The organism is Allopusillimonas soli (assembly GCF_004153445.1).
Classification (GTDB): Bacteria; Pseudomonadota; Gammaproteobacteria; order Burkholderiales; family Burkholderiaceae_B; genus Allopusillimonas; species Allopusillimonas soli.
The window spans coordinates 1,077,852-1,135,522 of record NZ_SDQC01000001.1 but is presented as its reverse complement, the minus strand read 5'-3'; the positions used below and the strand labels follow the sequence as shown (position 1 = coordinate 1,135,522).

General features: G+C 55.5%; 47 protein-coding genes (2 of these 47 cut by a window edge). 25 read left to right on the top strand and 22 right to left on the bottom strand.

Going from position 1 to position 57,671, the window contains the following annotated elements; all coding sequences use genetic code 11:
* On the bottom strand, positions 1–1,785 hold the 5' end (the start) of the coding sequence (locus ERD78_RS05310; protein WP_167668850.1) for an autotransporter domain-containing protein. The gene continues 2,034 nt to the left of window position 1, outside the view; only the first 1,785 of its 3,819 coding nucleotides appear in the window; its start codon is at positions 1,783–1,785; the stop codon falls past the left edge of the window.
* 270 nt (positions 1,786–2,055) lie between these two features.
* Between ERD78_RS05310 and ERD78_RS05305 the strand changes: the two genes are divergently transcribed.
* A complete protein-coding gene (locus tag ERD78_RS05305) occupies positions 2,056–3,045 on the top strand; it encodes an AraC family transcriptional regulator (protein ID WP_129968179.1) in 990 nt (329 codons plus the stop codon).
* Positions 3,046–3,251: 206 nt separating this feature from the next.
* Here ERD78_RS05305 and ERD78_RS05300 read toward each other — a convergent pair whose 3' ends face one another.
* Together ERD78_RS05300 and ERD78_RS05295 are read right to left on the bottom strand one after the other, a co-directional pair.
* The gene (locus tag ERD78_RS05300; RefSeq protein ID WP_129968178.1) at positions 3,252–4,229 is read right to left on the bottom strand and encodes a Bug family tripartite tricarboxylate transporter substrate binding protein; all 978 of its coding nucleotides are present in this window, start codon (positions 4,227–4,229) and stop codon (positions 3,252–3,254) included.
* Positions 4,230–4,278: 49 nt separating this feature from the next.
* Complete coding sequence (locus ERD78_RS05295) at positions 4,279–5,319, bottom strand: TauD/TfdA family dioxygenase (RefSeq protein ID WP_129968177.1); 1,041 nt, start codon at positions 5,317–5,319, stop codon at positions 4,279–4,281.
* Between the two features lie 104 nt (positions 5,320–5,423).
* Here ERD78_RS05295 and ERD78_RS05290 point away from each other — a divergent pair, with 104 nt between their 5' ends.
* Positions 5,424–6,395, top strand: coding sequence for a LysR family transcriptional regulator (locus tag ERD78_RS05290; RefSeq protein WP_129968176.1), 972 nt, complete (start codon positions 5,424–5,426; stop codon positions 6,393–6,395).
* A gap of 327 nt (positions 6,396–6,722) precedes the next feature.
* Here ERD78_RS05290 and ERD78_RS05285 read toward each other — a convergent pair whose 3' ends face one another.
* Positions 6,723–7,613, bottom strand: coding sequence for a LysR substrate-binding domain-containing protein (locus ERD78_RS05285; protein WP_129968175.1), 891 nt, complete (start codon positions 7,611–7,613; stop codon positions 6,723–6,725).
* A gap of 131 nt (positions 7,614–7,744) precedes the next feature.
* Between ERD78_RS05285 and ERD78_RS05280 the strand changes: the two genes are divergently transcribed.
* The 3 genes from ERD78_RS05280 to ERD78_RS05270 are packed head-to-tail and all read left to right on the top strand — an operon-like array spanning position 7,745 to position 11,214.
* Positions 7,745–8,752 carry a tripartite tricarboxylate transporter substrate binding protein gene (locus tag ERD78_RS05280; RefSeq protein WP_129968174.1) on the top strand — a complete coding sequence of 336 codons (1,008 nt, stop codon included), beginning with the start codon at positions 7,745–7,747 and terminating at the stop codon, positions 8,750–8,752.
* 45 nt (positions 8,753–8,797) lie between these two features.
* On the top strand, positions 8,798–10,015 hold the full coding sequence (locus tag ERD78_RS05275; protein ID WP_167668847.1) for a dipeptidase: 1,218 nt from the start codon (positions 8,798–8,800) through the stop codon (positions 10,013–10,015).
* Positions 10,015–11,214 carry an NAD(P)/FAD-dependent oxidoreductase gene (locus tag ERD78_RS05270; RefSeq protein WP_129968172.1) on the top strand — a complete coding sequence of 400 codons (1,200 nt, stop codon included), beginning with the start codon at positions 10,015–10,017 and terminating at the stop codon, positions 11,212–11,214. Before ERD78_RS05275 ends, ERD78_RS05270 begins: the two co-directional genes overlap by 1 nt.
* Positions 11,215–11,268: 54 nt before the next feature.
* On the opposite strand, the gene ERD78_RS05265 is transcribed toward ERD78_RS05270, so the two are convergent.
* Positions 11,269–12,105: a GntR family transcriptional regulator gene (locus ERD78_RS05265; RefSeq protein ID WP_129968171.1), complete on the bottom strand. Its 837-nt coding sequence runs from the start codon at positions 12,103–12,105 to the stop codon at positions 11,269–11,271.
* Between the two features lie 65 nt (positions 12,106–12,170).
* Between ERD78_RS05265 and ERD78_RS05260 the strand changes: the two genes are divergently transcribed.
* Positions 12,171–13,166, top strand: coding sequence for a Bug family tripartite tricarboxylate transporter substrate binding protein (locus ERD78_RS05260; RefSeq protein ID WP_129968170.1), 996 nt, complete (start codon positions 12,171–12,173; stop codon positions 13,164–13,166).
* Positions 13,167–13,186: 20 nt separating this feature from the next.
* The gene (locus tag ERD78_RS05255; protein ID WP_129968169.1) at positions 13,187–14,179 is read left to right on the top strand and encodes a polysaccharide deacetylase family protein; all 993 of its coding nucleotides are present in this window, start codon (positions 13,187–13,189) and stop codon (positions 14,177–14,179) included.
* Positions 14,180–14,896: 717 nt separating this feature from the next.
* On the opposite strand, the gene ERD78_RS05250 is transcribed toward ERD78_RS05255, so the two are convergent.
* A complete protein-coding gene (locus tag ERD78_RS05250) occupies positions 14,897–15,781 on the bottom strand; it encodes a LysR family transcriptional regulator (RefSeq protein ID WP_129968168.1) in 885 nt (294 codons plus the stop codon).
* 286 nt (positions 15,782–16,067) lie between these two features.
* On the opposite strand from ERD78_RS05250, the gene ERD78_RS05245 reads away from it, so the two are divergent.
* The 8 genes from ERD78_RS05245 to ERD78_RS05210 all read left to right on the top strand — a co-directional run bounded on the left by ERD78_RS05245 (position 16,068) and on the right by ERD78_RS05210 (position 24,042).
* On the top strand, positions 16,068–16,439 hold the full coding sequence (locus ERD78_RS05245) for a Rieske (2Fe-2S) protein (protein WP_129968167.1): 372 nt from the start codon (positions 16,068–16,070) through the stop codon (positions 16,437–16,439).
* Positions 16,420–16,770: a hypothetical protein gene (locus ERD78_RS05240; RefSeq protein ID WP_129968166.1), complete on the top strand. Its 351-nt coding sequence runs from the start codon at positions 16,420–16,422 to the stop codon at positions 16,768–16,770. The genes ERD78_RS05245 and ERD78_RS05240 overlap by 20 nt, the downstream gene beginning before the upstream one ends.
* A complete protein-coding gene (locus tag ERD78_RS05235; RefSeq protein WP_129968165.1) occupies positions 16,767–17,990 on the top strand; it encodes an amidohydrolase family protein in 1,224 nt (407 codons plus the stop codon). The genes ERD78_RS05240 and ERD78_RS05235 overlap by 4 nt, the downstream gene beginning before the upstream one ends.
* A gap of 108 nt (positions 17,991–18,098) precedes the next feature.
* On the top strand, positions 18,099–19,247 hold the full coding sequence (locus ERD78_RS05230) for an ABC transporter substrate-binding protein (protein ID WP_129968164.1): 1,149 nt from the start codon (positions 18,099–18,101) through the stop codon (positions 19,245–19,247).
* An 83-nt stretch (positions 19,248–19,330) separates the two neighbouring features.
* On the top strand, positions 19,331–21,037 hold the full coding sequence (locus ERD78_RS05225) for an ABC transporter permease (RefSeq protein WP_129968163.1): 1,707 nt from the start codon (positions 19,331–19,333) through the stop codon (positions 21,035–21,037).
* A gap of 34 nt (positions 21,038–21,071) precedes the next feature.
* On the top strand, positions 21,072–22,268 hold the full coding sequence (locus ERD78_RS05220) for an ABC transporter ATP-binding protein (RefSeq protein WP_129968162.1): 1,197 nt from the start codon (positions 21,072–21,074) through the stop codon (positions 22,266–22,268).
* A 93-nt stretch (positions 22,269–22,361) separates the two neighbouring features.
* Positions 22,362–23,480 carry a mandelate racemase/muconate lactonizing enzyme family protein gene (locus tag ERD78_RS05215; protein WP_167668846.1) on the top strand — a complete coding sequence of 373 codons (1,119 nt, stop codon included), beginning with the start codon at positions 22,362–22,364 and terminating at the stop codon, positions 23,478–23,480.
* A gap of 127 nt (positions 23,481–23,607) precedes the next feature.
* Positions 23,608–24,042, top strand: coding sequence for a GlcG/HbpS family heme-binding protein (locus ERD78_RS05210; RefSeq protein WP_129968160.1), 435 nt, complete (start codon positions 23,608–23,610; stop codon positions 24,040–24,042).
* 466 nt (positions 24,043–24,508) lie between these two features.
* Here ERD78_RS05210 and ERD78_RS20155 read toward each other — a convergent pair whose 3' ends face one another.
* Positions 24,509–25,414 (bottom strand): AraC-like ligand-binding domain-containing protein, encoded by a 906-nt coding sequence (locus tag ERD78_RS20155; protein WP_129968159.1) that lies wholly within the window; start codon positions 25,412–25,414, stop codon positions 24,509–24,511.
* A gap of 379 nt (positions 25,415–25,793) precedes the next feature.
* Here ERD78_RS20155 and ERD78_RS05200 point away from each other — a divergent pair, with 379 nt between their 5' ends.
* The gene (locus tag ERD78_RS05200) at positions 25,794–28,688 is read left to right on the top strand and encodes an autotransporter outer membrane beta-barrel domain-containing protein (protein ID WP_129968158.1); all 2,895 of its coding nucleotides are present in this window, start codon (positions 25,794–25,796) and stop codon (positions 28,686–28,688) included.
* Between the two features lie 415 nt (positions 28,689–29,103).
* Positions 29,104–30,087, top strand: coding sequence for an OmpA family protein (locus tag ERD78_RS05195; protein ID WP_209019941.1), 984 nt, complete (start codon positions 29,104–29,106; stop codon positions 30,085–30,087).
* Between the two features lie 41 nt (positions 30,088–30,128).
* On the opposite strand, the gene ERD78_RS05190 is transcribed toward ERD78_RS05195, so the two are convergent.
* The 6 genes from ERD78_RS05190 to ERD78_RS05165 all read right to left on the bottom strand — a co-directional run bounded on the left by ERD78_RS05190 (position 30,129) and on the right by ERD78_RS05165 (position 36,231).
* Entirely contained in the window at positions 30,129–30,815 is a 687-nt protein-coding gene (locus ERD78_RS05190; protein WP_129968157.1) for a hypothetical protein, read from the bottom strand.
* A 218-nt stretch (positions 30,816–31,033) separates the two neighbouring features.
* A complete protein-coding gene (locus ERD78_RS05185) occupies positions 31,034–32,254 on the bottom strand; it encodes an alpha-hydroxy acid oxidase (protein ID WP_129968156.1) in 1,221 nt (406 codons plus the stop codon).
* Positions 32,255–32,299: 45 nt separating this feature from the next.
* Positions 32,300–33,460 (bottom strand): lactonase family protein, encoded by a 1,161-nt coding sequence (locus ERD78_RS05180; protein ID WP_245152352.1) that lies wholly within the window; start codon positions 33,458–33,460, stop codon positions 32,300–32,302.
* Positions 33,461–33,498: 38 nt separating this feature from the next.
* A complete protein-coding gene (locus ERD78_RS05175; RefSeq protein WP_129968154.1) occupies positions 33,499–34,470 on the bottom strand; it encodes a Bug family tripartite tricarboxylate transporter substrate binding protein in 972 nt (323 codons plus the stop codon).
* 43 nt (positions 34,471–34,513) lie between these two features.
* A complete protein-coding gene (locus tag ERD78_RS05170) occupies positions 34,514–35,209 on the bottom strand; it encodes an RraA family protein (protein ID WP_129968153.1) in 696 nt (231 codons plus the stop codon).
* Positions 35,206–36,231, bottom strand: a complete 1,026-nt coding sequence (locus ERD78_RS05165; RefSeq protein ID WP_129968152.1) for a TauD/TfdA family dioxygenase — start codon at positions 36,229–36,231, stop codon at positions 35,206–35,208. The genes ERD78_RS05170 and ERD78_RS05165 overlap by 4 nt, the downstream gene beginning before the upstream one ends.
* Positions 36,232–36,455: 224 nt before the next feature.
* Here ERD78_RS05165 and ERD78_RS05160 point away from each other — a divergent pair, with 224 nt between their 5' ends.
* Both ERD78_RS05160 and ERD78_RS20195 read left to right on the top strand, forming a co-directional pair.
* Entirely contained in the window at positions 36,456–37,145 is a 690-nt protein-coding gene (locus tag ERD78_RS05160) for an IclR family transcriptional regulator (protein WP_167668845.1), read from the top strand.
* A 294-nt stretch (positions 37,146–37,439) separates the two neighbouring features.
* Entirely contained in the window at positions 37,440–37,580 is a 141-nt protein-coding gene (locus ERD78_RS20195; RefSeq protein WP_129968150.1) for a tripartite tricarboxylate transporter substrate-binding protein, read from the top strand.
* 64 nt (positions 37,581–37,644) lie between these two features.
* On the opposite strand, the gene ligD is transcribed toward ERD78_RS20195, so the two are convergent.
* The 3 genes from ligD to ERD78_RS05140 form a co-directional block, all read right to left on the bottom strand.
* On the bottom strand, positions 37,645–40,137 hold the full coding sequence (gene ligD, locus ERD78_RS05150) for a DNA ligase D (protein ID WP_129968149.1): 2,493 nt from the start codon (positions 40,135–40,137) through the stop codon (positions 37,645–37,647).
* A gap of 9 nt (positions 40,138–40,146) precedes the next feature.
* Positions 40,147–41,160, bottom strand: coding sequence for a non-homologous end joining protein Ku (ku, locus tag ERD78_RS05145; protein ID WP_129968148.1), 1,014 nt, complete (start codon positions 41,158–41,160; stop codon positions 40,147–40,149).
* A 120-nt stretch (positions 41,161–41,280) separates the two neighbouring features.
* A complete protein-coding gene (locus tag ERD78_RS05140) occupies positions 41,281–42,270 on the bottom strand; it encodes a GlxA family transcriptional regulator (protein ID WP_129968147.1) in 990 nt (329 codons plus the stop codon).
* Positions 42,271–42,356: 86 nt separating this feature from the next.
* Here ERD78_RS05140 and ERD78_RS05135 point away from each other — a divergent pair, with 86 nt between their 5' ends.
* A complete protein-coding gene (locus ERD78_RS05135; protein ID WP_129968146.1) occupies positions 42,357–43,517 on the top strand; it encodes a DJ-1/PfpI family protein in 1,161 nt (386 codons plus the stop codon).
* A 159-nt stretch (positions 43,518–43,676) separates the two neighbouring features.
* Positions 43,677–44,390 (top strand): haloacid dehalogenase type II, encoded by a 714-nt coding sequence (locus ERD78_RS05130; RefSeq protein ID WP_129968145.1) that lies wholly within the window; start codon positions 43,677–43,679, stop codon positions 44,388–44,390.
* A gap of 18 nt (positions 44,391–44,408) precedes the next feature.
* Here ERD78_RS05130 and gor read toward each other — a convergent pair whose 3' ends face one another.
* Both gor and ERD78_RS05120 read right to left on the bottom strand, forming a co-directional pair.
* The gene (gene gor, locus ERD78_RS05125; RefSeq protein WP_129968144.1) at positions 44,409–45,803 is read right to left on the bottom strand and encodes a glutathione-disulfide reductase; all 1,395 of its coding nucleotides are present in this window, start codon (positions 45,801–45,803) and stop codon (positions 44,409–44,411) included.
* Between the two features lie 142 nt (positions 45,804–45,945).
* On the bottom strand, positions 45,946–46,773 hold the full coding sequence (locus ERD78_RS05120; RefSeq protein ID WP_129968143.1) for an META and DUF4377 domain-containing protein: 828 nt from the start codon (positions 46,771–46,773) through the stop codon (positions 45,946–45,948).
* Between the two features lie 227 nt (positions 46,774–47,000).
* Between ERD78_RS05120 and ERD78_RS05115 the strand changes: the two genes are divergently transcribed.
* Both ERD78_RS05115 and ERD78_RS05110 read left to right on the top strand, forming a co-directional pair.
* Complete coding sequence (locus tag ERD78_RS05115) at positions 47,001–49,124, top strand: TonB-dependent receptor (RefSeq protein ID WP_129968142.1); 2,124 nt, start codon at positions 47,001–47,003, stop codon at positions 49,122–49,124.
* Between the two features lie 38 nt (positions 49,125–49,162).
* A complete protein-coding gene (locus tag ERD78_RS05110) occupies positions 49,163–50,860 on the top strand; it encodes an enterochelin esterase domain-containing protein (protein ID WP_371734561.1) in 1,698 nt (565 codons plus the stop codon).
* 68 nt (positions 50,861–50,928) lie between these two features.
* On the opposite strand, the gene ERD78_RS05105 is transcribed toward ERD78_RS05110, so the two are convergent.
* From ERD78_RS05105 to ERD78_RS05095, 3 genes are read right to left on the bottom strand one after another with little or no spacing between them, the layout of a single operon-like run.
* Entirely contained in the window at positions 50,929–52,029 is a 1,101-nt protein-coding gene (locus ERD78_RS05105; RefSeq protein WP_129968141.1) for an ABC transporter ATP-binding protein, read from the bottom strand.
* On the bottom strand, positions 52,026–53,582 hold the full coding sequence (locus ERD78_RS05100; RefSeq protein WP_209019940.1) for an ABC transporter permease: 1,557 nt from the start codon (positions 53,580–53,582) through the stop codon (positions 52,026–52,028). The genes ERD78_RS05105 and ERD78_RS05100 overlap by 4 nt, the downstream gene beginning before the upstream one ends.
* A complete protein-coding gene (locus tag ERD78_RS05095) occupies positions 53,579–54,610 on the bottom strand; it encodes an extracellular solute-binding protein (protein ID WP_129968140.1) in 1,032 nt (343 codons plus the stop codon). The genes ERD78_RS05100 and ERD78_RS05095 overlap by 4 nt, the downstream gene beginning before the upstream one ends.
* Positions 54,611–54,820: 210 nt before the next feature.
* Between ERD78_RS05095 and ERD78_RS05090 the strand changes: the two genes are divergently transcribed.
* Positions 54,821–55,726, top strand: coding sequence for a Rossmann-like and DUF2520 domain-containing protein (locus ERD78_RS05090; protein ID WP_167668844.1), 906 nt, complete (start codon positions 54,821–54,823; stop codon positions 55,724–55,726).
* A 4-nt stretch (positions 55,727–55,730) separates the two neighbouring features.
* Here the strand turns inward: ERD78_RS05090 and ERD78_RS05085 are convergent, their stop codons facing one another.
* Positions 55,731–56,645 carry a LysR substrate-binding domain-containing protein gene (locus ERD78_RS05085; protein ID WP_129968138.1) on the bottom strand — a complete coding sequence of 305 codons (915 nt, stop codon included), beginning with the start codon at positions 56,643–56,645 and terminating at the stop codon, positions 55,731–55,733.
* A gap of 156 nt (positions 56,646–56,801) precedes the next feature.
* Between ERD78_RS05085 and ERD78_RS05080 the strand changes: the two genes are divergently transcribed.
* A protein-coding gene (locus ERD78_RS05080) for a trans-sulfuration enzyme family protein (RefSeq protein WP_129968137.1) crosses the window boundary here: on the top strand, positions 56,802–57,671 show its 5' portion. 288 nt of this gene lie beyond the right edge of the window; only the first 870 of its 1,158 coding nucleotides appear in the window; the start codon lies at positions 56,802–56,804; its stop codon lies off the right edge, out of view.

The window sequence follows — 57,671 nt, the reverse complement described above, 5'->3', positions numbered from 1 at the left end:
GACGCCGACCTCAAAGTCATCATGGATATTCCAGACCGAGCCGCCGCCGGTCACTGTCGCGGTTCCGGAGGAACCGCCCCAGGTGCCCAGCGTCGTAAAGTCGCTTTGGACTTCGCCGCCGTCGGCGATGGTAAGCACACCTTTGTCCCAGAAGCCGACATGGAATTGCGTTGCGGGGCCGATCCACTTTGAACCGGTGCCGGTGACGAGTGCGGTGCCTTGCGTGCCCGGAGCATCGGCAAGGCGCACCTGGCTGTTGCTGATCACCGTGCCTTGATTGGCGATGGTGAGCGTGCCCTGACCGCCCGTCAAGTCGCCGAGCTTGAGAAAACTGTTGGTGGTCCAGGTCGAGCCGCTGCCCGTCACAGTGGCTGTACCGACGCCACCGGAAACGCGACCGATGGAGGCATTGCCATTTGTGATGACGGCGCCGCCATCTTCGATGCGCATCGTGCCGATGCCTTGCTCGCCTATATAGAGCCAGCCGTTGTTCGTCCAGGAGGAGCCGCTGCCTGTTACGGTCACCGTTCCCTCGGATCCACTCGTCTGGCCGACATAGCCGTTGCCGTTTTCGACCGTGCTGGCGTCGGTAATCAGAAGCCCGGCAGGAGGTCCGGCCTGATCGCCGACGATCATATCTCCTGCGGCATGCATAATGGAGGCGGCCGTGCCATAAACGACCAGCCTGCCTTCGCTCACTCGCGTGCTGCCATGTGTATTGGGCGTAAAGAGCACGAGCGCGCCTTCGCCCAGCTTGACCAGCGTTCCCGGACCGCTGAGCGGCGATTGGAAGCCGACGTCCCGGCCATTTGTGTCGATATAGGCTCCGCCGGCGGCGACGGTGATATCGCCTAAAGCGAAGCCGGCGCCGATCGCCCCTGGCTGGCTGCTCAGCGTGCGCAATGTGCCGCCGTCGAAAACGATGTGGGCTGCACCATCGCCGGCGCTGATGGTATGGGTTGCCAGAACGCCGCGCGCTCCTCCCACGCCGTTCAGATTCATTGTGCCGGTGCTGCCTGTCTGCTCTGCGATGAGGGTGGCGGAATTCTTGACCACGGCACCCTGATCGACAGTCAGCATGCCCTTGCCTTCACTGCCGATGACTAGGTCGTCGGCTATGGTCCAACGGGCGTTGTGACCGGTGACGTTGGCCGTGCCGTCACCGTTGGCGAAATATCCGATAGTGGCGTTCCTGCCGGTCGTGACTACACCACCATTTTCGATGTTGAGCATCCCGGCCCCAGAGACGGCAACACTGGTGCCTCCCCAACCATTGTTCAACCGGGCGCCGCTGCCGGAAACCGTTATCGTTCCACTGGATCCAAGCGCGAGTCCAATGTAGCCCGTGTTGTAGTCCACCCTGCCGCCATGCTCGATGGTCACCGTGCCGATGCCAGCCTGGCCAACGCTGAGTGTGTTGCCAGACCATGCCGAGCCTATACCGGTAACGAGTGCCGTGCCCTGGGCGGTCGAGTTGTGGCCGAGGGTAGCATTGACGTTGGTGAGTGTTCCTCCGTCTTCGATAGTCAGCGCGCCCGTACCGAGAACGACGCCGATATCGATGTAATTGGCTTGTGCGCCCGGCGCGTTCACCACCGTCGGATTCGGCGTGGCAGTGTCGAGTTGGACTTCGTCGGTTGCCGTCGGCACGGAGCCGTCTGTCCAGTTGCCGGCCTCGAACCAGTCATCAGATGCAGCACCAGTCCATTCATCGGCCCGTGCTGTACCGCCCGCCAGGGCGAACGCCAGGGCGACCCCGGCAAGTGCCGTTGTCGAGCGAAGCACCGCGCCTGAATCAAGAGGACTGCACCTGTGTCCGACTCCGCTGTTGTTATTGTCTTGCATACTTTCCCCGCCACACAATGAATCGCGGCACATCAGGGCTCGGCGGCCGTTATGCGCAGCATAAAAAGATAAACCTGCTTCTGGTCGCAAAATATCCCGCCGACAGGCAAGATGTCTTGGTTCAGGAGGAACAGTTTGCGGACTGAGCGGCACTGATTGACGCAATCGCCTTCGCGGTGTATGTTTTTGTAACGACAACGGGGGTGGCGCTTGAATAGACTGACATCACAACCGTCTCAATATTTTTCCACCGCATCATTGCCTGTCGCGGACAGGCTTCCAGTATGGCGGGAAGTATTTGGGCAAAAGGTGGTCTATCTCGACATCGAACCCGCGAAAAGCGTTCCTTTTCATGCCGATGGAACACTGTGCGCACTCCCTGGGGCTGCCTTCTCGTCGGTGTCGGCAACACCTATTCGCGTGTCGCGGACGCAAAACCTCATCGCCAAGGATAAGGCCGATACGCTTATCGTCGTGATCGCCGACACACCGCTTAAGGCCATTCAGGGAGGCAAGGAGAAAGTGGTGGACGCCGGTGACGCGATCTTCGTGCGGGGCGGCGAATGCAGCACGCTTGCCACGGAACGGGAAACGCGCGTTACCAGCATCGCCGTTCCGATCGATAGCCTCGTGCCCTTGATGCCTCGTGTCGAAGACTTGTCCATGACGGTCATATCCAGGCAATGCGATGCGCTTGGCCTGTTCCTTGGCTATGTTGATCTGCTGCGTGACTGGCGGGAAACTGTTTCGACCGAATTCGGCCACATGGCGGCAAACCACCTGCAAGACCTCGTCGCAGCGCTTGGCAGGGCCGGCGAGCCCCGCATCGCACCGCTCGAAGACCGTCCAGGCGTTCGTGCCGCCCGGCTGCGCGGACTCAAGGCAGCCATCGAAAAAGCGCTTTGCGAGCCGAATCTCTCGCTCCACGATATTGCGGCCGGCAGCGGAATATCGCCACGCTATGTCCGCAAGCTTTTCCAGGATGAACAGACCACTTTTTCAGGCTTCGTGCTGGGCCGCCGGCTGGATCGTGCCCGCCGGTTGCTGGGCCAGCCCGAGCACGCCGCCTCGACGATCGCCGCTATCGCATATGCCTGTGGCTTTGGCGATCTTTCATATTTCAACCGTGCCTTCCGCCGCTGCTACGGCATGACACCGTCCGAGCATCGGGAGGACGCGTGGCGAAACCGATGGCGGTGATCGGGATTGCATCATACCGATACCGATGCGTTGAACTAGGTGCCGGCCGCTAGCCGACCGGTAATCCCCCCGCAAAAGGAACGTGACGGATTCAACCGGTCAGTGCAACACCTTAGTTTTGATCGAATAAGATCAGGGGGTGTGTAATGGTCAGTGTCTACGGAGCCATGACTGATGAGCGTAAAGCACGAATCTGTCGGAAGCGGTTAATCAATTTGAATTTGGAGCTTCTTAATAATAGGCCCGTATCTGTTTCTTTCTTGGTCTATCTGAGCCGATAAAGCGGCGGGGCCGTCAGCAACGATTTCCCAACCCTGCGACGATAACGTTGTTTTTACTTTAGGATCTTGCAAGGCCTTGGAGAATTCCTTATTGAGCCGATCGACTATCCCAGGCGGGGTTCCTGCAGTGGTGAAAACGCCCAGCCATGTATAGTTCGTATATCCCGGCAAACCCGATTCGGATACCGTAGGCACGTCCGGCATAATTGAAGAACGATGTTTCCCAGTGGTCGCAATCGCTCGCACCTTACCGTCTTTCGTGTAACGGCTTGCAGTTGCTGCACTAATCAAAAATAAATCAACGTCTTTGGCTACCACCGCAGAGATGATTTGCGCAGTTCCCTTAAACGGTACATGAAGCAGCTTTATTCCTGCTGCGTCGCTTAGAGCCTCCATAGCCAGATGCTGTGATGAGCCATGCCCTGGACTGCCGAATGTAATGCCTTCGGGATTTGCTTTAGCTTTGGCTATTAAGTCACTTAGTGAGTGTATGGGGGAATCGGAGGCTACGAGCAAAGCATTGTCCAGGCTGGCCCCCCATATTACGGGCGTTAAATCGGTTTTTACATCGAACAAGGGTTGCTTATAGAGAAGTGGATTAGTGGCAATTGAAGACTGATCCACCATAATGGTATATCCGTCAGGATCGGCTTTTGCAACCGCAGCCCCTGCAATTTGTCCTGCCGCGCCGGGGCGATTTTCTACGATTACAGGCTGATGGACATTTTGACTAATTGCATCTGCAGTGAGACGGGCAAATAGATCATTGCCTCCTCCTGGTGGATACGGAACTACAAACTTGATTGGTTTTGACGGAAATTCCGAAGCTAGTGTTGGCGTAGTAGCAGCCATAGCTCCTATAAATGTACAGGCGCACAGCAAGGGAATTCGAATATTGATCATTCTATTTACTCCTCCTTATATGAATACAGTGTGCAGAACAGCTAGAGCCTCAAACATTGCCTAGTGCCTGTACAGGCTTATTTTTGCTCCAAGCACGCTGGGGGATGCCTTGCCGAACCCAGCGTTCCATAACGGGATCAAAATCACCCATATCCGCCATTTCAATCCATAGCCTTAGCATCAGTCGCTTATGGCCTTGACCATCGACAAACGCGTGGCGGTAGTGCAATGCAGAGTAGTTATTGAGAAGCTGGATATCGCCGGGCTCTAGCTGCATATCGAGTCGCAGTTCAGGATCTTGGCCTAGCGTTTCGATGTACTTCATAGCCTCAATCTGGAGCGGCGACAGCGCTACATTCTTCTTCCTCGATCCATTACGCATTTTTTTGCTGTGAAACCATGCCCTAAATTGATCGTTGTAGTTACTGAAAACAGGAACTGGAACATCACTGGTTTCATTTATATCGCCGGATTCACCTTCGCCGCGTAGATCGTGGTAATAGCCCTCGTACAACGGAAGAAGGTACTCGGGATGCTCAGCGAGAATACGGTTGTATATTGCGAGCGAACTGACTACGACACTTTCCCCCCCTTTTAGGGCGCGATCCACGCACAATAGGGACACAATGTCCGATTGATCCGAGTGGGGTGGCTGGCCTTCATTGGTAACATAGCTTCGCAAATTCGGGTCGCCGAGGTTGGCGGGTTTTTTGTCTGTAATGTGTTCTATTAGCGTACCCTTGGCATTCTGCGAAACGATAGTGCCTAGATGCGAGCCCAGCCCCCAGTAAATAATTTGGATCTCTTCGAGGGTGTATTTTTCAACCGGCACTCCTCGCAACAGGACAAATCCTCGTCCGTGCCTTAAATCGTGGCTTATCTTGGATAGTTTGTCAGCCAGCGAACCTATCGGAAAGGAGGCCGCGTCAAATTCCCCCCATTTGAGCCCTCGCGTAGAAACGGCATGTAAAGCGCTCTCAATGCCGGCGAGGTCTGCATTCGTTAGCGGGGTGATCCACTCATCTGTTTTTCTGAGTCGAGATCCTACCCATGCTCGTTCCATCGGAATGGGCTCTTGCAAAATTGTCATTGGGTACTCCAAGCCAAGTTCAACTGGAAATACTTTAGGAGACCTAATCTATAAGCACAATGTCTATATAATTATGGATTATTATATTTTTTCCTATATATATAATGGATGCCGAAAGCCCGCGCTTACCCAGAGACGCCATTAGTATCCTTAGGCAGATGACTTCTAGGCAGATCGAGGGATTTGTTGTGGCTGCTGAACTGCTGTCCTTCACTCGTGCTGCACAACGCTTACATATGACGCAGCCAGCATTCTCTCAATTGATACGTGAGCTTGAGGCTGGATTGGATGTGAAGCTCTTTGAGCGCACGACGAGACGCGTTGGCTTGACGCCTGCAGGTGAGGCATTCTACGAAAAAGCGCAACGCGGGGTACAAAGCCTATTCGAGGGGTATGAGAATGCTCGGGCAGTTGCGCGCGCTGAAGGCGGGCATCTTGCGGTGGGGTCGCTGCAATCGCTCGCAATGGGGCTTGTCATTCAAGCGTTAGCGAATTTCCGCAGATGCTGCCCAGGAGTTACTGTCAGTTTGCGTGAGGACTATAACGGCGCGCTATACGGTCATGTGCTGCGTGGTGAACTGGATTTTGCATTATGCGCACAATCCGAAAAAAACAGCGAGATCGTGTTCGACAAGTTGTTCGAGGAAGAGCTTGTGGCTGTGATGCCTCATGGGCATCCGTTGTCACTTAACGATATATGCAAATGGCAAGAGCTTCAGCACGAGCAGTTGATATTAATGTCCAACCAGTCCAGCACAAGGGAGCAGATCACAGAGGCCTTTGCGGCCAACGGCCTGATGGAAAAGAGCGCTTACGACGTAGCCAGTATGTTCACCGCCTTGCGGATGGTAGGGCAAGGTTTCGGCGTAACGCTGCTTCCCGTTACGGTATTGCCTCAAGTAAACATGCAAGGCTTGGCAACGTGCAGACTGGAGGATCCGACACCAATTCGACAGATTGGTATCTGCTGTCGAGTCGACCGAATACTATCGCCGGCAGCGGTCCACTTCAAAGCGTTGTTGCAGAGCCTAGCGACAGAAGTAAAACGGTCGACGATTCTTGATAAGCCCTTTTGAGTACTAAAAATGAAACTCTTATGGCACGAATCCGGGACGTTCTCTTCACAGTCATGAACAAATGCGTACTTGCCATCAAGCACCACCATCAACCGAGAAACAAACAGGGAGTTGCAGTACCCGGTAGAATCGACAGTTTTTCTTTCCTGGAGGGATGTTCTCTGAGTTGTTTTGTCTCGGATCCAGCAATTAGCTTCTGCATTACCCATGCAGCGACATACTGCACGCTCGTTGTCATGAGGTGAATCTGACTTCCCCCTGCGCTCTTCACAGCGGAGTAGCACGATAGAGTGCATTATCAGAACATTTAAATAATGATCTCTGCAGTCAGGAGGTGTATTGAAGTATGGTTTCACGAGCCAGTGCTGCAAACTTCTGGGCGATCAAAGTACGCGGCTTACTGGAAGGAAATAATATTCCAAATTCGGAGAAGAGAGCGGGTTCGAAGGGCAGCACAATTAGCCCATGCTCGGAGAAGTTCTGGGCCGTGATTGGATCTACGATGCCTATTCCTCCTCCCGCAATTACAAACGCACACATTGACGCAAATAGCGGTGTCTCGACGCGTATTGTGGGTGTGATTCCATAATTGGAGAATACTTCCATCAAACGCTGCGTTCGAACATGCTCTCGGGGAGCTGTGATCAGTGGCTGATCTTTTAAATCAACAGGGCTGATCACTTTTTTGTTGGAAAGAGGATGTCCTATTGGCAAAACGCAAACACAACGTACTGCAAGTATTTCTGCATCGACCCAATTTGACTCAAACGGCAGCTCCGAAAAACCGAGGTCGAATTGCTGCGTGGCGATCAGTTTGGCCACAGTAGGAGAACTACGCGCCTGCAAAACTACGCTGACCTGAGGATGGTTATTTAGAAATTGAGCCAGTACGCGCGGCAAAAAATCTAACGCCAGCATAGGCAGCGCGGCAATGCGCAAGGATCCAGCATGAGACTCTCGAATATCGACCGCTAAGCGCTCGACACTATCGAGCCGGTCTATGGCTGCGATCACTGCTTCGTGGAAGTATCGAGCTTCATCGGTAGGTCGCAGCCGGTTCTTTTCACGCATAAACAGATTGAAGCCTATATCCCGCTCCAGACTGGCAATGAGTGTGCTAATAGCCGGTTGCGAAATCCGCATCCGTGCAGCGGCATCTGTCACCGTACCCGTAATCATCAATGCATGGAATGCCTTGAGTTGGCGAACTTTAAGCATATACAAGAATGTGAGGCGTATATCTTTATTTTATGGAATCAAAAAAAAATAGGATTAGATTATAGAGATCAGTCGGTCTAGACTTCATCGTACGACTCAAACAACAATTCGATTCGGATGGAGGAAAAATCATGCTTACTGTTGGCCGACTGTCCAGCTCGAAGGCAAGTGCCCTCGTTATCGCTGTTCTGCTTGCTGGAATAGGAATGGGTTGTTTCGGGGCTTACGTCCAGGCCGCTCCTCTTTATCCTGATCGTCCTATTCGGCTGATTGTAGGCTTTTCAGCAGGAGGAGCTACCGACACGATCGCTCGCATGGTTGGACACCAACTCAGTGAGCGGCTAGGCCAAAGCGTGGTTGTCGAAAACAAGCCAGGTGCTGGCGGTACGATCGCGACTGGGTATGTTGCAAGTTCGCCTGCCGATGGGTATACCCTTCTATTTACTTCGGCATCACATGCTATCAACGCCACACTCTACAAATCGCTGCCATACGATCCAGTCAAAGACTTCGAGCCGGTTGTGCCAGTAGCGTCGACGCTTAATGTGCTCGTCATTCACCCGTCGATGCAAGCATCAACCGTCAAGGAATTCATTGATTATGTCAAAGCACATCCTGGAGAGCTGACTATGGCGTCGGGTGGAATAGGCTCTTCCAGCCATCTGGCGGGTGTGCTATTTAATACCATGGCTGGCATAAAAGTCACTCATATTCCTTATAAAGGAACTGCTGACTCAATGAGGGATCTAGCGGCAGGTGAAGTTGACTTTACTGTTGACTCGGTCTCGGCATATCTGCCCTATTTTGAGAATGGTTCGTTACGCCCTTTGGGCGTAGGAGATCTAAAACGAAGTAGCTTGCTGCCTAAGGTGCCCACCATTGATGAATCGGGTTTGAGCGGCTATGAGGTCAATGCGTGGGTAGGAATTTTGGCACCTGCACACGTGCCTCGGTCAGTTGTCGAGCTGCTAAACCGCCAAGTCAATGACATCCTTGCTTTGCCGAAAATGCAGGCGCAGCTTCAAAAGCAAGGCTCTCGCCCGTTAGGCGGAACGCCTGAAAACTATGCCGAGCTCATCCAGAGCGATATTAAAAAATTTTCCAAGCTCATCGAGCTTGCCGAAATTCCGCGCCAATAAATACGGCCGTGGATGCGCAGATAGTAAATGAGGGATAGATACCATATGAATAAAGAAAATCGTCTGATGGAAGAAGCTATTGAAGTAGCTAAGCAGTTGCATAACGAGCATATCGTTATCGACTCCTTATCACCTAGCATTATTGATGAGTGGGTGCTTACCCCTGCCATGGTAGAGATTGCCAAATCCATACAGGCTGACGGGGGCACTCGCCCGATGATCAAAGCTGCGATGGCCGAATATTTACTCACGCACTGTTGTACGGATGCTGAGCTACGCGCTGCCTATATTGCATTCTGGCAGCGCTCAGGAGTGACTGGATGCAACCACACGCTATACGCGTCAGGGCCGCCCGATGCTGCTTGGGAGTCCACAATGACAGAAATTGGACGTCTCAGTCAGCTATTGGGCGCGTTGCAGGGCGAAGTATCACTGGCTACTACTGCTGAGCAGGTTCAGGCTGCACATGCTGCAAAGCAGCGCGTGGTGTTCTATAACCTTCAGAACGCTGAGCCGGTAGGTGACAATTTTGGTCGAGTAAATACGCTGTACGGTATGGGAGTGCGTAGCATGCAGTTGACATACAACTTGCGCACTCGCTTCGGTGAAGGCTGCCTAGAGACCAATGACGGAGGCATTAGTCGGTTGGGTCAAGCATTAGTTCAAAAGATGAATGAAGTCGGCATGTTGGTAGACCTTTCTCACGGTAGCACGCAGACTGCGAGGGACATTTTGTCCTGCTCGAGCCAACCTGTTATTGCAAGCCATATTCCCGCGCGGGCGATCAGCGGCCATGCCCGAGGATTGCCAGACGACGTCTTGAGAGCGATTGCTGACGGAGGAGGGTATGCGGGTGTGTTGACTGTGCCGGCATTTGTATTACCGCCTGAAGGGGATCCTCGTGCCCAAGCGTTAGGCAGACCCGCTGGCTGGGCAACGTTAGATACGTTTGTAGATCATATTCAGCACTTTGTGAATGTCATGGGCGCTGACCACGTGGGCATCGGCACAGATTGGGGGAAGCCGTATTATTCGGCACTAACTTGGGACAGCACCATGGTAGGAGGCAGAAAAGGGTTTGATTGGGTAGGCTGGCGCGAACAAGATCACTTTGATCCCAATGGCCAGACTGAAGGTTTTGTGACTTGGGATCAGTGGATTAATCTTACTGCAGCTATGCTACGGCGCGGCATCTCTAAAGAAACAGTGATTAAGCTGATTGGCGGAAATTTTTTGCGTGTGTTTCGCCAGGTGTGTGGGTAATGGACGATGTGGCTGTTATCGGAGCAGGGATAATCGGCACCTGCATTGCTTATACTTTGCGCAAGCGCGGCGCACGGGTTGTTCTAATCGACGATGGATTACCAGGAAGTGGATGCAGTTATGGCAACCTTGGGGCGATCAGTATGAGTTCAGTCGTTCCATTAGCCACCGCTGGTACTTTGCGCAAGCTTCCAACGATATTATGGAATTCAGAAAGTCCGCTATTTTTACCTTGGCACTATCTGCCGCGCGCCATGCCATGGCTGCTGCGTTTTGCTTCTTCAGCGCGTAGCGATAGAGTAGAGGCGTCTGCTCGCCAGCTTGCAAGCTTGCATCGCGGAGCGGTAGAGGCACATGAGGCGCTTGCACGCGAAGTCGGTGTGCCCGAATTGATCTTGCGCAAAGGGCAATTACATTTATATGTTAATCATCAAGCTTATGCTAAGGATGCTGCTGCATGGAAGCTTCGCGAGCAGTTCGGCGTAATATTTGAACAGTTGAGTCGTAGCGACATCTTGGCCCTGGAGCCGAATATCAACTCGAGGTACCAGCACGGCGTATTGCTGCCTGACGATGCTACCATTTTAAATCCATCGCGTTATGTGCAAGCAATCTGCAACGCTTTTTGTATGCGCGGAGGCGTGCTGTGCCGCCAGCGCGTTCATGCGATTTGGCCGTTACCGCAAGGAGGATGGCGTGTCAACACTGGCGCGTCTGATGCGCGATACTCCCATGTAATTGTGGCGGCTGGTGCGTGGTCTGATAGACTCTTGGCCTCAGCAGGGATACGCGCATCACTGCAATCTCAAAGAGGCTATCATGCGCAATTCGATGGTAAAGCTGAGTTGTTATCCCGGTCGGTTGTGTTGACGGACAAAAAGATATTTCTTTCTCCTATGGAGCAGGGCCTCCGCGCGGGAGGAACTGTAGAAATCGCCAGCTTGGACGATGCACCAAATAGTCGACGTGCCCTTGCAATAGAGCGGGCCGTGCGACAGAACGTGTCTGGCCTAGAAGGTTGCGCTGCTACTCATTGGATGGGTCATCGGCCTTGTATGCCGAACTCTGTCCCTAAGATTGGACGTGTTTCGGGGAGGCCAGGATTGTGGCAGGCGATCGGCCATGGACATTTAGGCATGACCGATTCCGTTAATACCGCAGGGCGGATTGCCGACGAGCTGATGGCAGAACTGGCGTAAATGCCACTGACAAAAGCCCGCATTCTTTCATGCTTCAGGTGATTTCACGAGTTATTAAGTTCGGTAATCTAGCTTATCTCTGGAGACGCCATGATCCCTTTTGTATTGTTGGAGAACAAATTGGCAAGACGCGTGAATTAATGCTCGTGCAGCATTCTCGCTGGCAGTAGAGTCTCGACGAACAAGCGCATTAGCCAGGGTTCGCCAGTCGCGGGCAGACGCGAGACGGCGATCAACCGAAGAGAACGCTGATCCTTTGTTTCGCACCAACGCATGCCAGAGCGCTTGATTAGAGATGGATTCGTACATTAGATTTATCCACTTGCCCTGGGCCATTAAAATTAAGGCTTCTTGAACCTTCAAAACATGCTCGGTATAGCACTCGGCGTCTACGCCGGCCGCAGCTTCTTGTTCCAATGCTTTTACCGCGGCATCGAATTGCTGCAATTCATTATCATTAGCCAAACGGGCTGCTCGCTCGGACGCCAAGCCCAGCAAAACAGCACGTAAAGCATATAACTCGTGGATATCGTCGGTGTCAACCTCTGCTACACGGGCACCATAACGAGGCAGGCGTTCAACAAAGTGGCCACGTTCTAATTGCGCTAAGGCTTCTCTTATCGTAGCGCGGCTGACGGCGTGTTCGTCTGCTAAGAAGATTTCCTGCAGACGCTCTCCGGGCTTTAGTCGTCCTTCCAAGATTGCCTGCAGCAGCCTTTCTGCCACCAGCGTGGGCAAAGATCGCGCGCTGCGCCCTACCGCATGAGGGTTTTGCAGTGCGCTAGTTGCGGAAGTGCGCGTTCTTAAATTATTCATGCTTTTCAATATCTGATCAATGAATCGACAAAATACTATTAATTTGGTATTCTGACTATTGTCGACAATCGACATAATATAAAGCCATCATGTGTCAGTAGTGAGGCGCTGTTTATGACACAAAGTGGAAGGAGATCCAGATGAATCAAGTCAAGCTCGGTTTGTGGCCGACAAGCATAAGTCTCTTCTTTTCAACGATTCTGTCGCCCATACCTGCATTGGCCCAGACAGACCTATGTGCAAAACCGGCAATCGAATTGGTCGTACCGTGGGCAGCTGGGGGAGGAACTGATACGCAGGCACGCATGATCGCGCAGCCACTTGGAGAGCGGCTAGGAAAACAAATCGTTGTTATAAATAAGGCGGGCGCGGGAGGCGTTGTTGGCACCAGCAGTTTCGTGAATGCGGCAAAACCGGACGGATGTACGCTGATCATGGCGACAGGTGCAACCAACGCCACGGCGCCATTCCTATTCAAGGAGCTTCAGTTCAAGCCGCTGGATGATTTCACACCCATAGCTTTCGTGGCGCAAGCACCCAATATTCTATTTGTGCGCAGCGACTCGCCTTACCACAGCGTGCAAGACGTCATTGATGCAGCCAAAGCGAAGCCTGGTGCCCTCTCTTATGCTAGTGGTGGTGTGGGCGCGTCGAGCCATTTGGCCGCAGCTCTATTTGCCGAGAGTGCTGGCTTAGATATGGTACATGTGCCATACCAGGGCGCGGCTCCCGCCATTGCGGCGCTGATGGGCGGGCAAGTTGACCTGTCAGTCGATACGGGAAATCAACTCGGCCATGTGCGTTCCGGACGGTTGCGTGCATTAGCAGTGGCGTCGAAGGAACGCCTTTCTGCCCTTCCAGACGTCCCTACTTTTGCTGAGGCAGGGGTGAAGGGGGTGTACTACGCTTTTTGGGGCGGCGTGGCGGGCCCGAAGGGGCTTCCAGACACTATGGTACGGCGACTTAATAAGGAGATTAATGCAGTTATGGAAAGTCCAAAAGTCGCATCCTACTTTCTAAAGAATGGCTCCGAGCTTAAGCCCGAAATGACGCCAATGGAGTTTAAAACGTTCTGGCAGGAAGAGCTCAAGAAGAACGAGCACATTGTCGCCATTTCTGGAGCAAAAGCGCAGTAATTACAATTGCGGGAGATAACATGAAGAGCATTAAGGTTGTCATAACTATGGACGTTGAGCCTACGACGGCGACAACGCATCCTACTGCAACCGGGCCAGCTAACTGGGAGCTGGGGGAGCGGGCTGTGCGCGGGTACGCGAAGATTGCTGCAAGCTATGGATTTCCCGTTACATTCTTTATTCATCCCGAGGCCGCGCTTGCCCAGGCACGTATGTTCGATAAGCTGCGGTCACAAGGCGCGTGCCTAGGGCTTCATATCCATGCCTGGAAATATTCCATGTGGCGCCATGATGGTCAGCGCTATATGGCTCACTATGGTGGTCTATCCGAGAATGAGCAAAGGATGCTGCTTGCTGAAGCAGGTGCGCTGTGGCAGGAGGCATTGGGGGAATGGCCGCAGTACTTCAGACCAGGCACCTTTTCCGCTAACGATGCCATTTTCCGGGTTCTGAACGACATGGGATTCCGAGGAGGATCTTGTTCCGCCCCAGGGCGGATGATGCCAGAAATGCAAGCTGTATGGACTGGCACTGAGCCAGATCCCCATCGTGCTCATGCAAGTTTCCGTCAATTGCCTGGCAGCCTCGATTTCGTCAATATGCCATTATCCGCGGATTTTTCAGTTTCCCTGGAAGGCCGGATTGGCCGACGGATGCACCCGGATCCTCGCCCGGACACGGACTGGGAAACACAGTACGGGGTAAGCTATGAGTCAATCGCCAAAAATATTGTCAACCAGGTTATGGATAGAGCGCCTAGTGTTCCTGTTATTAACGTAGTATCTCACAATCATTATGACTATTGTGAACCTACTGACGCAACATGTGGTCGGCTAAATCGCTCGCTTGCGGCAATTATCGCAGCTTGTGAGTCGGCTGGGATCAAACCAATCGGTGCAACATTATCAGACGTAGTCGACGAAGCCCTGCGCGTGCCTATCAATGAGCCTACCTTTGTATGTGAAGGGAATATCATGGAGAAGGCTGGCGCAGTAGGGGTGTTGGGGAGATAGCATTCCGTCTCAAAGCTGTATCGCATTAATGAGGTCTCTCAACAATTTGCCTTTCGGGAGCATTAACAGGGCCATTGTTGATGATTAACCCAAAAAAATACGGATACTCCCGGAAGCAAGGGCCCGTTCTATTCACGACCAATGGCCGTGTATCGTTCCTCTTCAAACAATGGGAAGAGGTTAGGAAAGATCGCACGAACCCCACCAAGGGATCGCCTCAGCAGCCCCATGATCCAAACAGGCACGACGATTGCGCTTTCAGTGCGAGCCACAGTTGGTGGCAGTCAAGCTACTCAAATGTAAGCGTCAGGCATTCCCAGTTTGCTTCGCCGATCATATTCAGTGTTCGGAACCGTCGTGCTCAATACAAGGTGTCATGCATGAAGCTCAGTGCCCAACAGCGCTTGGGTTCCGTCGCCAGATCCAATGGTTGGCGTGGTCGGTCTAGCAGACTCATCTTGGAGACTTCGGCGCGGAAATACTTGCTCTTCCAGTTGTAGTAGATGGCTGCCCTGGTGCCCCGTTCTTGTGACACAACGCTACTTCGGAAAGACTGGTTTCACCTTACTTCAATACTGCTACGGACTCGCGTTTTGTATATCTATTTTTCATCACATGAGGCTTCGCATCCCAGAGACTTCGAAACTCTACCGACCGTCATCCAGTCAGCGAGGAGGCTTACGCCGCGTCACCTCGTTCCGTCTTGCGGACTACCGTCTACTTGATGGTGAAGTAGCCGTTGCGATCCAGATCAAAGAATATCTGTTTGCATAAGTTGGAAACTTGCTCGACGGCTAAAGTTGTCTGTCGCCCTTTAGACCGAGCGACGATGAGTTGACGTTTCATGTTCTCATCCTTAATCCGGCGGATGCCAAATAGCCCCATCTTGTATTCTCGTCGTGCAAAGGAGTAGGGCAGGATCGTCGCGCAGCGGCCCTCCTGAACCAACACGCGCAAAGCCTCCAGGCTGTTCATCACCATCGAAACCTTGAGTTCTTGGTTGCGTGATATGGTCAGGCGCTTCATGATGATCTGTATTGTTTGTGTTAACACCAGTGGGACGCGCACCAACTCCCCCCATTCTATGATGTTGTCTCGCTGCTGCGAGCCACTGGTAACCAGCACCATTTCTTCCTGAGCGACGTTGGCCCGTTCCAACAAGCGGCTACGGGTCATGTCGGCCATGACGGCTAAGTCTATGGAGCCAGCAAGCAGTCGTTCAGGCAGCATAGGGCTGCCGCGCTGTTCTATTTTCAGTTCGATTTTGGGGTAGGCCTCCATACGCGCGACAAGTTCGGGCAGCACAACCGGGCACAGTGTCGGTGTAATACCGACGATGACGGTGCCTCGGGGGGCTGCCTCGTGCGCCGCCACCATGTCGCGAACCCGCTCGATTTCGCTGAAGATGCCTTGGGCGCCTTCCACCAGTAGTCGACCCGCCTCAGTTAAACGCATTCCGCGGTTAACGCGCACAAAAAGCCTTACTCCAAGGTCCTCCTCAAGCTGGTGAATACGCCGTGTCAATGAAGGCTGGGTAATATGCAGCGTTTCTGCTGCATGGGTGAGATTACCTAACTCAGCAACACGAACAAAGAACCGCAAGCTGGTTGTATCTATATCTAGAATATGAGCCTCCGGCTAACGTGTGGATATATAGCGTAAGAGCACGTCGGTAAAAGCTTGAGTGCTGTGGCGAGTGGTAAAGATTCTGAATTGTCTAGATCTTAGTCAAGTTGCTCCTGGGTTGCTGCTGGCTTTGTCATACGGAATTTCTATCAGTCGAATAGCAACATAGTATTTGAACATATCATGAATAGTCCATAGACTTTGACATGTAGTGGGTGATACCTCAGAAATTCTTATAAAACCGGCATGCTACGGAGAGGCAATGAAAGAAATACTGCTCGCAGATTTTGATGAGATTCCGGAAAGGGGGCGAAAGATATTCTCGGTTGAGGGCGTACAGGTGGGTATCTTCCGGATTGATGACCAAATTTATGCTTGGCGCAATACATGCCCGCATCAGGGTGGCCCAGTCTGTCAGGGCAAACTAATGCGAGCGGTTGAAGAGCGCTTGGACGACCAGCACAGAAGCCTTGGAGTGCATTTCATAGAGGGGTCGTTGAATATCATTTGTCCTTGGCATGGCTACGAATTTGATGTTCGCACCGGCCGATATGCGGGAGCTGCGGATTTGCACCTGATACCACAACCCCATCAGGTGAGGGAGGGAAAAATCTATGTCTCAATTGACGACTGAAACTGTCACGGAACCCGTCACCTGTTTTGAGGATGACGCGCAGCGTCTGTGGGTTAGCACAAGGAAGCTGCTGGCGGAAGGTCGCGGAAACGTTGTGTCGGAGCTTGCGATACAGCAACTACTGGCTGCCGCCGTGCGCCTTTATGCCAATAAGATGGACACTGAAAATCGATATTTTTCTCCGGTCAGAGACGACAGCGGCCTGACGGTAACCGATGTGGCGGTCGTGGCGACCGAATTGCTGCGTTCTGTTGACCTTAGCCTTTTTGACCTTTCTATGTGGGCCTCCCGGCCGCGTGAGGATGAAATGATTGATCGGAGCAACGGATGAACTTGAAAAGTAACCATCAAGCAGCATCAGTTTCCGAGTTGCCTGTCATCGATGCCAAGGCGGATTCCAATGATATCCTGGCACGCGCACGACAGCAGGCCGATGAGCGCGAACTGGACAAGTATTTTATCGTGGATGTCGATTCTCACATCGGTGATCGAGATTCATGGCCCGAAGTGCTTTCCATGGTGGAAAACGAAGCAACCCGAGAGAGCGCCTTTTTCTTCGGCGGGGGTACTGGCAAAGGAGCGTTGTTAAACGGCACGCCCGGATTGCAGTTTCAACACGTTGGTGGGCGTATTCCTCATGGTTCTCAACTACAAGAGAGCGTCAGCGATACTTCTGTGCCGCGCGTGGTAACTTTGGCGCGCAAGGCGATGCACAATTTGGGGCTGGATTATCAAGTATTTTTTCCCAGCGTGTTGCTGTCGCTGGGGATGCACCCGGTGCGTGAGCTTGAGGTCGAACTGGCCATTGCCTATAACCGCTGGATTGTGGAACGAATCCTTCCTCACGAGCCGCGTATGAAGGCGCTCCTCTACTTGCCGTTCAATACGCCCAAAGCTGCAGAAGATATGGTCAAGCGCTTCCTGGGGGCCAAAGGGGTTGTGGGGTTTTTGGTGACTAGCACGCGCTATCAGCCGGTGCACGCCAATGAGTACATGCGCCTTTATGCCATGCTTGAGGAGGCTGGTATGCCGATCGGCTTCCATGCCCACCACAACTGGCACAACGAATATACACGGCACCTCAATCGCTTTATTTCCGTGCATGCTCTGAGCTTCGTACTTAGCAACCTGGTGCACATGACGAACTGGATTGTGAACGGCTTGCCGGAGCGGTTTCCCAAGCTAAAGGTAATCTGGATAGAAAGTGGCCTGGCTTGGCTGCCGTTCCTGATGCAGCGTTTGGACCATGAATATTTGATGAGGGTATCCGAAGCGCCGCTTCTTAAGCGCTTACCTAGCGATTACATAAGAGAAATGTTCTATTCGTTGCAGCCAATGGAGACTACCAATATGCGGCTGCTTGAAATGACCATGGAGGCCATCAATGCGAAGACGCAGCTGCTTTATGCATCGGACTGGCCGCATTGGGATTTCGACTTGCCGTCCACGGTGACGGATCTCCCTTTTCTGGATGAGGAGAGCAAGAGAAACATTCTGGGGCTCAATGCTGCTCGAGTCTTTGGGCTGGATATACCTAAGAAGTATCGGTAGTAATCATTGTTGTTCATGGTGTAGCGGGTGGCACATCGGTATCTTGCGTCACCCATTGTGGTCGTAGTGTCTTTATATACAAATAATCGGGAAGCCGAGGAGACTGTAATGAACTTTCTGTTGAGGGGGGTTGTGCTGGCTTCGGCATGTGTGGCATATCTGCCCATTTGCGCGAGTGCAGTGAATGCCACGCAGATTCTGCAAGAGGATATTCCCGCGCTGCAGGCCGCGGCCGATTCTGCTGAAAAGCAGAGAGTCGCAACCTTGATCACGCAAGCGCGCGAAGAAGGCCAGTTGAACTGGTCGGGCGCATTCATAGAGCCGGCAGAGGCTAAGGCCATAGGAGCGGAATTCAAACGTTACTATGGCCTGGACAAACTTCGTATTGAATATTCGTTCTTGAATTCAGGGATACTGTCCGCCCAAGTCAGTCAGCAAATAAAGGCGAACCGCGTGAGCTTTGATGTCCTATGGGTTGCCGGATGGTCCTGGATGAAAGATTTATACCATCAGGGCGAGTTGCTTGAATACGATTCACCTTATTATAAGGAATACACGTTATCGAACGATGCCGGTATGTCGCTGGAGGGATACTGGGTTGCTGACGCTCGTACCTATCAGCCCATGTATAACGTTGCGGCGCTGGCTAAGCGTGGCATTGAGGATTTTAATCCTACTAGCTGGAATGATTTTCTCGATCCGCGCCTTAAGGGCATGGTTTCCATGGGCAACCCCTACTCGTCGTTTTCTTTCGCTCAGGCTGCGCAAAGTAATCTGAAGTCCATGGGAGAAGATTGGTTCAAGGAGCTAAAGAAAAACGTGGATCCGGTTCTGTTCAACAAGGTCGCGGAGGGGCGCGCGTGGGTGGCGTCGGGAGAGTTTCCCATCATGCTGATGGGTCATGGCAAGCACGCCAAAATTCTAAAGGATCAGGGGGTTGAAGTACGGCTGGCCTTCCCCAAAGAGGGAATCATGATGATTCCGGATACGCCGGTCATTCTGAAACGCGCACCGCACCCCAATACATCCAGGCTTTTTATCGACTTTATTCGCAGCGAACATGGCGTACAAACGATTGTGAAATCGGGTGCTGTAGAATTTTTTGGCCGTCCAGGCATTAAGACTCCCGATCCCGTGCTCTTCCCTGCCTGGGAAGATGTTAAGCAGGTAGAGATGGATTGGGACAAGGATGGTTCTGCAGAGGCCATAGAAAAGACCAGAGCGACTCTGAAAAATATTGGTATCGGAACAAATTGATCCGCCAAAATGCTGCGCCCGCCGGGCCGAGGCGCAGCTATTTCATTGCTCTCATCGATTTACCATAGGGAATAGGAATACCAATGACAGCTTCTCTCTGGTCGTCTCGCGTGATGTTATCTGGCGACGTGTTGCGGCGTGGGCCAGCCATTGCGATCATTTACGTTACGCTGGCCGTTGTCATCCTTTACCCCGTAGTTATCATTTTTACCGAGCCATTTTCGGGCACCGACATCAGTCTGACCACTTCTTTTATACGGGTTTTTTCTGATTCGGAAGTCATCCGTGCGTTGGGAAACACTTTTCTGATTAGCCTGGTGTCCGTCATCATTGCAGCATTCATCGGAGTGGCGTTAGCTTGGCTGGTGGCACGCACGGATATGCCTGGCAAAGGGTTTTTTGATCCGCTGAACATGATCCCGTTTTATCTGTCCAGCATAGTCGGGGCGTTGAGCTGGCAAGTAATATTAGCGCCCAGAACGGGCCTGTTGAATGTTTTTCTGTCGGATATTTTGGGACCTCAGGCGATACTCAATATTTATTCGGTCGGCGGCATATCATTTGTCCTTGGCCTGTTTTATGCTCCCTACATCTATCTGTTCACCCTAGGTAGCTTGCAGAGCATGGATCCTTCGCTGGAAGAGGCGGCGCGCATGTCAGGGGCCTCGGTGCTTCGTACTGCATTTCGTGTGACTCTGCCGCTTTCGGCACCTGCGATCTTTTCCGCCAGCTTGCTCGTGTTCGTCACTTGTGCGGGCATCTTTGGCGTACCGTTGGTACTGGGTGCCCCGGGGCGTGTCGATACCTTGTCCACCCTGATTTTTCGAGCGGTTGGCGATTATCCGGCGGATTACGGTGAGGCTGCCGTACTTAGCTTGGCCTTGTTTGCGTTTACGGCCAGCCTAATCGCACTGCAACTTTATCTTTTGCGGGGCAAGGCCTTCATTACCGTCACCGGCAAGGCATATCGGCCCGGTCTTTTAAAGCTGGGTGGCTGGCGTTGGGCGGGGTTTGCGCTCAACAGCGTATACCTCCTTCTGGTACTCGCTCCGCTACTAGCGCTTTTACTGGTGTCCTTGCAGAATACGTGGACGGGCGTGTTCGAATGGGGACGTATGACGCTCGAAAATTACCGAAAGGTCCTGTTTCTTGAGGATGTGGCGCGCCGGGGGTTGTTCAACAGCCTATTTATTTCCGTCATAGGGGCCACCATCGCAGTCGCTTTTTGCGGCCTGCTGGCTTTAATCCTACATAGGACCCGATTACCCATGCGACGCGGCATTGCCTTTTTAGCGATGGTGCCGGTAGCGTTGCCTGGGATTGTACTAGGGGTGGCATTTTTGATGGCATTTATTTCCACGCCGCTTTACGGCACGATATGGCTCATCATGATTGCTTATATCGTGCACTATCTGCCCACGGGAGTAAGAAACATGGAGTCGCTAGTTCAGGCGGTTTCGCGTGAACTGGATGAATCGGCACGCATGTCCGGGGCCAACTGGCGCCAGGCCATGATGCGTATTGTGATCCCACTGATAGCTCCCGGAATGGTATCGACCTGGATTCTATTGTTCGTCACCTTTATCCGTGAAGTCAGCGCTTCCATGATCCTGTACACCTATGGGACAGAGACCATGACGATGGCGCTGATCCAGATCATGGAGTACGAACCTTACGGTGTTTCGGGGGCGTTCGGTATTCTGCAGACGGTGTTGTTGTTGCTGTGTGTTGTGTTGATACGATGGCTAGCCAAACTGGATTTTTCCAGGTCGCGCCTTTTAGCTGTCTAGCAGGCAATATAAATAATCTAGTTGGAGGGTTTTGATGGCTATCGCGACCATCGAGAGTAGATATGCGGCATCGCAAAAAGCGGTGATCCCACACACGCAAGATGGCATGGCAGGGGAACCTCTGGTTGTGCGAGTGCAGGAGCTAGGCAAATCGTACGGCGATGTTCAGGCCGTAAAAAGCATCAGCTTTGATGTTGTCGCTGGTAAGACTTTGACGCTGCTCGGGCCAAGCGGCTGCGGCAAAACGACCACATTGCGATGCATCGCTGGTTTGGAGACGCCGACCCACGGTCGAATATCGATTGCTGGCAGGACGATGTTCGATCATGCCAGCGGCGTATCAGTGGAGCCGGAAAAGCGAGGCATTGGTATGGTGTTTCAATCGTACGCCATATGGCCGCATATGACAGTGGGAGGGAATGTAGGTTTTCCTCTGAAAATCAAGCGCCTATCACGTACACAAGTTCGTGAGCGCGTCGCTCGTATTTTGGATTTGGTAGGGTTAGGGGACTTATATGATCGCTCGGCGTCGCAGTTGAGTGGAGGGCAGCAGCAGCGCGTGGCGCTGGCCAGGGCTTTGGTCTTTGAGCCACAGTTGGTGCTGTTCGATGAGCCGCTCTCCAACTTGGACGCGAATTTGCGGGATCGCATGCGCGCCGAACTGCAGCGTCTGCAGGCAGAACTGAACTTTACCGCCATTTTCGTTACGCACGACCAACAAGAGGCGCTATCCCTCTCCGACCAAATTATCGTGATGAGAAATGGCCTGGTGGATCGATTAGGCGCACCGAAAGAGGTATTTCAAAATCCCGCAACACCGTTTTCTGCCCGCTTTCTGGGCTGTGCTAATAATCTGCAAGGCGAAGTGGTCCAAGCTGCCTATCGTCCTGGGGACAGCGTTACCGTCCGGGTGTCAGAAGTCATGTCATTGGCAGGTCGTTGGTGTAGTGAAGAACCCGCCCATGTAGGGACGATGGCGACGGTGGCTTTCAGAGCTAGTCATCTGTCCATTGGATTTGACGACAGTATTCTTGCGTCGACAGAAAATACCTTTGAAGGGCAGATAGCGTCAGCGTCCTTTCTCGGTGATCGTATCGACTATACCGTGTCAGTGGGCGGGATATCAGTGCATGCCGATGGCCCCATTAATCCGAGCTTTGCGCGTGGGGATACCGTTCACTTAGTGATTTCCCGCGACAATTGCCATGTATTTCCGGGTACGGAATCGTAGCTTGGGCATCTGTCTCACGATTCGAAGACTGACGCCACCAACTCAAGAGTAGGATTTCTTATGGGTCATGATAGTTGCCGGTCGGCAGCTGCTGTGCGCAGCGCTGCATCCATTGTCATCAAAAAAGTGGAGGCTTTTGCCGTAGCTGTTCCGCTGTCTTATCCGATCAAGATGGCGCATAAGACGTTTGACAAGGTCGAAAGCTTGGTCGTGCGTATGGAATCCAACGATGGGGTAGTCGGATGGGGAGAGGCTGCGTCGGCCCCCAGCTTGACCGGTGAAACATGGCAAGGCATGGTGGCCATTGTTCGCGATCATATGGCGCAATATGTCGTTGGACGCGATGCACGCCTGCGGCTAGCGCTAATGCGAACGGTCAGGACGAGAGTGCAGGGAGCGCCGGGGGCCACGTCGGCATTGGAGATGGCCTTGATTGACCTAGTGGCGCGGTCTCTGCAGGTTCCCATGGCTATGTTGTTGGGAGGGCTTGTCCGTGATTATGTCGAACCCATGTGGTTGCTGGGGGGTGGGGCGATAGCGGAAGACATCGAGAGGGCGCGACAAAAATCCAGAGAAGGCTACCGCTTATTCAAGCTCAAAATCGGTGTCAGGCCAGTGGATGAAGAAATTGAAATGTCAAATGCGATGCGGGCTGAGCTTGGGCCAGATATAAAACTATGTGCGGATGCAAACGCCGGGTTTTCTTTGGCGTCAGCACGGCGGTATCTATCCCGTACTCAGGATGTGAATCTGGAGTTTTTAGAGCAGCCGTTCGCACCGGATGCGCAGGCAGCGTTAAAGACGTTGGCGCACGAATCGCCAGTGCCGTTGTGCGCGGACCAAAGCGTCCATACCATCGATGATATCGTTCAGCAGGCAGGGCTTGGCGTGGATGGCGTTACCTTTAAATTGAATAAGTTGGGTGGCCTTGGCGAGTGCCTGAAGGCGGCGGCCGTTAGCGAGCAGTTAGGACTCAAAGCCATCATGGCAGCCAAGATTGCCGAAACCAGCATTGCCTCGGCTGCCATTGTGCAGATTTCATGCGTCATGCCTTCGATAGAATGGGGGGTTAGTCTGTCCCATGTCTACCTGGCTGAGGATATCGTGAAAGATCCGCTGATGGTGGCAAATGGACGGGTTGATTTGCCCAGCGGCTCCGGCCTGGGGGTCGTGATTGACCAAGACGCTTTGGATCGTTTGCGTATAGCTTAAGCAAATACATCGTACCGCGACGGTTAACAAGGCTACGACAATGCTGGCCGTCGTTTTTTTATTGGTAGTAAGTACGCGATCTTTTTGCCCCGCGCTGCGGTTTTGCAAAGAAAACAGGAGTTGCACCATGATTACAATCACGCTCGAGCAAGCCCACAAACTAGCAGACGTGGCGATGAAGCACGGACAAACACTGCAACTGGCGCCGCTTACAATTGCCGTCCTGGATGCGGGTGGATGCATCGTGCTCATACATCGTGCTGACGGCTCCAGCCTGTTGCGGCCACAGATTGCGATTGCAAAAGCATGGGGAGTACTCGGGATGGGATTTGGCGGCCGTGAGCTAGCTCGACGTGCCAGGGCCAATCCTCCATTCTTCAATGCAGTCTCCGACATGGCAAATGGCAATATCGTTCCGACACCCGGTGGGGTATTGATCCGCGCCATGACGGGGGCCGTCATGGGATCCATCGGAATCAGTGGCGACACTTCAGAGAATGATGAAGTATGCGCCGTGAGAGGAATCGAGTCACTAAGCCTCATCGCCGACACGGGAGAATGACCTTGCCCTGTTTTCACGTACAGCAAGAAGATGGCAGTTTCTTGTCTACGGAGAATGGAAATGGAAGAAAGAAAGCAAAGTATCCAAACGGCAATATACGCAAGAATATTGATTTCCCTTTTCGTCGATGGCAATCCGATCACGTCATGGCAAGTCTTCTCCGATCGACCAAATTTCGTCTGGCGGGCAATCCATCAGGCGTGACAATTCCGCTCTACCCAATTCCGTTAGCGTTGCGATATTGATACCGGCCCGTTCAGGCATTGAGACAATCGTTTGAGAGACGCACGCCAACAATCCTTTTTCTTGAAGCTGTTGGAAAATCTGTTCTCTTTTATGCCAAGGTATTTGACGTAGGCGTACGTGCTCTAAAGTACGGTATACCTGTCCATTCGATATAATCATTTTCATGTCTAGTTATAGCTGTATCGTCTCCTGAATAAGGAAATTTATTTTGCTCAATGGGTCAGCCGCTGATCCATGATTCGAACATCATCCGTACGAGTTCAGCCTGCCGGCGAGCGCCCGTCTTTTCAAAGATGCTATTCAGGTGTGAGTGCGCGGTAGAGTCGGTTATCCCTCGGCGTTTCGCCGCGGCAATACGGCCATCGCCCTTAACGATCTCCAGTGCGAACGCGGCCTCGGTTCGGGTCAATCCATAGCGCTCTTGCAGTACCCATGCCCGTCTGGCTAGCTCGGTGGCTGGATCAATTGTAGTGTGCTTTTTTTCGGGAGCGGCTTGAGCGCATCTTTCCCAATGATCATCTAGCTCCGAGCGTTTGCCACCGAGGGCAGTGGCGACAAGATAGTAAAGGTGACTGTCCAACGCGGCTGCCATCTTGGCATCGCCGTGTCCGAAACTGTTCCAGAGCATGCCAAGATAGGACATGAGCACGCCACCCAGAATGGAGCCTCCAGGGATGAAGGCGTTGACGGCGCACGACGGGTCAGCCAGCAAGGGTTCCAATACCACTCTTGGTACCGCCCAGGAACGGACATGATGGCTGGAAAGCATCATTTCAAAGGGCTCGGTCGCCTCCATCAAGACCAGGTCGCCTTTGGTTGCCGTTATTTCGCGGCCAGCCTGATGATAAAGGCCTTGTCCGTCAAGATGAAGTACAAGGTTATAGCAATCGGGCGCCTGTTCGATCAGGCGCTTTGGACGCGAGATTCTTGCAGAGGCATTGACGCACTCGGCGGACATGGAGCCCGCATATGCGTGCATGACGATGCTCCCATGGCTCGGGTCGTCAGTGAGCCATTCAAAAGTGGTAGCACTCCACAGCTCCGACACTTCCTCACACCAATAGGCGCGCCGTTCTACGCAAGCGACATCACGCGTAGAAAATACGTACTCTATCGGTTGTTCCATATGTACTGCCCCAAGTAAAAGCGTGCGCTGCTATCGCGATGAAAATGCAGGCTGCGCTTTTGCGTAGGATTTGGCAGTTCATTGTTTACCTAACTGCTCGCATATCCCCCGCCTTCGAGTGAAATATCACGAATAGCACTGTAAAGGCAGCAAAGTGTCCGACGCCGCCAGGTTCTCGACCAAATGGTCGATGTGCTGCGCGCCCATCCTTCATACACTTGGCCCGATATATTGGGCGGGTAAGTAAAAAGGAAGAGATAGGGTGATTAAGCATAACAAACAAAAATACAGACGAGAGGCTGGGTACGATATCGTTTGGCGGAAAGGCTCGGTGGCCAGGCTTCTTTCCGTACTTTTAGCTGTGCTCACGTTGACGGCGATGACTTCCTCTTTTGCGCAGACGACCACCTGGATAGGTGGTATTTCAAACGACTGGAACGATCCTGGAAATTGGAGCTTGGGAGTACCGGATGCCGCGCGCAACGCCGTCATCGGTCTGCCTCACCCAAGCCCGCCGCATTTGAATAATGCCGCCGGTTACGTCAAAGACCTTGATATTGCTCCGTCCGAGCGAGATATCGGCCTCCTGGAAATTTATGGTGGACTGGCAGACGCAACACTGAACAGCGATAGTGCTCATCTGGCGTACGGCGAACGTTCGGTTGGTTCCGTCCGTATCTCCGGAGGCCGTGCCAGGTGGAACACGTCAGGGTTTTTGGGCATCGGCGGACTGGGATTGAGCCAGATCGAGGTCAACAACGGCGGTATGCTTGCAAGCGACACGGCCGCGATCGGCGTGGACTCCAGCTTTGACAACACGGTTACGGTGTCGGGTGCAGGTTCATCCTGGATCAATCACAACCGGCTTTATGTGGGACTCAGGGGTGTGGGCAGGCTTGATGTCCAGGACGGTGCGGCACTAGCCAGTGGCGATACCTATATCGGCGCCGAGGAGAGCGCCGACGGCGCGATCGTCGTCAGCGGCGCGGGTTCCAGTTGGATCAACACCGGTGTTGTGTTGGTGGGAGAGTCCGGCAAGGGCGACCTGACCGTAGCGGACGGCGCTTCGGTCAACGCTGGCAGAAGCGCCATCGGCCGCTACGAAGGCGCTAAGGGAGCTGCCCTGGTTACCGGCAGCGGCTCGACCTGGACTACCAATGGCTTCTTGCTAGCCGGCGATCAAGGAGCGGGTACGCTGACCATTGCCGAGGGCGGGCGGGTAGTCAGCACCTCCCAGGTGCGGGTCGGCGATGCCGGCACTGCGGTGGGAGCGGCGATGGTGACGGGGCCTGGCTCCCAGTGGCACAACGCCGACCAGTTTTCGGTGGGATTCTGGGGCAAAGGTTTTTTGCACATTGAAAATGGAGGCATCGTTCAGGGCGCGCCCTACACCACCATTGCAACCTGGGACGGCTCGCAAGGCCAGGTCACGGTCTCCGGGTCCGGCTCAATTTGGGACAATGCCGGCGAGTTGCATGTCGGCTTGCGGGGCATTGGTGTCTTGTCGATCGAAGATGGCGCGCAGGTGCGTAGCGGTGACAGTACCGTGGGCACAGAGACAGGTTCCGACGGGGTGGCCAGGCTGGTGGGGCCCGGCACCGCTTGGACGATCACCGGCGACCTTGTCGTCGGTCAAGAAGGTAGCGGCAGCCTGAACATCGGAGCCGACTCCGTCGTCAACGCCAGTCGCTTGGTCACGATAGCCGATCAGGCTGGATCGAGCGGCGTACTACTCGTCAATGGGGTGCTTACTGCGGGCGGCGTTAACGTTCATGCCGGCGGCTGGCTGGGCGGCGGCGGCACGGTTAGCGGCAATACGTCCGTGGCGGGCACCGTAGCGCCAGGAAATTCCATCGGCACGCTTGCCGTCGCCGGAAACTACACGCAACGAGCAGGCTCAACCTACGAGGTCGAGCTTGACTCGGCCGGAAACAGCGACCTGATTGATGTATGGGGCGCCGCGTCGATTGAAGGAGGCATGGTCAATGCCGTTCCCCTGGATGGATTCTCGCTGGATAGGGACTACACGATCTTGACGGCGGGCGCAGGCGTGAGTGGCACCTTTGACGAGGCCGCGATGGCTTCCGGGTTTGCCTTTCTGACGCCCGAACTGAGCTACGACGCCAATAACGTTTTCCTTACACTGACACGCAGCGCGCCCTTGTCCAGCGCCGCCTGGACGCCCAACCAAGCCGCCACCGCCGAGGGAATCGACTCGGTGGGGCCTGGCGTCCCGCTGTGGGACGCCTTCATCGTCCTGGACGCGGATTCGGCACGTTCAGCGTTCGACGCGCTCTCGGGGGAAATCCACGCCTCAGCGAAATCCGCGCTGCTTGAAGATAGCCATTTTTTGCGCGACGCCGTCTACGACAGGCTGCACATGGCCTGGAACGCCGCACCGGCATCAGGCCGGGAGGGTGGCGTTGCTGTGCCCTCAATGTCGGATTCAGGTACAAACGCGGTCTGGATTCGGCCCTTCGGTTCGTGGGGCGATTTCGATGGCGACGGTAATGCCGGGGGCCTGGACGCGGCCACCAGAGGCTTCTTTCTGGGCACTGACCGCTTGGTCTCCGAGCACTGGAGGCTGGGCGCGCTGGCCGGCTACAGCCATACCTCTTTCGACGTGAACGCCCGGTCATCGTCAGGTTCCAGCGACACGTATCACCTGGCGCTGTACGGCGGTGCCCAATGGGACAAGATTCGCTTGCGTGCCGGCTTGGCACATAGCTGGCACGACATCGGCACCAGGCGTACCGCAGCTTTTTCAGGGTTATCGGAGCACCTGCGCAGCGACTACCACGCGCGCACCATTCAGGCCTTTGGTGAACTCGGCTACCGCATTGATACTGGTGTGGTTGCCATGGAGCCTTTTGCCAATCTGGGCTACGCAAATCTGCATACGGATAGCTTTACCGAGAGGGGCGGGACCACCGCGTTGTCGGGTCGCAGCGAAACGACTGAAACCACTTTTACCACCCTGGGCGTTAGAGCCTCGGCTGACTTCACGATGGGTAGTATGCCGGCCAAAGTGCGCGGCCTGCTCGGATGGAGGCACGCATTCGGTGATACCACACCGCTTTCCAGGCACACTTTCGTCGACTCGGACACATTCGAGATTGCCGGAGTGCCGATTGCGAAGAACGCGGCCGTCATCAGTGCCGGGCTCGGCCTGAACGTAACGGACAGCGCCATGGTCGGCCTGTCTTACGCTGGCCAATTTGGATCGGGTGTCCAGCAGCACGGCGCCGTGGCTAATTTCATGATGAGATTCTGAACTGGGCAATCGGCCTTGATCTGTTCGGGCGGAAGGAACTATGCGGCGATTGTGGGGTGGGCAAGCTGGTTGGGTCCGATCTCTGGCAGCGGTGATGTTGTTGTTATGCTGTGCCGTCCCTGCCCATGCCGCATTTGGCGACTGTGCCGATCCCACTTATCGAGCACGGTTCGATCCGCGCCTGGAGAATTGGAATCGTGATCTATGCGGAGCGGGGCGGGTGGACGGAGGTGCAGCGAACCGTTTGGGCGGTGACATTTAATGCGGCAAGCCAAACACTGGTCGAGCTTGCCGCTGCTGGTTCCACGTGCGCTCTACCGGATTCTTAGCTTGACGATCATGGGTTTTGTGACGAAACTTTATCGTGAAACAACATGGGCTGTTCATCAAACCATAACCGGAAAGCGGGGGCGCTATGAATATTGAGTCCAAGAGTTGGTTGTTCGCCTTTGTCACCTCTATCTTCATGATGGTGTCGATGCCTGCGTTCAGCGGGGATATTCAAGGCAGTGCAGATCACCCGTTGGTTCCCAGGTATGAGGGCTCCGAGATAATCGCCTACGAGGCTCAGGCGTATACGCAGAAAGCATTTGCCCGTGCAGCGATCAAGGCGGGCGCACTGGAAAAGAATCCTGACGCTGTGCTCAAACTCGAAGGCAAGCATTTTTCCATCACTTATCGGGCGCCCGAGAATCGCTCCGCGCTCGAAGTGGCTAGAAACTATCAGGCAGCACTGGTAGAAGGTGGGTTTTCTGTGCTTTTCTCGTGCTCTCAGGCCGAGTGCGGCGGGCGCAACTTCAACCACGCCATGTCGCCGCGCCACTATTATCTTGGGTTCGGCGAGTATTACGCCGACCAACAATACACACTTGCGCGTTTGGAGCGTTCTGAAGGCGACGTCTATGTCAGCCTCTATGCTGTACTCAATAAGTCCGGCGGCGGCCCCGATCGCAACCGAAGCCTGATTCAGGTTGATGTGATGGAGTTAAAGCCCATGGAAAACCGCATGGTTGTGCTCCAGGCGGAGGAACTGGGTGGCGATCTGGCTAGCGAGGGCCGAGTTGCCCTATATGGAATCTTGTTCGATGTGGACAAGGACATCATGCGTGCAGACTCCAAGCCTCAGTTGGAGGAAATCGCCGAACTGCTGAAAAGCAATCCCTCGCTTCGCGTCCTGATCGTCGGACACACCGACGCACAAGGCGGTCTGGAGTACAACCATGATCTTTCCATGAGGCGTGCTCACTCCATCGTCAGGGCGCTGACCCAGGATTATGGGATAAAAGCCGGAAGAATGACGCCGCTGGGAGTGGGAATGGCTTCGCCTATCGCATCCAACCGTACTGAACAAGGGCGCGCAAAGAACCGCCGGGTCGAGCTAGTGGACATAGCAATGTAAAGGTGCTTGGTCGGCGAGCGGAGCCGGCGACAACGATCTCGTCAGCGCACCCCGCGCGAAGCATCGCCGCGCAGAAGGTCTTCCCGGGCGATGAGCTCCTGAAAGCCTTTCCGTTCAGCACTAGTGGCGCTGGCCATTTCACCGCATAGTTCATAGTCCAGAGTTTGCGCCGATGCGAGACCACGCCATACATTCGGGTCAATGCGAGCTTGGACCATCGTAGAGATGATGAATGCGTCCGAGGTGTTTTTGCTCACCATGGATTCGACGGGATCGGAGGTGTAATCGGTAGGTGCCGTGGGCATCCTATCGGCGTTGGTAAGCGCACGCACCGTAATGCCATGCACAGGAAGCTCAAGATTGTGTCCGTCCTGCACCAGCGTCATCGTGCTGCATTGCCGCCGAAGCTGTGCTTGGCGACGACGCACTTGATTGTATATGGCCGTCGGGTTTTCTTCTGTGGAAATTTCATCCTTGCGTAGCATCAGGAAACGTTGTTGCGTTCCGTCGTGATGTTGAGTTACCCGCGCGTTCAAAGTGAGGCCTGAGGGCCAAAGATTGTTTTGAGTGTCGGAACGGGAGCGAATGCTCCATACCGCGATTTCTCGAGTTTGAAGAAAATCATTGACGTGGCGTCGAACTTGGATTTCATGCGTGATCTGCGAATGCAGCGTAGCGGAACAACCCATCAGCAGTACAGCAATGCCCAGCCATTTTTGATGCCTCATGCCCAATCGCTCCATGAGTATGCGTGTTCTTCTGGCCTACTTTCTATCAAGTCTTAGTGTAATCAATCGACTGGGCAGGACGGGGCCTCCTTCTACACACTGCTGCGTCGCCAACAAAGTGGCTCGCAGGATATTGCGGCTGATTGATCGGTATCATTTGACTCTTCAGAGGAATCACTGATCTAAGCTTGGGGCCCGGTCCATGCGCGATATGGATCTTATGTCGTTATAAGGAAATCTTGATTCAGCTCTGCCAGGGAAGAAATGCCGAGTAGTGCCATGTTTCTGTGTATTTCGTCAGCGAGGAGTTGAACAGCATGGTTGACTCCCACCTCTCCGGCAACTGCAGCTGCATACAAGAATGGGCGTCCGATAAATACAAAGTCAGCCCCTAGGCTCAACGCTTTCATGATATCTGTGCCTCGTCGAAACCCGCTGTCCAGCATGACAGCCATGTTACCTTTTTTCTCAATAATTTCTGGCAGAACCTTAAGGGGAGCCGCGGCACCGTCAAGTTGGCGCCCTCCATGGTTGGACACAATAATGCCATCCACGCCATGCTCACTCGCAAGTTTCGCATCATTGGCCGACAATATTCCTTTCAGAATCAGTTTTCCGGGCCACAGGTCGCGTATATTTCTCACGTGCTCCCAGCAAAGATGATCTCGATGCCCGAACTGTCGTACGGCTTTACGTGCAATAACGGGAACGCCACGGTCAGCACCCGAATTTTCGAAGTGTGGCAGGCCTCGGGTAAGTAGTGTTCGTGCCAAAGTTCCCAGCAACCACCTTGGCCGCGAAACCCCGTCCCAACCAAGCCGCAAGCTTGGGCGTAGAGGAGAGGAAAAGCCAGCCCGGACATTGTTCTCACGATTGGCGAGAGTTGCAGTATCCACCGTCAAAACAAGTGTGGAGAAGCCGGCCTTTTTGACGCGCTTTACAAGCAGTGCAATCTGGTCCATCTCGCCAGGGACATAGGCCTGAAACCAGGCACTTTGTGGAGCGCTCTGTGCAATCTCCTCCATTTTAATAAGTGATGCTCCACTCATAATCATCGGAATATTTCTTTGCTCTGCTGCTCGCGCAAGGACAAGATCCCCCTCATAGGCTGATAGCGCGCTGATTCCCATAGGGGCAATGCCGAAAGGGTGCGCGTAGGTTCGCCCGAGTAGTTCTGTAGCTTGGTTGCGTGCAGAAACGTTGATTAGAACGCGCGGCACTAAAGCCCATTGATCAAAGGCAGCAAAGTTGGCCAACAAAGAGCGTCCGTCTTCAACTGCTCCACTGACATAGCCAAATATCGGACGTGGCAGACGTCGGCATGCCGCATTTTCAAAGTCGTTTAAGCACAGAATTTTGCGCAGAGGCCGAGGGAGATTTCGGTGATCGTTGTGAGGATTAGCGTTGCTCAATTTTTTTTGTGAGATGATGCCCAGCATATATATGTTCCTGCTTATTATCCAATCGTCAGAAGTAATGTTCTTTTAATCATTATGGTTGCTTCCCGCTTGTCGGTTCCAGCCTATAAAGGATGACCAAAACAACAAGTCCCGGCCGATATCGACGTGTGTAATTTTTATAGGTGCGATATGGCCGTTTTCATGGACTCTGAATACGGCGATGCTTGCAGGTATTTCTATACATGACCCTCCGTGTTGGAAGAATGCTTTGCGAACGTGTGCTGCTACCAGTAGTTGCCCATCGTCGCTGATGGAGATAGTGCGCGGATGGATTCCACCCGTTTCCTGCTCCTTCAAGAATGTTGGTATGCCCGTAATCGGGTCGAGGCTATAGGCGGAAATAGTATTTGCGCCGGAACTGATGTCAGTAATAGCGTCCCCGCCCCGAGTGCGATGTGTACGATTCGCAACATACAAGAATTTGCCGCTTGGATGCAGACGGACTGCGCCTGCTATCTGAGGTAAATTTGTGGCGGGCCAGAATGTGGTCGGCTGAGTTTTCAATGGTGCAGCCGAAATACCGCCAACATTGACTTTATAGCTAAGAAGAAGGTTTTGCCTTTCCAGAACGGCATAGGCGTGATCCCCAGCTTTTCCAAAGACGATGTTGCGTGGTCCAAATCCGTAACCGTCATTAGAAGAAATTTTCGATCCATATTGAATCTTATGCCCATCAAACTTGAATGGGAATAGGCCTCCTGGTTGTTCGGCTTTCTCACCTGCGGGATCCGAGCCGCGACATACCAATACGTAGCCTGCTCCATCGGGTGCTATGGCTGCTTGATGGGGGTAGTTGCACTCGGCAGGCCCCCCTTTGGCAATCATTCCTTGAATGGTCCCGTTCTTGGCTAGGCTGTGAATACTGAGCTTTACAGTTCCATCGTAGGATACGAGAAGAATGCGCTTAATTGCATCGTGGCAAATATGTATTGGACGCCCAGGCAGTGATACGGGCTGACCGATTTGATGAATGCGATTTAAGCCGACATGTAGCGCTATTAGCATATGCCGACTACCACAGCACCCGGGCTCACCATCACTGCAAGCCGTGTACAAAATATGTGAATCCGGGTCAAAGCATGCATACTGTATAGGCTCTGGCAATGACAGCGTGTCTTCGCATTCTATGCTGCCCGACCTCGCTGCTATGCGATATCGAATTAGGAGCTTCCCAATTGACGCCATGAAGGTGGCAGTATCGCTAGGTCTGCACAATGCCCTCATTATTTAACCTCTATCAGGCCTTCTTCTACCAGCCGCGTATATTTATTTTTTTCACCAACCAGAAATGCCGAAAATTTGACTGGTGGTAGGTAAGCCGGGACGCCGCCCAAGCGCTCCAGGTGGTCGATAAAGTCAGCGTCATGCAGAACCTCGGAAAGAGCTTGAGAAAGCTGATTTATAACGTTCTGAGGGGTATGCGCTGGGGCCATCATACCCGCGAACGTGGTGACGTTGACACCCTGAATTTTCAATTCACTCATAGTTGGAACGTTGGGTAGAGAAGGCAAACGCTTGCTTCCAATGATAGCCAGTGCTCGCAGCTGCCCTGATTTAACATATTGCAGGCAGGCAGTGGCTTCAGCGGAAACCGCATCGATTTGGTTGCCTATAAGATCTTGTATCGCTGGAGAAGAGCCCTTATATGGAGTGACAATGAAGGTAGTCTTTAAGGCTTTCTGCAGTTGTAATACCGACACGTGGTTTGTGGTGGCGTGACCCGCGTGCCCTACACTGAGCTTTCCTGAACGTTTTTTACTCGACGCAGCAAACTGATCGAAGGTTGAATAAGGAGACTTACTGTTTACTACCAGAAGAAGAGGGACCGTACTAATTCGACCAATAGGAGCGAGGTCCCGTAAAGTGTAAGGTGCACGGGTACCTGCAACGACTGCGCTAGCAAAAATAGGCCCTCCGGTGCCAGACATAATGGTATAGCCATCGGGCTTGGCACGAGCTACGGCTGTACCACCGACAAGCCCACCAGCCCCGCTTTTATTCTCGATGACAAAAGGCTGCCCTAGTTTTTTGGATAATGCATCTGTGACTAGGCGCGCAGTAACGTCGGCATTGCCTCCTGGAGCGAACGGTACGATTGTCCGGATGGGGTGTTCCGGGTATGAATCGGATGATGCGTGAGCGTACATCGCTAACGTCATGGACGCAGTCATTAATAGATACTTGATAATTTTCACGGTGTCTCCTGTTGTGAGTAGTGGTCATAGTTTTTGCGCAGCATTAGCGCTCAGCGTCAAAACGCAGTAGCCCCAGCTTATTCAGATGTGCTTTCAGCCACGGGGCGATGGGTTCTCCGTTGTGTATGGCTTTGATTCTTTGTTCCTCGTTCTTCAGCTTCGTTATTGCGAGTTTCAGTACGTGCTCAATGTCGTCGTGACCTATGGCGACGACACCATCCGCATCTCCTACTATGAGATCACCCGGATACACGATGATTCCGCCGACTGTTACGGGGAAATTGATACGGCCTTGCCCCGACTTAGTCGGACCCAGTGGATGAGTTCCTATGGAAAAGACGGGAAAGTCACCTTTTGCCAGAATTTGTACGTCTCGCACAGCGGCATCTACGATAAACCCGGCTACGCCGAGCGCTTTGGCCTGCGTGGCCATAATTTCTCCACAGATGGCACGATCTTGATACCCATGGCCGTCGACAACGATGACATCTCCGGGTCTTGCCTGTGCGAGTGCGGCATGAAACATAAGGTTGTCACCTGCTGCGGTCTCTACTGTCAGTGCTGGACCGCATACCCGCATATGGCTTGATAGTGCTTTTATGCGACTGTTCAGTGTGCCGCGCCCCTTCATTGCATCGGAGAGTGTCGCGCATGGTATGGGTGCAGCGCGAGTCACAAGCGATTCATCCATCCGCAGCAAGTTGCCTTGAATGGATTTTTTTAATTGAAGTAGGGTCATGACTGAATTTGCTCCATTGCAAGAGGCGTAGGAACGCCCATGCGAGCGGTGCCAGGGCCAAAACGCTCCGCAAACTCCGTGGCCAAGGGGCGGTAGTCCGTGCGTAGCCAGAGCCGCAAAAGATGCCGCTTTTGGTCTTCTTGAATGAAGTCTTCAAAGGCTGTGCGCGAATGGACGATGACGTGGTTATTCAGAAGTTGCATATCGCCTGGCTGCATTTCCATTTCGAAACATAGTTCAGGCGAATCGGCGAGGTGATCAAAATAGTCAAGCGCTGCTCGCTGGGATTCAGTGCACGGTTGCCCCGATTTTGCGAACGCTGGCTCGATGGCATTGCGAAGGTACCTGCAGCTCAGCTTCCTAGCGTGATCGCTGAATACGGGAATCCGATGCGTGGATATCTCGGGCCGATTTGGCAATTGTTCACCTTTCAGATCGAAGTAAAACCCTTCAAACAGCGGCGGTAACAACTCAGGCCGGTTCTGCAGGAATAGATTGAAGATGGACATGGCACTGGTCAGGCGGCTTAAACCACCGCTACGTGCTGCCCGTAGACATAGCAGTCCCACGATATCGCAATTGTCCGTGTGGAAATTAAGCTTGGCCGACGTGTTATAGCCCCGTGTAGTGTGCCCGTAGGCTACCCCTTCGTCTTTCACATGTCCGAGTAAATGTGCTCGAGAGTTCTGGGTGACGGGGCAGCCAATGTATTGCCCCAGGCCCCAGTAGATGCGGGATGCATCATCTTTGGTGTAATCCAAGACCGGCAGGCCGCGTAGTACTGCCAGCCCTATGCCGTCTTCGATCTGCATACTGATGCGCTCTACCACACCTTCGAGGTGCCCAATATCAAAGTCCTGCTTACGTATCTCTGTAATGGGGATGTGTCTTACACGCGCCAACGCGGCATTCAGTTTCTGGATGTCTTTATCGCTAAAACGATAAATCCAAGACTGATCATTTTGCAGGTCCGCCGCTTTCCAGGCACTTGCATCAGTTACAGGAATATACCTGCTATTCATATGAACCTCCTTCTTCAGACGATGAGTTCACAACGTCCACTCCACTAAACGTGCGGGATTATCATCAATGATTAAGTACCAAAACATAATAGCATTATGAAAAAGGAAATGAAAGAAAAAAATAACCGCAGGAAGAAACAGCGGAACATGAGTCATCCAACTGGCAGGTATACTGCTACGTTACGAGGAATTTATGAGATTACTGAGTCATGCCGAGAGCTCCTGTGGACCGGGCAGTTGCAGCGGCGGAGCGCACGCTAAGCATTCTTGAGGCGTTCATGAAGAAAGGGGGTATCGTTTCACTCCCGGAACTCGAGCGCGAAACGGGACTTTTCAAAAGCGTTATTTGTCGCTACCTTCTTTCGTTTGAGCGACACGGGTACGCATTCAAACGATCGGATGGAAAATACCAGCTGGGTGTGAGTGCGCTGCGGCTAGGGAAAACCTATGAAAAGGCGTTCGACGCGGCGCATCACATCACGCCATTGCTACAAAGGTTAGCCACGGCAACGCAGGAGAGCGCCTCTTATTATGTGCGGCAAAATGACTTGCGCTTATGTTTGTACCGTGTCGAGTCTCCACGGTCTTTACGGGTGAGTGTTCAGCCTGGGAGCTTGTGGCCCATAGATGAAACTGCGACGGGGCGGATTTTTCAGCGTTTTTCCAGTGAGCGGCCCGAACACGACATTCTCCCCGAGCAGGGATTTCTGGCTCACTCTTCAAATATCGGGCAGGAGGAAACATCCTCGTTATCAGCCCCAGTATTTGGTGTGGATAACCTGCTGATGGGGGCCTTGACTATATCTGGCCCTACCTCCCGTTTCGACCCTCTTGCCAATAGTGAGGCACGTCAGCTTTTAGTTGCAGCCGCTAAAGAGCTGAGCCGGGAATTTGGTGCGGCTGAGGCCGTCTGACGGTCGTGTAGCGTGCATGTGCGGCGTGGGAGCATGCTGCTGTTTAATCGGAAGGGTCGAGGTCATGGGCACTTGTACGCATATGAGACCTTCCTGGCACCATCGAAGGAAAATAGTAATACGCAAGGTATACACCGCCTTTCATGTCTTAATGTAATTACGGCGGCGTTGAATCGAGGTGGACGGCTTCTGTCCGTAGGTAGCGCTGAACCGGTTGTACGAACGATCTCTGTCTTATTTCCCCTGAAGTGAGTTTGGAATATGCCGCAAGCGGTGGCAAGGCTCAAATGAGTTATGGGGTCGGCGCTGTTTGCGCCGACTGGCACGCCGTCGGGTATTATGCGCAAACTTGAACAGGCCGTGCGCGAGATTGTAAAACAGCCCGATATGATCGCGAGGCTCAATACTCTTGGCATTGAGCCGATTGGTAGCTGATTGCTCCGGAAGATACCGACGATTGACCTGCATCAACTGACCTGAACAGGATACGGCGCGGACGCTACCTTCTTGCCTTGTAATCCAGCACCTTCATCGCCCGGCTCAGCGTGGTGCTTGAGGATGCGTAGTCTGCCCAGGGTGCGTTTCCCTCATCCAGGCGATCGTTGATGTTGCCGATATGCCAGTGCGCGGCGCTGTCCAGCTTTTCCACTTCGCTCCAGAATATGGGTACTGATACGCCCATGCCCTTGCGGGCGCGCAGGGACCATGCGCTTACCGTAGTGGCCCCTCGGCCATTGCGCAGGTAGTCAATGAAAATTTTTCCTACACGATTACGTGGTCCGCTTTTGGCGGTGAAGCGATTGGGCAAGGTTCGCGCCAGATGCTGGACCACGGCTTGCGAGAAGCCCTTGACGGTATCCCAGTCGTGACGCCGCTGAATCGGCACGACGACATGCAGTCCCTTGCCGCCGCTGGTTTTGCAGAATGGCTGCAGCGACAGCTCCAGCAGAAAGGCACGCAGCAGTAGGGCGGCTTCCTGCATATCCTGCCAGCGGGTCCCTTTGCCTGGATCCAGATCGAATGTAATGCGATCAGGCTTGTCGATGAGTGTCCGCAAAGCGTTCCATGTATGAAACTCAAGTACGTTCATTTGCGCGGCCGACGGCAGCCCCGCGCCGGTTGCCACCTCGATCAGTGGCGCATGTCCTGGGTCGAGATCCTGGGACAGGGTGCGCACCCCCGTCATGTTCGTGGTTTCCATATGCTTCTGGAAGAACATCTCCCCCTTCACGCCGTCCGGGGCCCGGACCAGTGACACAGGCCTTTGTTTCAAATGTGGCATCATTACCCCAGCCACCTGTGCGTAGTACTGCACGACATCCATCTTGCTTGTGCCAGACGCCGCATCAATGATGCGGTCAGGATGAGTCACTTTTATCTTGCCGACATGGGCTGTCTTGCCGGCTTTTGGAGAAGAGACGTTGCGATGCTTATGAGTGCTGCGCGCATCGGCATCGCGCGAGTCTGTTGCTTGTGCGTGCATGTCTGTTTCCCTGATGATTGCCTTGGCGGGTTTATCGGTGCGCAAACCATGAAACACCGCATGCCGTATTCGGCCGCCGCGTGTCCATTGGGCAAAGGACACCTCAGCCAGCAGACAAGGTTTTACCCAGTGTGGTTTTCCTTGCGTAACAGCGCGCTGTGCAAGCGGGCTGACTTGCGTGCCGAGTGCGTCTAGCTGGCTGCGTATCCGGCTAAGGCTTGCATTGTTGAATCCTGTTCCCACATTGCCTGCATAGCGCAACTCACCATGCTTGTCGTGGACCGCCAGCAACAGTGAGCCCAGGCCGCTGCGCGAGCCCTTGGGGTCTGTATAGCCCACGATAACGAACTCCTGTCTGTGTCCGCATTTAAGCTTGATCCAGTCGGCGGAACGGCGGGAGACATAGTGCGAGCCTTTCTTCTTGCCTATCACACCCTCGAGTCCCAACTTGCATGCAGTGGCCTGGATTTCACCGGCGGGCGCATCAAAGGCTGTGCTGAACAGCACGGAGCTGTCCGTGCCGGCGCGCGGCTGTCGCAGCAGATGTTCCAACTGTGCGCGCCGCGCCTCGAGTGGAACGGCTCGCAGATCCAGTCCATCGCAGTAAGGCAGATCAAACAGGTAATAGCGGATGTCCTTCGTGCGCGCTTTGTCGAAGGCATTCTGCAATGATTGAAAATCGGGCAGACCTTGGTCGTTCATGACGACAATTTCCCCATCGTACCAGCCCGACGGCAGCCGCATGTTGCGCAGCGCACGAGCAAGATGCGGGAGCCGTTCCGTCCAGTCGTTGCCGCTACGTGTCATCAGCTGCACGGTCTGGGCTTCGATGCGGGTGAGCAGGCGATAGCCGTCGTACTTGATCTCATAGATCCAGTCCTGCGGCCGCCTGGGCGGCGCATCCACCAGCGTGGCCAGCTCGGGCTTCAAAGTAGACGGCAGGGCGGCGTGTTTGCCGCTTGGCGCTGCGACGCTATCTGGCAGCGCCTCGACGATATTGAAGGCGGTGGCGGGGCGGGCATGATCATCTTGCTCCTTGATGAGCAGCCAAGCCTCCTGCCGGTCATCTTTTCCTTTCATGCGCACTAGCGCCCATTTGCCCTTGAGCTTGTGTCCATGGAGGACAAAAGTCAGCTTGCCCTCCCGATATCCTTTGCGAGGGTTGTGGGAGGGCTCCCATGTACCTCTGTCCCAGATAATGACCTTGCCTGCGCCGTATTCGCCCTCCGGAATGTGGCCTTCGAACTGATTGTAGGAAATAGGGTGATCCTCGACATGCACGGCCATACGCTTGTCAGCTGGATCGAGGCTGGGTCCTTTGGGAACAGCCCAGCTTTTCATGGCGCCGTCCAACTCAAGCCGAAAATCGTAATGCAGGCGCCGTGCCCAGTGCTTCTGAACCACAAATGCGGGGGAGCGTTGATTTGGCGCGCCTCCGGCGGCGGGTTCCGGTGTGGCGGAGAAATCCCGTTTTTCCTTATAGCGTTTCAATGGATCAATGCGAGCCATAGGTATCTCCTATGCGGCCTTGCGTCCGCCAGAAGTTTTGCGAGAGGCTTTTTTGGCTGTGGAGCGAGTGGACTTGCGCGCCTTCTTGTCTTTTGAAGCATTGTCTTTGGAAGCAGCCTTCTTTGATGCCCCGCCTGCGGACCGCTTTCCTTGGCTGGATTTCGCGGTTTTCGTGACGGATTTGGCCGCTCCAGATGGTTTTCTTGTCGTTTTCCCGTCTTTGTCCAGGCTGCGGCGCAGCATTTCTGTGAGATCAAGTATTTTTGCACTGCCGTCTTTGTGCTCATGTGATTCAGGTTCGCTGACAGATTCGGTTTCTCCCGCCTCTGCCTTTTCTCTGACGAGCGCCAGAATCTGTTCGCGGAAGGAGTCGCTGAATTGCTCGGGCTTCCAGGGGGCGCTCATGTCCTCGACCAGTTGCTCGCCCATTTTCATTTCCTTGTCCGTCAATCCTGCGCCCTTTGGTCCACGCGCGGGCGGGTTCAAGTCCTCCCAAGATCGGATCTCGTCGCTCCAGCGCAGGAGGTTGAGAATGAGCGCCGGCCCGCAGGCCATGAGAACAGCGAGATGCTGTCTCGTCTGAATAACGACTTTCGCAACGCCGACCTTGTTCGTCTTGTGGAGTATCTCGCGTAGCAAGGCATAGACCTTGTCGCCTTTGCCTATGGGGGATGTGTAATAAGGCCTGTCCAGGTACACGAACGGAATGTCGTCTATGGATACAAACGATTCTATTTCTATGGTTTGCGTGGTTTTCGGATAGGCTGCCGATATTTCCTCGGCGGAAAGGACGACGTATTCTCCATCGTCATACTCCACGCCTTTCACAATGTCGTCTCGGTCTACTTCCTTGCCAGTGACTTTGTTCACTCGCTTGTACCCCACCGGGTCCATGGTGCGTCTGTCGAGCCAATCGAAGTCGATACCCTGGCTGGCTGTGGCCGAGTGCAGGGCAATTGGAATATGCACCAGCCCAAATGAGATGGCACCCTTCCACAGGGCGCGCTTGCTGGATGTCGCCATGCGTTCCTCCGTTCGAATGCCAATCGCCTAGCATGTGTCGTGCCTGCGCCTGGCTGGCCCTGTATTGGCCTGACCTACACACGGCCGCGCCGTGCATGGGCTGGCTTGACTCATGTTGGATCAGGCAAGGCCCGTGTCAGTCTTGGTCTGACAGGGAATGTCAGGCAAGCTATTGCTGCCATGTGCGGCACGCCGAAGCGCTTGAGGAGGTTGGCCGAAATTGCGCAGGAAGGCGCGGCGCATGCGGCCCGGATCAGCGAAGCCAGTGCATTGTGCGATGCGGTCAAGTGGTGTGCAACCGTTCTCGACCAGAACGCGGGCGGCTTCAAGGCGCAGACGCTCAACTGCCTTGGCTGGTGTGCTGCCGGTTTCCCGTAGAAATGCGCGGGCGAAGTTGCGCGGGCTCATGGCTGCTTGGTCTGCGAGCCGTTCGACAGTGATTGTGTCGGCAAGATGCGCTCGAATCCAGGCGATGGTGTCGCCGAACCGGCCCGATGCGCCGCCCAGCTCCACCAGGGCCGAGAACTGCGACTGGCCGCCGGGGCGGCGATGGTGTACGACGAGCTGCTGCGCGGTTCGACGCGCAATGTCGGGGCCAAGATCAGCTTCTATCAGTGCAAGCGCCAAGTCTATGCCAGCGGAAATGCCGGCCGATGTCCAGATGTTGCCGTCCTGTATGAATATGCGATCCGGCTCCAGGGTAACCTGCGGATAGCGTTGGCGAAAATGATCGCTGCTGGCCCAGTGTGTTGTGGCGCGGCGACCGTTCAGCAGGCCTGCTTCAGCCAGCAGAAAGGCACCCGAACAGACGCTGGCGATGCGCCGCGCTTGAGCCCGGGAAAGCCAGCCTATGATTTGCCGGACTGCATCCATATCTCGGATGATTTCTCCACCCGCAACGACGATGGTGTCAAAAGGGCCGGCGTGAAGCTTTCGGGCATCCAGGGGAATGCCCGATGAACTCTCAACCCTGCCTTCGATGGGGGCGATAAGGCTTAGATCGTAGTAGCCCGTGCTGAGGCGCCCGGCAATTTCGAAGGCCGCTGCGGGCCCGGCCGCATCAAGCAACTGGAAGCCTGGATGAATAACAAGGGCGATGGCGCTTGACATGGCAGTTTTTGCCCGATTTATGTCATTTCACACCTATAGTAACGCGCGTAAGCTGAACGTCAATGCTATCCGCGGAGAGCTTGTCCATGTTTCTGAAAAAACTGCTTTGGAGTGGCTTGGGCGTGGCTGCGGTGGGCGTCGCCGCGATGGCGATGTGGCTGTCTAGCTTGCCAGAGGCGTCTACTGAGGTCCATTTGCCGTACATCCCCGCACCAGAGACCCGTGCCGCTGTCGAGGCCTTGAAACCGTCCAAACGCAGGCGGCCGGTCGTGGCGGTGGTGGGTATCAACGATGCGACCGAGCTTACCGACTACCTTGTCCCGGTCGGCATTCTTCGGCGTGCCGATGTGGCCGACGTGGCTGTCCTGTCGACGGAGCAGGGCCCGGTCAAACTCTTTCCTGCGCTGACGGTGATCCCGGACGCGACCATTGACCAGTTCGATGCGCGGTATCCAGCCGGCGCGGATTATGTCATTGTTCCCGCAATGAGCCGGGATGACGATCCGCGCGTGCTGCAGTGGCTGCGCCGTCAGGCGCGGCAAGGCGCCTCGGTGATAGGTATTTGCGCGGGCGCCAAAGTCGTGGCGTCGGCGGGCCTGCTTGACGGCAAGCGCGCCACCACGCATTGGTACTACGTTGATGCCTTGCGCGACGCGCATCCCGCCGTGAACTATGTGGCCGATCGGCGTCTGGTTATGGATCGCGGTGTTGCTACCACAACAGGCATTACCGCTTCCATGCCGATGATGTTGACGCTGATTGAGGCAATCGCAGGCAAGGACAAGGCACGCGATGTGGCGCAAGACATGGGCGTTATGCGTTGGGATGCAAGGCATGACAGCGGCGCCTTTCAGTTCACGCGCGCGTTCGCCTTGACGGCCATCCGCAATCGTATGGCTTTCTGGCGGCGCGAGAGCCTGGGTATTGCGCTGCATACAGGGATGGACGAGGTTTCTCTTGCTCTGGTTGCCGACGCATGGTCGCGCACTTACCTCTCGAGTGCTGCCACGTTCGCTCCCAGTGCCCAGCCTGTAGCAACGCGCCATGGCCTGCCCATTGTTCCGGATCACGTCTCGGCACAGTGGCCCGCTGACCGCCGAATCCCGCTCATGGGCGAGCGCAGGCCCGCACAGGCGCTGGATCAGGCGCTGGCAGGCATCTCTCGGCGTTATGGTGCGAATACAGCGGATTTTGTTGCGATGCAGCTCGAGTATCCCGATCAAAGGCTGACGCGAGGCCGGGAATAGGCAGCAGGCTTGGGCTTCGACGTTTCGTGGCTAATACAGATGTTTTGGGTGGGCGCTGTGCCATCAGCGCTATTGCGAGGGTGTAGCATACAGTGTGTTGTGTATGCACATGGCGGGCCGGGAATATCCCGGCCTGACACTATCGGGAGCACAGATTCCATGGACGATGTCCGCGCTTTGCTGTTTGACGTGTTTGGCACGGTGGTGGATTGGCGAAACGGCGTCTCGCGCCAGGCCAGCGGTTTTCTGAAAAAACACTGTGTGCCCATGGCGCCTGCCGATTTCGCTGACGCGTGGCGTCGACGCTATCAGCCTGCCATGGAGGCGGTTCGCAGCGGCCAGCGCCCTTTTGCGCGTCTGGACATCTTGCACAGGGAGAATCTCGAAGCTGTGCTGACAGAGGTGGGCGTTGATGTGACGGCCATTGATCCGAACGAACTGGCGGCGCTTACGCTGGCCTGGCATAGACTGGATCCCTGGCCAGATGTCCTGCCTGGCCTTGCACGGCTCAAAAAACGCTTCATTATTGCGCCGCTATCGAACGGCAATATTATTCTGATGCTCGACATGGCCATGCGGGCAGGTATCCCATGGCATACCATACTGGGAGCCGAAGTGGTGCAGGCCTACAAGCCGATGCCCGAGGCCTATCTACGTACCGCCGACCTGCTGGCGCTGCAACCCGGACAAGTATGCATGGTTGCCGCACATAACAACGATCTTGCCGCGGCGCGAGCCTGCGGGCTTCGGACTGCTTTTGTTCTCAGGCCCACCGAGCATGGCCCGGCACAGTCCATCGACCTGCGTCCGGATCAGGATTGGGATGTAGTGGCGGACAGCTTCGAGGCGCTGGCGGATGCATTGGGTGCCTGAACGTAAATAGACGCGATTTCAGTTCGCGGCCAGGGCGGCATCTTCGGTTTTCGTCCTGGCCACCGGAGTGCGCATCGTGACAAGCTCCTCGGCTGCGGTGGGATGCACGGCGATAGTGTCGTCGAATTGCTGCTTGGTGGCGCCGCAGGTTAGGGCAACGCCTGCCAGCTGGATGAGCTCGCCAGCCGATTCGCCGACTATATGGACGCCGAGTACACGGTCATCGGCGTCGTCGACAAGCAGCTTCATCATGGTGCGCTCTTCGCGGCCGGACAGGGTGGCCTTGATGGGCCGAAATGAGGTCTGGAACACGGCGATGTCCCGGCCCTGATCCCTCGCGGCGGCTTCCGTTAAGCCAACTGTGCCGATTTCTGGCGTGGAAAAGACAGCTGTAGGGATGAGGTCGTGACGCACTGTGGTCGGCATGTTGCCGAACAATGTGTTGGCCAAGGCCTGGCCCTCGCGTATGGCGACGGGAGTCAGGTTGGCGCGGTTGGTGACATCGCCCACGGCATGGATTGACGGTACGTTCGTGGTCGAGTATGCATCCACCGCGATGGCGCCATTCTCGAGCGTGACGCCTGCGTTTTCCAGGCCCAGGCCCTGTATGTTGGGCAGTCGGCCGGTCGCAAGCATGACAAGGTCGTAGGTGGCGCTGCTTCCGTCCATGAATGTAAGCGCTGTGCCTTGCGGAGTCTGATCGAGCCGCTGCACAGTATGCCCAAGCCTCAGAGTGATACCACGTTCCTTGTAGGCGGCGCCCAGCGCGGTGCGAATGTCTTCGTCAAAACCGCGCAGTAAGCGGTCCCGCCGATGAATCAGTGTTACTTCGCTGCCCAGGGCGTGCATCAGGCCGGCAAACTCCACAGCGATGTATCCGCCACCAATGATGGCAAGCCGCTTTGGCAGCGCGGGCAGGTGGAACATTTCATTCGATGTGACAGCCAAGTCCATCCCCGGTATCGATCCATCCTTCATGGGGCGGCTTCCCGTCGCCACAAGAATGTGCCTGGCGCGTATGGTTTCGCCGCTTCCATCCAGGCGTACTGTGTGCGCATCGACAATGGAAGCGTGATCATGCTTTAGTGTCACGTTGCTGCTGGCCAGATTGCGTGTGTAGATGCCTTCGAGCCTGGCAATTTCCTTGTCCTTGGCCGCGATAAGGGCAGCCCAATCATGCCGGGGCGTATCAATGCGCCAGCCAAAGCTCGCCGCGTCGGTGAAGTCGTCAGCGTAGCGGCCTGCCAGAACCATCAGTTTCTTCGGCACGCATCCGCGAATTACACATGTGCCGCCAACACGATCTGATTCAGCAACCATGACGCGGGCGCCATGGCCGGCGGCAACTCTTGCCGCGCGCACGCCACCTGACCCGGCACCGATCACAAAAAGGTCTACATCGAACTGATTCATCTACATACTCCGCCAGCGCCTTCATCCATGCAGCCCACGGCGTGGTCCCGGTAGGCTTTTACTGTAATGCCATTCGACGTCAATTGCATAGTGATGTTGGCCCGTCTTATTTGATTCCATTGTTTCCCAGGCGAAGCTGCTGTCATTCGCTGCTGTACTGGCCGGCAGCATGTTCGCTTTCCACAACCATGTCCAGGACGTATACCTGGTCTGGCGCATCCGCCGGCGCATCGCTGCGCACGAAGCGCTTGACCCTCAAAACATTGCGCACGCCCGGTTCATGATGATAGCCTTCTATGTCTCCCTGCAGTGCATGCCATGGGCCCTCGCCGGTTTTCAGGCCCGAGGCGTCGTATTGCACTGCACGCACATTCAGGCACTGCGCTTTCGGTATCAGCGGGTGCGAGCACGTTATGGTTTGGGGCGCAACTTCAAGAAATCTGATTTCGCCTGCGGAACCATACCTGGTTTCCGGCGTGGGCTTGCCCTGCAGCACCCACTGACCGCCATTGGAAAACGCAAGTGTGAGCGTGAGCGGCTGCGCGGCATTATCTGCCTGTGCAACATGCCATGTGGCAACATCGGGCAAGCGATTGGCGATTGCATGTTCATGACGCATCAGCGCCGTATCGGGGCACATGCGCATGGTGCTGACCACCTGCCTGATGCGCATGTTATCGCCCTGCGTGTTGTAGGCGGCGCTCAGCACATTGCACAAACCTGTGACAGAAAGCCGTTGTGCCTGAAAAGCCAGGGTCATGGGCGCGCCGCTCTGGCCGTGCGGCAGCGTGCCGGATGCCTGCGCAGCGCCGTTCTCGTCGACGATCCGGTCCAATTCCCAGTGATAGGCCGTAAGAGTCTTTTCCATTGTAGTGTCCGCATGCCGGTCGGACGGTCCTTCGCCTGGCTGGGCGCATGCCGTAAGCCCGGCCGTCAATATGGCCAGGCTCCAGATCAGGCTGTATTTCATGGTGTGTATCCTTCAGTGCGACAGGATTCTTTTTAACTTGAATGCGTGAGCGGGGCAATTTGGGGCGATACAACAGAATTGGGTGCCTTTGCTTTTCAACAGCCATTTTTCTGTTTTTTTGAATAAACCCTGCTTATAATAATGAAAACCATTTGCATTAACTGATTTTTCATTCTTTCATTCAAAACCATAATCAGCCGTGCTCTGCGGCCAAACTCATAAATCTTATGCATAAGAACTCCCTGTATAACCGGGCGTCGGCAGGTGCTGTTGCGCTCGCCGCGCTGGCTTTATCTGGAAGCGCCGTTGCCCAAGCCCAGGCCACACGCACCCTGCCTTCAATCACTGTCCAGGGCAATGACGAAAGTACCTTGCCGCAAAGCGCGCCTGGCGGCCAGGCCGCAACTGGCGCCCGATTGGGTATTCTCGGCAACAAGAATGTATTGGATGCGCCCGTAAGCGTCAGTGCCTATACCGAGCAGGTGATCCAGGACATGCAGGCGCGGACCGTGGCTGATGTGCTGCAGAACGATCCCTCCGTGCGGTACACGACCAATACAGGGCATATGTTCGAGCATTTCAAGATACGCGGGCTTGATGTGAATGGTCCCAGCGTGGCGTTCAATGGCTTGTACGGCATTGCCCCAAAAGGGCATATTCCCACCGAGTTTCTTGAACGCGTCGAGGTGCTTCGCGGCCCAAGCACCCTGCTCAGCGGCATGGCGCCGGACGCGAACCTGGGCGGCACAGTCAATCTGGTAACCAAGCGCGCCACCAAAGAGCCCATAACCCGGCTCACGACTTCTTATTCATCGGATAGTTTCTGGGAAGGGCACGTGGACGTCGGCCGCCGATTCGGCGAGGAGCAACGCCTGGGGATACGGTTTAACGGTGCCTATGGCAAGGGCGACACCGGTGTTGCCGACCAGGAGAAGAGCCGCCGCTTGGGGGCGCTGGCGCTGGATTACGATGCGGACAACTGGCGTGTGGCGCTTGATGCCTACCATTCGCGCGAAACCATAGACAACGGCAGCCAGGGCATGTACGGTTTTGCGACCAGACGCGGCAATGTCGTGGGCCTGGACCACCTGATCGATCCGCCTGATAGTGATGTGAACATGTTCAAGGGTACGCATGGCAAGTACACGAACGACGGTGTGGCGCTGCACGGCGAGGTTGATCTTGCCGACAGGCTGACGGCCTACGCCAGCGCCGGCACATCCAGCAGCCAGGGAAAAGGGCTGATGTTTGGTACGCGTGCCATTGTCACGGGCGATGACGGCTCGGCGGCGGGTTATGTATATAACGTGAATACCAAGACCAATGACAAGGTGGCCGAGGTCGGTTTACGCGGGCAATTCAACACAGGCAGCGTGGTGCACGACTTCACAGTGGCGGCGAATGTGCTGCATCATAAGGAAGGGACTGCGAACAACGCCAACCAGGGCTTCCCGCAAAACATCTATGATCCCGTGGCACCGGTCTTCCCGCCTTCGCCGCAGGATCCGGACTACACGGTCGATAATATCCTGAGCTCATTGGCATTGACCGACACGCTTGACATGGCGGACGGCAAGGTGCTGCTGACGTTGGGCGCGCGCCTGCAGCGTGTGAAACAGCTGCCTCAAGACTATGATGAAACCCGATTATCGCCGTCCGTAGGCCTGGTCGTGAAACCATGGGGCGAGAACACTTCCTTGTATGCTAACTATATGGAAGGCCTGTCTCCAGGTGAGATGGTGCCTTACAGCCGTGGGTATGTGAACGAGGGTGAGTCGTTCAAGCCATTGGTGACCAAGCAGATGGAAGTGGGCATCAAGCAGAAACTGGGTTCGTACACCCATACGCTCAGTGCCTTCCAGATAGACAAGCCAACGCTGATTGACAGCGCCGACGGCCTGCGCATGACCGATGGCGGCAAGCAGCGCATTCAAGGGCTGGAGTGGACCATGTACGGACAGCTCGCACCCACGCTCAGCGTGCTGGGCGGCGTGTCGTACCTGGATGCGCAGCAGCGCGACAGCGGAAAAGGCAGTTGGGGCGTACCTGACTGGACAGCCAACCTGGGCCTGACCTGGGCAACACCTGTTACGGGCCTGAGCGTCGGCGGACGCGTGGTCTACACCGGAAGGCAGTGGCTGAACAGCACCAATACGTTGGAGCTTCCATCGTGGCATCGCTACGATCTGATGGCGAAATACGAGACCAAAGTCGCGCGTGTCCCGGTTACTTTCAATCTGTACGTCGAGAACCTCACCAATCGCCAGTATTGGTCTGGCGCATTCTCGGATGGCTACGCCATGCCGGCGTCGCCGCGCACGGTGCGATTGGCTGCCACATTCGCATTCTGATGGCGCTTGCCAAGCGGATACATGCCGCATGGACTGCGATGGCCGGGCAACGCAGCGCGGGCCGTGAGGGCCAGGGAGTGAGGTTCGTGGCCGGCGCCATGCTGGTCTTGTCCCTGCTTTCGCAGCCCGCCTTGGCGCAGCAGGCCAGCCAGCGGACCCAGGGTGGCGCAGGCTCGCCCTCCGACAGCACGGCGCCGCACATGCTGGCGGTCGGTGACGCAATTCACGCTTCCGTGGCGCCAGGTACACAGCAGGTGTACCGCATGAAGGTTCCGGCCGGACATGTGATCCAGGCGGATTTCAATGGCCGAGGCGTCACACTGGATCTGCAGGATGCGCAGAGACGGCATCTGCGACGCCTGGGCGTGGCCGATGCCGGCACCATGGGTCTGATGTGGATTGCATCGGCGGGCCAGCGGCTGGTGGTCCGCGCAACGGGTTCCGAAGTCGGCCAGGTGAATCTCACCTTGACTCGCTCTTTGGCGCCAGCGCCGCAAGGAGGTGAGCCGTCCGCTGCATCCCTGGAAAGTCCGCGGCTGAGAGCCTTGCAGAAGACCTTGGATGAAGGTGGAGACACCGATGCCTTCTGGCGGGAAATGGCGCTTGCGGGAACGCCTTTGATAGAGCCGCTGTCCGATGCGGAATCCCTGGTTACCTTTCTTTGGCAGGGCGAGGGGAGCAATATCCGGCTGTTCGGTAGCCCCTCTGGAAATCATGATCCGCTTGCGCGATTGGGTGACAGCGACGTCTGGTGGACAACATTCCGGATGCCCAATACGGCGAGACTGAGCTATCGCATCGCGCCCGACGTTCCGCTTGTAGAGGGCAGTAAGCGCGATCAGCGGCGTGTGATTCTAGCTACCGCTCAGCGCGATCCGCTCAATCCGCATGTTTTTCCGGCCATGGAAGACGCATCACTCGATGTTTATCAAGGGTTTTCTGTATTGACCCTGCCAGATGCGCCACCGCAGCCATGGGTCAGGCCGCGTGTGAATGTGGCGTCAGGCAGCGTGCAGCACTATCGGCTGGCCAGCCGGTTGCTGGGGAACGAACGGGATGTATGGATATACCGGCCCACGCACGCCGCGCCCGAAGCGCTGTTGGTGATGTTTGACGGGCAGGCTTACCGGAGCCGCGTGCCAATGCCGGTCATCATGGATAACTTGATAGCTGATGGCCTGATTCCGCCAACGGCGATGATACTGATCGCCAATCCCGGCCCCGAGGAACGGGGCAGGGAGCTGCCGCCAAACAAGACGTTCGGGCGCTTTCTTGGTGAAGAGCTGATGCCTTGGGCCCGGATGCATGGCTTGGCGCAGCCCGCCGCGCAGACTGTCATCGGAGGTTCCAGCTATGGAGGCTTGGCTGCCGCATACGCCGGACTCATGAATAGCCGCTGGTTCGGCAATATACTCAGCTTGTCGGGCTCGTACTGGTGGTCGCCGGAAGGGGAACGGCCAGGCTGGATGATGCGGCAATACGCGCAGGCCGATAAATTGCCTCTGAAGTTCTATCTGGATGCGGGCCGGTATGAGGCTACGCGCGGGGGCCATATCGGAATACTCGAAACATCGCGTCACTTCGGCGATGTGCTGCGCGCAAAAGGTTATCCTGTGACGCAGGTGGAGCATGATACCGGACACGACTACCTCCACTGGCAGGGCTCGGTGGCTTGCGGACTGGTCGCGCTACTCAACCCGGGGCGCTATGCTCAAGGCCTGAAAGGGTGCGAGTGAGCAGTCGCTCTTCACAGTCGGCATCGCGGGTATGCGCCAATGCTGCCATCACCAGGTCGCCGCCGGGACTAATGCATAGCATATGCCATGCACGCACCCTGTACGATGAGATGAACTATCGTACCGCTTGCTGGCGCTGATAGCGACGGCAGGCGCAGGCTGACATGCGCGCCAGCCACGGAAACACCCAGAATCGTATGGTCGCCGCGAAACGAGCGTTGTGTGACGCGGGCCGCTATGGTTTTCCCCAGGCGGTTTTCACCAGTAGGATCGCCATGGGAAAAAAGCGAAAGTGCGTGACTGCTCTGATTCGTGCCAGGCCCTCCGGCCATGCAAACCTGCTCCGGCCGCAGCATGATCCAGGCCTCACCCTGAGGTGGGGTACAGCTGGCGTGGATAGGCAAGGTTCCCAGCGGCGTAACAGCGTGTCCGTGCAGGCACTGGCCACTCAGAAAGAGTGTCGGGCCAGTCAGGCGGGCAACAGACGGGTTGGCAGGCTTCCAATAGACTCGCTCGGGGTTGTCATATTGCATGATCTTGCCCGCCTGCATAACGGCGAGTTGATCGGATACGGCAAACGCCTCTCCTGGGTCATGCGTGACAAGGACAGTCGTTGTGCCCGTGTCGCGAAGCAGACGGATGACGTCTTCGCACATGCTGCGTCGCAGGTCGAGATCAAGCGCATTGAAAGGCTCGTCGAGTAATACCAGCGCTGGTCCTGGTGCCAGCGCGCGCGCCAGGGCGACACGCTGCTGCTGACCGCCAGAGATTTCGTGTGGGTATCGCTTACCCAGATCGCTCAGCCCGGTGAGATCCAGCACCTCCTGAACGCGACGGCCGCTCCGAGAGCCGCGAGGCAGGCCATAGCGCACATTGCCTTCGACGGTAAGGTGCGGGAACAGCGTGCCCTCTTGCGGCACATAGCCGATACCACGCCGCTCTGGCGGCACCCAGTGCGTTCGGGAAACAATGTTGCGTCCGTCGAACGCTATATGCCCCTCGTCTGGCCGCTCAAAGCCGGCAATCAGCCGCAGCAGGGTGGTCTTGCCGCATCCGGAGGGGCCGAGTAGCGCGATTACAGCGCCATGCGGCACATCCAAGTGCACATCGTGCAAAACCTGTGCATCGGCAAACCTCTTGTTGACTGAGTCGACCTTCACCGCGCTCATGGCTGCCCCCCATACTGCAGCATGCGCCGCGTGAAAACCCACACGGGAACGCTGGAAATCAGCACAAGCAGCGTGGCGAAGGGTGCTGCGGCTGCATACTCGGCGTCGAAGGTATAAGACCACACTTGTGTGGCCAGCGTGGTGACGCCTGTTGGTGCGAGCATGAGCGTGGCGGTAAGTTCCCGGAAGATTTCGAGCATCATGAGGGCAAGGGCCGCGCCTATGCCGGGTGCGATGTTGGGAAGTACCACCGACATGAATACGCGAAAGGGGCTGCGCCCTAGACTGCGCGCGATCTGTTCGAGCTGCGGGGAAATCAGTTCTATCGATGCACGCAATGATGATTGCGCCAGCGGCAGAAAGAGTATTGCATAGGCGCACAGCAGCACAATGCTGGTTTGGTACAGGGCTGGTGCGGCGCGTATGGACAGAAAGACCAGTGCCAGGGCAACTACGACGCCCGGCAGACCATGAACAATATATGGCAGGCGTTCAGCCAGCGAGGAGAATCGGTTTCGATAACGAATCGATAACAACACAAGCGGCATGGCCAGAATACTGGCCAGGACTGCGCCCGATGTGGCATAGCCAATGGAGCCTCGGATGGCTGGCCATATTTCCTCATATCCCTGGCCAAGCGATCTGCCATGAGCCAGCCAGTACCCCAGCGTGGCCAGCGGTACGCCTAGGGACAGCAAACCCAGGCCGCCAAAGGCCAACAGAACCAATAGCCTGGCTTTGCCCAGCCGCACGCTGGGAACCATGCGGGCGGCACCCCTACCCATGCGGGCTATGCGCCTGTGCCCGCGCACGCGCATTTCCCCATACGCCGCAGGTATGCACAGTGCCATAAGCACAATGGACTGCACGGCTGCCGTGGCGCTGTCAAACTGCAGTTCATAGGATTCAAAAATGGCCGTGGTGAAAGTTTGAACGCGCAGGAGTGCCAACGCGCCAAACTCCGAAAACATGTGGGTCAAGACGAGCAGGCTGCCGCCTCCCAGCGCTGGGATAAGCTGGGGCAAGAGCGCATGCAGAAAGGTATGGGTCGGGCCGTGTCCGAGTGAGCGTGAGACGTCCTCAAATGCAGGATCGGCGCTGCGCAGTGCCGCCGCGACCGGCAGATACACCAGGGGATAGGTCGAGAGAGACAGAACCAGGAGTGCGCCGGGCAGGCTCTGGAACCCGACGGCGATGGAAGACCATGCGTAACTGGACACGAAGGCCGGAACCGCCAGGGGCAGGCCGGCAGCCACTCGCCAGAAGCGGCGCAAGGGCAGATCGGATCGTTCCACACACCATGCCACCGCCAGTCCGATCATGCTCGCTGTGAGCGTGACACCCACAGCAAGTGCCACGGTATTGAGCAGCAGCATCAAGGTACGCTCGCGCAGTAACTCCTGTGCCACGCCCGCCAAACCCGCCTGCGATGCGCGTATCGCGACATAGCAGAGGGGAAGCGCTATGAGCAAAAGCGGCAGGAGCGCCCAGATGGTCAGCCAAGCAGGCGCCGCCGCGTGTGCGCGGCGTGTGCGCGCCAGGACATGGGTCACGCCAAGCCAGCCTCGCGTCGCAGGGCCAGCGCATCCGCTGCGTCACCGAGATCCGCGGGGCTGACATCCGGCGGATTGAGCTGGTCGAACGGCTTTAAGTCGTAGGGTGATTTGATACCTGGGCGGAGGGGATACTCGGCAACGGAACCCACGATGGCATCCTGTCCCGCCGCGCTCACCATGAACGCCAGCAGCCTCTGGGCGGCTTTGATCTTGCTGGATGTTTTGAGGATGCCGGCAGCCGATACCGTGATGAGTGCGCCGGGATCCTCGTGGCCAGCATAATGGATGCCCGCCTTCATTTTGTCGGCGCCCACTTCGTCAGCCAGCGCGTACCAGTAGTAATTGTTCACCAGCGCGGTCGCGATATCGCCACGCTCCACCGCCTTCATGGCAGCCTTGTTGCCATTGTAGATGCGGCCGTATTGTTTCAATCCCTTGAGCCAGCCAAGCGCGGCGTCTCGCCCCTTGATCAGCTTGATGGCAATGATCTGTTCCTGGAAGGCGCCGCTGGTAGGCACGAAGCCAACCTTGTCCTTCCAGACCTCGGTGGCCATGTCCATCACCGAATCTGGCAGATCAGATTCCGACACCATGTCGCGGTTGAAAACCACCACGCGGCAGCGGGCACTGATGCCCGCCCAGGTACCGTCGTTGGCCGTATACCCTGGCATGATTTGCTTCAGCGTTGCGCCATCAATTTTCGCGAGCAGGTCTTTCTCGGCCAGCGCCGCCACGGGCGGACTTTCCTCGGAGTAAAACACGTCGGCTGGCGAGCGCTCGCCTTCCTCCATGATCTGATTCGCCAGCTGCGCGCTGCTCCCCTTGCGGATATCCACCTTGATGCCCGTGGAGCTGGTGAAGGCGGCGACCAACGCCTGCGTGGTCTTGGCATGCTGCCCGTTATAGAGCGTGAGCGTGTCAGTTTGCGCTGCTTGCGCCACGTGAAGCAGCGGTGCGCCGATGAGCGCGCCGGTGCCCAGTGCTGCACCAGTACGCAGCAGGGCACGCCGTTTTACATTTGCCATAGCTGTGTTACTCCCGTCAGAACAGGATTTTAATTGTAGGGCAAATAAGAATCATTATTCTTAATAATGGCTGAATGCGCGCCTTAGTGGCAAGAGGTCTAAAGCGCTTGCGCCGCAGAGAATGGGAGGAATCCGTGATGCATAATGGCCTTGCGGCATGCGTTGCGCTGGCATTCCACGTCGGAAGCTGCGCTTGATCGGAGGGGTAATGTGGACATATCACTGAAGCAGTTTACGGGCAGTCCGGACGCAATTGCGCGGTTGAAGATGGGTTTCATCGGCGCCGGCCGGCTTGCCACGGCGCTGGCCTGGATGCTGGATGGCCGCGGCTGTTCGGTGCATGCTGTCGCCAGCCGCAGCGCGCGAAATGCTGAGAAGCTGGCCGGTGGTGTCCGTGATGCCGCGGTGCTCGATGCCCAGGGCGTTGCCGATTGCTGTGATCTGGTTTTCATTACCACGCCCGACGGCGCCATAGCGCAAACCGCCGACGCGCTCTCATGGCGCCCGGAGATGGGTGTCGTGCACTGCAGTGGCGCTACCGAAGTGTCGGTTCTGGCCAAGGCGGCCAGCGAAGGCGCGCTGATCGGCGGTTTTCATCCCATGCAGGCGTTCGTCGACCCTCGTGCAGCCATGCGGACGTTGCCGGGCTGCGTCATCACGATAGAGGCGCGTGATCCGGTTCTTGACGAGTTATTGGGCGAACTTGCACAGGTGCTTGATTGCACCGCATACCGGCTTCCTCACGGCGCGCGCGCCCGCTATCACGCGGCGGCCGGTTATGCATCGCAACATGTCAATGTTCTGTTCGCGCAGGCTGTGCGGATCTGGCAGTCTTGGGGAGGCACGGAAGAAGATGCGCTGCGAGCCTTGCTGCCTTTGGCGTATGGCACACTTGCCTCCATTGAAACATCGGGCGCGGCGCAGGGCATGCCGGGACCCGTGTCCCGCGGCGATGCGGGCACCATAAGACGCCATGTCCAGGCGCTTTCCGACTTGGGCGATGGCACGATAGACCTCTATCGGTGCATCTGCCTGCATGGTGTCGAGGTTGCGCTCGGCGCGGGCAAGATAGACGAGGACGCGGCGGCCCGGCTGCGCGAAATTTTGAGTCATTGACTGATCACACCGATGCCGGGTCTGGTCTGAAGATATCCCGCGTTTGCAGCACCTTGTGAAATGCCTGGACGCAGTCCTGCACGATGCGCGATTGCGGGCGGTTGGTGGGAAACAGCATCAGTGCGCGGAAATGCACATTGGCGTCAAAGGGTTTGAGCAGCAGGCCGCTCGCAACAAAAGGGCCTGCGGTCGCGGGATTCACCATGCCGCATCCGAGACCCGCAAGCACCATGGCGCAGACATTTGAAGAAAACGGTGTTTCCAGCACAATGCGCGGCTCGACTTTCTTCGCGCGCAGGATGGCATCCGCTTCCTGCCGGGTCGTGTCTTCCGGCGACAGCGCAATGAATGAAACACCGTGAAGGTCCTTGGGGGCGACACGCGATACCTTGGCGAGTGGATGCCCGGGAGGAACGGCGATGACAGCCTTGTACCGGCAGAACGGCACCGCGTCCACACCGGTTGTGTCGACCTCGTCAGCGGCAAGGCCAAGGTCGAACTGGCCTGCGGCGACAAGGTCGCGCACTTCGGACGACAGCCGGGTTAAGTAGGTGATGGCCACATTAGGATGGCGCTGCTGAAAGTCTTTGAGGGCCAGTGGAACGATGCTTGTGCTCAATGCGGACAGACCTGCGATGCGCAGTTTCCCTGAGCCGAAATCGCGTATGCGTGCAGCCGTTTGTCGAAGCTGGGTGATTCCGGCGAAGGAGCGTGCTACTTCCTCGTGAAAAAGCTGGCCCTCGGAAGTGGGCACCATGCGTCCCTTGACGCGATCGAAGAGCGCAAAACCGATGGATCGTTCGAGTTGCTGAATGGTTTTGCTGACTGCGGGCTGGGACATGAACAGCACCTCGGCCGCGCGCGATGCCGTGCGGTGGAGCATGATGGCGTGAAACACTTCCAGTTGTCGTTGGTTCACGATGAATCCCCGCTGATGACTTTGTCTGCCCGCTTTCGGCTGGGCAATAACCCGAATGAATACTATAACCTGGAAGAATAGAGTAGGTGTTTATTGTCATTAGACCAAATAGGAAGGCGCGTGCTGTAATTTTTCCAACAACAAAAGGAAGCACGCATGAACGACTCGAGAAGCGATTTCGGTGAACAATTCAACAGCCTTTCGCCTGGCGTATTCAGGGCATCGACCGTGGTATTCGATTCCTTGGATGATTTCGTCAACCGAAAACAGCGCCAGCCTGACGGATATAGCTACGGCATTACAGGCACGCCGACGGCGCGCAGGCTGGAGCGCGCGATCGCAAACCTGGAGGGAGGGAAACACTGTATTGTCACGCCGTCGGGGCAATCCGCGCTGTGCACCGCCGTAATGGGTTTTGTGCGGGGAGGCGACCATCTGCTTGTGTCCGCTGCCAGCTATGGCGCCCTGCAAACCTTTGCGCAGCAATGGCTGCGTGAATTTGGTGTAGAAGTTGAACTGTACGCGCCAGATGCGGGGAAAGATATCGCCCGCCTGTTCAGGCCCAATACGCGCATGATCTGCCTGGAGGCGCCTGGCACGGTAACCATGGAAATGCCCGATATTCGCGCCATTGTGGCATTGGCGCGCAAACAGTCCATCATGACCATGGTGGACAATACTTGGGCGAGCCCGCTCGCATTCAAGCCGCTGGAAGCTGGGGCTGATCTGTGCGTCGAAGCCGCCACCAAGTTTTTTGGCGGCCACTCGGATGTATTGCTGGGCGCAATCAGCATGAATGACAATGGATACTACGAGACGCTCAGGCAGACGCAGAGCATACTCGGCCAGCAAGCCAGCCCGGAAGATTGCTTTCTGGTCCTTCGTGGCCTGGAAACGCTGCCGGTTCGCTACGATACGCAAAGCCGGCATGCCCTTGAGATTGCGCAGTGGCTGGCTGGTCAGCCTTCGGTCCAGAGGGTACTTTTTCCAGCATTACCTGATGACGCGGGGCATGCCATCTGGAAA

Coding starts and splice junctions, on each gene's coding strand:
- ERD78_RS05300 (WP_129968178.1), bottom strand. CDS start 4,229: ATGATCAATATTCGAATTCCCTTGCTGTGCGCCTGTACATTTATAGGA.
- ERD78_RS05295 (WP_129968177.1), bottom strand. CDS start 5,319: ATGACAATTTTGCAAGAGCCCATTCCGATGGAACGAGCATGGGTAGGA.
- ERD78_RS05290 (WP_129968176.1), top strand. CDS start 5,424: ATGGATGCCGAAAGCCCGCGCTTACCCAGAGACGCCATTAGTATCCTT.
- ERD78_RS05285 (WP_129968175.1), bottom strand. CDS start 7,613: ATGCTTAAAGTTCGCCAACTCAAGGCATTCCATGCATTGATGATTACG.
- ERD78_RS05280 (WP_129968174.1), top strand. CDS start 7,745: ATGCTTACTGTTGGCCGACTGTCCAGCTCGAAGGCAAGTGCCCTCGTT.
- ERD78_RS05275 (WP_167668847.1), top strand. CDS start 8,798: ATGAATAAAGAAAATCGTCTGATGGAAGAAGCTATTGAAGTAGCTAAG.
- ERD78_RS05270 (WP_129968172.1), top strand. CDS start 10,015: ATGGACGATGTGGCTGTTATCGGAGCAGGGATAATCGGCACCTGCATT.
- ERD78_RS05265 (WP_129968171.1), bottom strand. CDS start 12,105: ATGTCGATTGTCGACAATAGTCAGAATACCAAATTAATAGTATTTTGT.
- ERD78_RS05260 (WP_129968170.1), top strand. CDS start 12,171: ATGAATCAAGTCAAGCTCGGTTTGTGGCCGACAAGCATAAGTCTCTTC.
- ERD78_RS05255 (WP_129968169.1), top strand. CDS start 13,187: ATGAAGAGCATTAAGGTTGTCATAACTATGGACGTTGAGCCTACGACG.
- ERD78_RS05245 (WP_129968167.1), top strand. CDS start 16,068: ATGAAAGAAATACTGCTCGCAGATTTTGATGAGATTCCGGAAAGGGGG.
- ERD78_RS05240 (WP_129968166.1), top strand. CDS start 16,420: ATGTCTCAATTGACGACTGAAACTGTCACGGAACCCGTCACCTGTTTT.
- ERD78_RS05235 (WP_129968165.1), top strand. CDS start 16,767: ATGAACTTGAAAAGTAACCATCAAGCAGCATCAGTTTCCGAGTTGCCT.
- ERD78_RS05230 (WP_129968164.1), top strand. CDS start 18,099: ATGAACTTTCTGTTGAGGGGGGTTGTGCTGGCTTCGGCATGTGTGGCA.
- ERD78_RS05225 (WP_129968163.1), top strand. CDS start 19,331: ATGACAGCTTCTCTCTGGTCGTCTCGCGTGATGTTATCTGGCGACGTG.
- ERD78_RS05220 (WP_129968162.1), top strand. CDS start 21,072: ATGGCTATCGCGACCATCGAGAGTAGATATGCGGCATCGCAAAAAGCG.
- ERD78_RS05210 (WP_129968160.1), top strand. CDS start 23,608: ATGATTACAATCACGCTCGAGCAAGCCCACAAACTAGCAGACGTGGCG.
- ERD78_RS20155 (WP_129968159.1), bottom strand. CDS start 25,414: ATGGAACAACCGATAGAGTACGTATTTTCTACGCGTGATGTCGCTTGC.
- ERD78_RS05200 (WP_129968158.1), top strand. CDS start 25,794: ATGACTTCCTCTTTTGCGCAGACGACCACCTGGATAGGTGGTATTTCA.
- ERD78_RS05195 (WP_209019941.1), top strand. CDS start 29,104: ATGAATATTGAGTCCAAGAGTTGGTTGTTCGCCTTTGTCACCTCTATC.
- ERD78_RS05190 (WP_129968157.1), bottom strand. CDS start 30,815: ATGAGGCATCAAAAATGGCTGGGCATTGCTGTACTGCTGATGGGTTGT.
- ERD78_RS05185 (WP_129968156.1), bottom strand. CDS start 32,254: ATGCTGGGCATCATCTCACAAAAAAAATTGAGCAACGCTAATCCTCAC.
- ERD78_RS05180 (WP_245152352.1), bottom strand. CDS start 33,460: ATGGCGTCAATTGGGAAGCTCCTAATTCGATATCGCATAGCAGCGAGG.
- ERD78_RS05170 (WP_129968153.1), bottom strand. CDS start 35,209: ATGACCCTACTTCAATTAAAAAAATCCATTCAAGGCAACTTGCTGCGG.
- ERD78_RS05165 (WP_129968152.1), bottom strand. CDS start 36,231: ATGAATAGCAGGTATATTCCTGTAACTGATGCAAGTGCCTGGAAAGCG.
- ERD78_RS20195 (WP_129968150.1), top strand. CDS start 37,440: ATGGGGTCGGCGCTGTTTGCGCCGACTGGCACGCCGTCGGGTATTATG.
- ligD (WP_129968149.1), bottom strand. CDS start 40,137: ATGGCTCGCATTGATCCATTGAAACGCTATAAGGAAAAACGGGATTTC.
- ku (WP_129968148.1), bottom strand. CDS start 41,160: ATGGCGACATCCAGCAAGCGCGCCCTGTGGAAGGGTGCCATCTCATTT.
- ERD78_RS05140 (WP_129968147.1), bottom strand. CDS start 42,270: ATGTCAAGCGCCATCGCCCTTGTTATTCATCCAGGCTTCCAGTTGCTT.
- ERD78_RS05135 (WP_129968146.1), top strand. CDS start 42,357: ATGTTTCTGAAAAAACTGCTTTGGAGTGGCTTGGGCGTGGCTGCGGTG.
- ERD78_RS05130 (WP_129968145.1), top strand. CDS start 43,677: ATGGACGATGTCCGCGCTTTGCTGTTTGACGTGTTTGGCACGGTGGTG.
- gor (WP_129968144.1), bottom strand. CDS start 45,803: ATGAATCAGTTCGATGTAGACCTTTTTGTGATCGGTGCCGGGTCAGGT.
- ERD78_RS05120 (WP_129968143.1), bottom strand. CDS start 46,773: ATGAAATACAGCCTGATCTGGAGCCTGGCCATATTGACGGCCGGGCTT.
- ERD78_RS05115 (WP_129968142.1), top strand. CDS start 47,001: ATGCATAAGAACTCCCTGTATAACCGGGCGTCGGCAGGTGCTGTTGCG.
- ERD78_RS05110 (WP_371734561.1), top strand. CDS start 49,163: ATGGCCGGGCAACGCAGCGCGGGCCGTGAGGGCCAGGGAGTGAGGTTC.
- ERD78_RS05105 (WP_129968141.1), bottom strand. CDS start 52,029: ATGAGCGCGGTGAAGGTCGACTCAGTCAACAAGAGGTTTGCCGATGCA.
- ERD78_RS05095 (WP_129968140.1), bottom strand. CDS start 54,610: ATGGCAAATGTAAAACGGCGTGCCCTGCTGCGTACTGGTGCAGCACTG.